Below are 57671 nucleotides of genomic sequence, written 5' to 3' on the forward strand. Positions count from 1 at the left end.
AAACCGTAGGGTTGCAGGGCCGCCTGCTGGCGCCGCAGGTGCAGGGCCGCGAAACCGATTGGGACAGCGCCCTGGACCTGATTGCCGCCAAGTTCCGGCAAGCGGCAGAACAGTATGGCCCGGACAGCGTCGGCTTCTACTTGTCGGGCCAGATGCTGACCGAGGATTACTATGTCGCCAACAAGCTGATGAAGGGCTTTCTCGGCTCGGCCAACATCGACACCAACTCGCGCCTGTGCATGGCCTCCACCGTGGCCGGCCACAAACGCGCTTTCGGCACCGACACCGTGCCCGGCACCTATGACGACCTGGAACAGGCTGATCTGATCGTTTTGGTCGGCTCCAACCTCGCCTGGTGTCATCCGGTGCTGTATCAGCGGATCCTTGCTGCCCGCGAAAAGCGCGGCACCAAGCTGGTGGTGATCGACCCGCGCCGCACCGCCAGCTGCGATCAGGCGGACATGCATCTGAAACTGCGCGCGGGCAGTGACGTGGCGCTGTTCAACCGGCTGCTGGCGGGGCTCTACGAGGGCGGCGCACTGGACGCTGATTACCTGAGCAACGTGAACGGGCTGGGCGAAGCGTTAGAAGCGGCCTTTGCAGCGGATGCTGCGCCGACCGGCCTGTCCGGGAACGAAATCACTGCCTTTTGCGATCTCTGGCTGCGCACGGAAAAGGTTGTTACCATCTTCAGCCAGGGCGTGAACCAGTCCACCTCCGGCGCGGACAAGGTGAATGCCATCCTTAACTGCCACCTGGCCGCCGGCCGCATCGGAAAACCTGGCTGCGGGCCGTTTTCGGTGACCGGCCAGCCTAATGCCATGGGCGGGCGCGAGGTCGGCGGGCTGGCTAATATGCTGGCCTGCCATATGGATCTGGAAAACAGCAGCCACCGCGACGCCGTCCAGGAATTCTGGGGGGCGCCCGCGATGCCGGACCGGGCCGGCCTGAAGGCGGTCGACCTGTTCCGCGCCGCAGGCGACGGGCGGCTCAAGGCACTGTGGATAATCCACACGAACCCGGCTGTCACCATGCCGGAGGCGGATGTCGTAGCCGCCGCCATCAAGGCCTGCGAATTCACCGTGGTCAGCGACATCACCGCAGCCACCGATACGGCCCGCTTGGCGGATGTGCTGCTGCCTGCCGCCGCTTGGGCTGAAAAGGACGGCACAGTTACTAATTCGGACCGTACCATCAGCCGTCAGCGTGCCGTTCTGCCGCCACCCGGGCAGGCCCGCGCCGACTGGGACATTCTGGCGGACGCGGGCCGGCGCATGGGCTGGGCCAAGGCGTTTGATTATCAAACCCCGGCCCAGATCTTCCGCGAACACGCGGCGCTTTCGGGTCTTGCGGGCAGCTTCGGGCTGGATTTCGATATTTCCGGTCTCGGCGGGCTTTCCATCCAAGAGTACGACGGGATGGCCCCAGTGCGCTGGCCGGTCAGCCGCGCCCGCCAGGGCGGGCGCTTCTTTGCGGATGGAAGGTTCTTTCACCCGGACTGCAAGGCACGCATGATGCCGGTCCGGCACCGCGCCCCGGCTGCCACGCCGGACCGCCGGTTTCCGCTCCGCTTGAACACCGGCCGTATCAGGGACCAGTGGCACACAATGACCCGCACCGGGCAGGCCGCCCGCCTGTCGGGGCATCTTGCGGAACCCTTTGCTGATATCCATCCTCAGGATGCCCGGAAGCTGGGGGTGGAATCAGCAGACCTGGTGCGCCTGCACAATACGCATGGCCAAGCCGTCCTACGCGCGCGGATCACCACCGATGTGCAACCCGGCGACCTGTTTGCGCCGATCCACTGGACCGGCGAAACCGCACCCTCGGCGCGTATCGACACGTTGGTGGCAGCCGCCATTGATCCTGTCTCGGGGCAACCCGAAAGCAAAGCCGCCGTTGTTGCCGCTGAACGCTGGCAAGCCGCCTGGTACGGGTTTGCAGTATCGTGCCGGCCAATGGCGCCTCAGGCGGACTATTGGGCTGTTGCACGAACCGAAGCTGGATACCGTGCGGAACTGGCCGGGCAGGCGCCTCTCACCGATCCGGAGGCCACTGGGCGGGACCTGTTCGCCATGCCAGAGGCCGAGGTGCAGATGATGACAGACAGTTGCAAGGGCATTGCCCGGCTGGCCCTGTTTCAGGACGGCGAGATCATGGCAGCGCTGTTCACCGCACCGGGGCCGGTGGCGGTCAGCCGGGACTATCTGGCCGGTCTGCCGGGCGCCAGCGCGGCGGGTGTTCTGACCGGCGTTCCCGCAGGGGACCAGCCCGACCCTGGTCCGGTGGTCTGCGCCTGCTTCAGCGTCGGAGCCAACACCATTCTCCATGCCATCGAAAGCGGAGGGCTGATGAGCGTTGGGGACGTGGGCGCTGCCTTGCACGCGGGAACAAACTGCGGCTCCTGCCGCCCTGACATCGCTGAATTGCTAGCGCGGCACCCGTTCCAGCAGGCCGCAGAACAGGACGGCTTCGGATGACGGTTTCCCCCGTAACTCAAAAGGCACCGGGCTGGCTTGCCCTGGTGGGCGCAGGCCCCGGCGCACGCGACCTGTTGACGGTCCGCGCACTGCAAAGGCTTCGGCAGGCTGATACGGTTTTCTATGACCGTCTGGTTGACGAGGAAGTCTTGGAGCTGGCCCCGCCAGCAACCAAACGGGTCTTTGTCGGCAAACACGTCGGTGCCCACGCCTGGCCGCAGGACAGGATCAACACGGTCATCGTTGCAGAGGCACTGAAGGGCCGCCGGGTTGTGCGCCTCAAGTCGGGTGACCCCAGTATCTTTGGACGAGCTGCCGAAGAGCTGGCCGCCGCCCGCGCCGCCGGCATCAACGCCGAGATCATTCCCGGGGTCACCGCCGCTTGCGCCGCCGCTGCACAGACAAGCCTCCCGCTGACCGAACGGGGGGTGTCAGACACGCTTGTGCTGACCACTGCCAGATGCAAGGCCGGAGACCCTCTGCCCGACTGCGCCCGGCATGCAAAGCCTGGAACCACAATTGTCTTTTACATGTCCGTGGGACAGGCATCCCGGGTACGCGACGGGCTGCTCCGCCTGGGCATGCCTCCCTCCACTCCTGTCACGATAGCTGTGGATGTTTCCAAGCCAGGCGCACGAACAGTGTTTTGCAACATCAGCGCGCTCCCGGAAACCCTGGGTCAACATGAAATCTCCGGCTGCGCAACAATTGTCATAACATATCCCAAGAACAGGTCCGGTCAGATATCCCCCAAGACAACGAGGTCATGTTGACAAATGGCGCAGCCAGAGGCGGATTGACGTGATATCGACGACGCCTATAAAGCTCTCGGCTGTTTTGTTGTAACGGGTTGCGGCCCTTAGGACGTTCTTGAGCTTGTTGAAGCACGGTTCGACCAGGTTTCGAGGCGGATACAGCGAATGCTCCACGAGGATGCTTTTTTGCGTAAGTCGCGCATGGGGATCACAGGACGTATACGCGCATTGAACGACCGTTTAGCGCCGATTTCGTCCTGCTGCATCGGCTAGGCCGTCACGATGACTAATGACCGGTGTGGGCTCGAAACGTCTTTATGAGGTCGCCGCAGCGGGCGGCAAGGAGGATGGGATTCTCTGAAACGTTCGGCCTGGCTATTCCGGCTATCTTCAGGAACGGGGACATACGCCTGTCGCTATTTGCTACCCTTGCTCAATTCGGCACGGCCGAGGACTTGCCCCTAGACGACCTAAGAATTGAGCTCTATTTCCCGCGGTCAAAAAAACCACGCCGCTGCTCAAGGCGATGACTGGATAGATCCCCCTCCGCTGGTGACACGGCCCGCCGATAGAGATGCCAAGTGGTGTGGCCAAGGATCGGCAAGGTGAAGATCAGACCCAGAAACGCCGGAACCAGCGACAACAGCAAGGCGACCGAGATGATCGCTGCCCAGGTGAGCATGACCAACGGGTTTTCCGTGACAACACGAATGGACGTTAACATGGCGGAAACGAAATTGGTTTCCCGGTCGAGCAGCATGGGCATGGCTACGACGGTCAACGAGAACAGTACAGCCGACAGAACTGCGCCTACACAGGTGCCAATAGCAAGGAAGGTCCAGCCCTGCGGTGTGAAGAATACGGTGTTCAAGAACCCGTCGAAATCCGAGAAGGATGCATTCTGCAGGATGATCGCCAGCCAAAGCCGAACCTGGTAGACCCACACCCAGAAAATGAACAGGGTAACAAAAGCCATCCAGCCCATTTCGCGCTTGCGTTGATTGGCCATGACGGTGAGGATTTCAGACCAGCCGAAACTCTCTCCCTTCTGGAACCGTCGGGACATTTCATAAAGCCCGGCGGCAGCGAAAGGCGCGACCAGCGGAAAGCCTACAGCGGCAGGAATGATCATCCAGATCTTGCCGAGCCAGACCAAGCACCAAACAAACAGGATCCCGAAAACCGCATAGAACAGGCCGAAGAAGCCACTCATGATGGGGTGAGCCAGAAAGTCGGAAAGCCCGGCCTTCAGCGACGCGGTGATATCACCCGCAGTCACACTATTGATCTTGGGCATGGCCCGCTGCTGCGGCGTCAGATTGTCTGGTGGTGTGGAACCTGCGGTCTTGGATGCCATGACACACTCCTCCCAATGCATAGAACCGCGCTGGTCCGTTTGCCAATAGACCAAGCGGTGAAACAGACAACCCTACTCCGCATACAAGTCTGCATCAGGTAAGGCGTGAGGACAAGGAAGAGTATGGCAGCCAAGTCCCGCTTGGCGATCCTGCCATAGCCCAAAGCTGAACGTCTGCTTGAAGCGGTTTGCGTCGTACTGCAATCGCGAAAAGCAGGTAGGCAATCTAGGTCTGCAAAGGGCTCAAACTACCTATCTCAGCGGCAATCCTAGTTGGGGGTCCCTGGACGATGTCGAACGGCCCAATCCTGACCTTCATCACTCTGTCAAACGCTGCGGCGCAGCTTTAACCATACCGGACATCCATTGATCGTGCAGCAAACAAGGTGAAGGTGAAATTTGTTCGTCGTCCTAATCCGAACCAATTCAATCATTTTTGAGGTTGTAGAACTCAAGTCACCCGCTCAGAGCGCTACGAAACTGCTCGGGCATGCAAAAAAGTCAAACCGGATCAGGCAGATCAGGCTCTCCAGGATAGGCAGCGTTGTGAAGAGTGCGGAGGCGGGCGGCTTGTCCCGCTTCGATATGGGCGCGCATACAAACCTCAGCTCTGTCACCATCACGGGCTTGAAGGGCTTCGATAATGGTCTGATGCTCTGCAATAGCTCTATCAAAACGGTCGCTTTCAACCGATGCGGCTGGACCAAGGATCATCAGAGAATTTTGGAGTATTCTCATTGAACTGTGCAAGAAGCGGTTCTTAGCAGCGTCCAATAAGGCGGAGTGAAACAGACGATTAAGCTCTAAAGCGCCCTCATCACTGGTTGCCTTGCTGAGTTCGAAATTGATGACGGATAATTCGTTGATCTCGACATCTGAAGCGGCGCGCGCAGCAAGCCGGGCGACAGTTCCTTCAAGCACAGTGCGCATCTCATAAAGCTCAATGATTTCTGCATAGTCCAAATACCTGATCGCGGCACCTTGGCGCGGCAAGTGGACTACAAGGCCATCAGCTTCGAGCTGGCGGATGGCTTCGCGTACGGGTGTACGGCTGACGCCCAAGCGATCCGCCAGCTCGATTTCCCTTAGGCGGTCACCCGGCCCCAATCGCCCTGCACGAATTTCATGAAAGAGAGTCACATAGGCCACGTTACTATGCCGGTTGTCAGCTTGGTGATGTCCGTTTTCCATCAATGCAGCCCTATGTTACTCTTGCAACACTCGGGAGTATGCAATTGGATACTGTCTGTCAACTTTTGCATTCTCAGCAATTCAGGGGGAGAAACTTTTCTCTTTCAAACAAATGGTTATGGTCGATACCTCCCCCTTCATCACCGCATAAGGTGAGGGCTGAGGAAACGCGACTTGGCACATATTGGATGTCAAAATGGTGCTGACATCAGATATCTTGCAACCCAAGATCATTTGGTATACCTCCGCATACAATATGCTTGAGCGTGAGCCAGACAGAGGTGTCTGAACACCAGCGCTTGAACTTTCGCTAGCACCTAACCGTTGGATTCATCATGAGCTTGTACACCGACTACCTAAGTGAGATCGCCACTCGTAAAGAGCAGGGGTTGAACCCCAAGCCCATTGATGGGGCTGAGCTTGTGAAAGAGCTGATCGCTCAGATCAAAGAGAACGGTAACGAACACCGCGAAGACTCGCTGAAGTTCTTCATCTACAATACTCTGCCAGGCACCACGAGTGCTGCAGGTGCCAAAGCAGCCTTCTTGAAAGAGATCATTCTCGGCAAGGAAGCCGTCGCAGAAATCTGTGCCGGCTTTGCCTTCGAGCTCTTGTCTCACATGAAGGGTGGCCCCTCGGTCGAGGTGCTGCTGGATCTGGCCCTCGGCGACGATCTGGGTATTGCATGCCAGGCCGCAGAAGTGCTGAAGTCGCAGGTCTTCCTCTATGAGGCCGACACCGACCGTCTGGATGACGCCTTCAAGGCGGGCAATGACGTGGCTAAGGATATCCTCAAAAGCTACGCCAAGGCGGAATTCTTCACCAAGCTGCCCGAGCTCGACGAAGAAATTAAAGTGGTGACCTATATCGCCGGTGAAGGCGATATCTCCACTGACCTCTTGTCCCCTGGCAACCAGGCGCACTCGCGTTCGGACCGGGAACTGCATGGCAAGTGCATGATGTCTGAAAAGGCGCAACAAGAAATTGAGGCGCTGAAGCTGCAGCACCCCGACAAGCGGGTAATGCTGATCGCGGAAAAAGGCACCATGGGTGTGGGCTCTTCCCGTATGTCCGGCGTCAACAACGTCGCGCTTTGGACCGGCAAGCAGGCCTCTCCTTTTGTCCCTTTCGTGAACTACGCACCGGTTGTTGCCGGAACCAACGGTATCTCGCCAATCTTCCTGACCACCGTGGGTGTGACCGGCGGCATCGGCCTGGACCTAAAGAACTGGGTCAAAAAGGTGGATGAGGATGGCAACACCATCCTCAACAACGATGGCAACCCCGTCCTGGAACAGAAATACTCGGTTGAGACCGGAACTGTTCTGACCATCAACAGCAAGACCAAGAAGCTCTATAGCGAAGATGGGTCCGAAGAACTGGTCGATGTGGCCGGCGCCTTTACCCCGCAAAAGATGGAGTTCATGAAGGCCGGCGGCTCTTATGCCATCGTCTTTGGTAAGAAACTGCAGACATTTGCCTGCGAGGCCCTGAGTGTTGAGCTGAAATCGGCCTTTGCGCCCTCCAAGGAAGTCAGCCACAAAGGCCAGGGCCTGACGGCGGTTGAGAAGATTTTCAACAAGAACGCGCGTGGCACCACGCCCGGCAAGACTCTGCACGCTGGCTCTGACGTGCGGGTCAAAGTCAACATCGTGGGCTCACAGGACACAACCGGTCTGATGACGAGCCAAGAGCTGGAAGCCATGGCGGCCACTGTGATCTCACCTTCGGTGGATGGTGCGTATCAGTCCGGCTGCCACACTGCCTCGGTTTGGGATCTCAAGGCGCAGGCCAATATCCCCAAGCTGATGTCCTTTATGAATGGCTTTGGCCTGATCACCGCCCGTGATCCCAAGGAAAAATACCACGCCATGACCGACGTGATCCACAAGGTGCTGAATGACATCACCGTGGATGACTGGGACATCATCATCGGCGGCGACAGCCACACCCGCATGTCCAAAGGCGTCGCTTTTGGCGCCGACTCTGGCACCGTGGCGCTGGCACTGGCTACCGGTGAGGCCTCGATGCCGATCCCGGAATCGGTCAAGGTGACCTTCAAGGGCCAAATGGCCGACTACATGGATTTCCGCGACGTTGTGCATGCAACCCAGGCGCAGATGCTGAAACAGCACGGCGACAATGTCTTCCAGGGCCGCATCATCGAAGTGCACATCGGCACTTTGCTTGCGGATCAGGCCTTTACCTTCACCGATTGGACCGCAGAAATGAAGGCAAAGGCCTCAATCTGCATCTCCAACGATGAAACCCTGATCGGCTCGCTGGAGCTGGCCAAGGGCCGTATTCAGATCATGATCGACAAGGGAATGGAGAATAAGGCCGGAACCCTGCAGGGCCTGATCGACAAGGCAGACAAGCGCATTGCCGACATCCGCTCGGGCGAGAAACCGGCGCTGACCCCGGATGCCAACGCCAAGTACTATGCTGAGGTGATTGTTGATCTGGACGAGATCGTTGAGCCGATGATCGCCGACCCGGACGTCAACAACGCCGATGTCTCCAAGCGCTACACCCACGACACCATCCGCCCGATCTCGTTCTACAAAGCGGACAAGAAGGTGGATCTGGGCTTTGTAGGTTCCTGCATGGTGCACAAGGGCGACATGAAGATCGTCGCCCAGATGCTGAAGAACCTGGAAGAAGCCAACGGCAAAGTCGAGTTCAATGCACCGCTGGTGGTTGCTGCTCCGACCTACAACATTATCAACGAGATGAAGGCCGAGGGCGACTGGGAGATCCTTCAGCGCTATTCGGGCTTTGAATTCGACGACTTCATGCCCAAGAGCCAGGCGCGTACAGAATACGAGAACATCCTCTATCTGGAGCGTCCAGGCTGCAATCTCTGCATGGGCAACCAGGAGAAGGCCGAAAAAGGCGATACAGTGCTTGCCACCTCAACTCGCCTGTTCCAGGGCCGCGTTGTGGAAGACACCGCCGAGAAGAAAGGTGAGTCTTTGCTTGCTTCAACTCCGGTTGTTGTTCTTTCAGCAATCCTTGGCAGAACTCCTGCAATTGAAGAATACAAGGCTGCGGTGAAAGGCATTGACCTGACAAAATTTGCCCCCCCCTTGGAGAAGCCTGCTGGTACACGGTCAGCCCACTTCTGAAACACCAGACAAAAAACTGCCCCATTTTAGTGGGGCAGTTTGAATAGCTGCGCATGATTGATCTTGGACCTCCCGGACGAGAACGTCTCAAACCCATGAGCTCGGCACCTGAGCTGCAGTCAGGCCGGCCGTCTGCATCAAAATCGTCACTCAGGCAGACCCGACTTCAGCAGGGCGTCAGCCCAAGACCGGCGCAACTCTTCATTTCCATATGCAACTTGCTCGGTATAGGCGCGAGCCGGGTGAGGTGCGGATCTCGTTTATCTGGCCTGGAACGCATTTCGTAGTGGAGCGGCCAAGGCTGGAAATTCGCCGGATGCCCCAAGGGCAGCTGACCGTTTGATTGGCCGGGGCCTCTTGATGAACCTTTCAAATCCTAAGGTGTCGATCTTCATGCTCGCCTTCTCGCCTCAGCTTGCGGACCCGTCCCAAGGGGGAATTGGAACACAAATGCTGATGCTCTGTGCAACCATGACCGTGATGACGCTGATGGTGTTCGAAGGCTTGGCGTGGGCATCAAGGCTGGCGGGGCAGAAAGTATCCACCTCGCACCGGATCCAATGCGCAAAGCAGCGTATCGCAGGCATAGTGTTCCTCGGATTGGCAGCCAAGCTCATTTTGCAGAGCTGACGGGAGCGGCCCTTTGCGGTCATCCATCGTACTTCCGCTTGCGGCAATGCAGCTTCCCCAAACCGGATGGAGTGGATGGCTCCTGCTCCCCCGGCGTCGCAATGCGCCATAATGCAGTTGTCATGGCCTGCCAGGAGAGGAGCCACCCTATGACAGTTAAAACAGTCGGCCTGGATTTGGCCAAGGATGTGTTTCAGGTTCACGGAATTTCCGAGAATGGACGCGTGATTTTCAAGAAGACAATTAGGCGGGCGAAGCTGCTGACATTTTTCGAAACCCTGCCGCGCTGCACCGTTGGCATGGAAGCGTGCGGATCGGCACATTACTGGGGCCGTGAGCTGCGCAAGCTCGGGCACGATGTCCGCCTGATGCCAGCGTTCTATGTCAAACCTTATGTGAAGCGCGGCAAGACCGATGCGGTTGATGCTGAGGCGATCTGCGAAGCAGTCCGGCGGCCATCAATGCGGTTTGTTGAGATAAAGTCGAAGGACCAACAGGCATTCCTTACCGTGCATCGCACCCGCGACCTCGTGGTCCGGCAGAGAACTCAGGTTGTAAACACGATCCGTAGCATCCTGCGAGAATTTGGGCATGTGCTGCCGACAGGCGTAGAAGCCGTGAACCGCTTTTCGCAAAGCCATATGGATGGGGATCAATTGGACATGCCCGAGTTAGCCAACGGTATTCTGGGAACGCTGTGCTATCAGCTGCTGGGGCTCAATGCGCGGATCGACGGATACACCCAGCTCATCAAACGACATGCGTTGCTTGACGCAAACTGCCGCCGCCTGACGCGCATACCGGGTGTCGGGCCAATTACAGCGTCAGCCATGGTCGCGACAATTGGCGACGGGCACCAGTTCAGAACTGGTCGGGATCTTGCTGCATGGCTGGGCTTGACCCCGCGCAACAAGTCCAGCGGTGGCAAACAGAAGCTCGGCAAGATCACGAAAATGGGCGACAGGTACCTCCGCAAGTTGCTGGTCGTTGGTATGACGTCGCGCGCCTTGCAAGCGAAAACCCATCCCGAGCGCGCCGACCGGTGGACCGCTAATATCCTCGTACAAAAACCATTCCGGCTAGCGACCATTGCGATGGCCAACAAGTCAGCGCGGGTTATCTGGGCAATTCTGACAAAAAAACAGAACTACCGGCAGCCCGTCGCATAACGCGGCAGCGCCGCCACGAGATGCAAGACGAAAGAAGTGATGACGCGGAACAAGTCAACCAAGAGCCAGGACACTCCGGCGAATGGCGTGAACCTTAGAGTTCGTTAACCCGATTGGAACCTCGCTTGCGGAACACATCAGGGCCAGCAGTATTTTGAAAATGCTGCGCAAACAGGCTGGACAGACGACTGTACTGACAGACCACCGTTGAAGTCACAATAAACTCTTGCAATGCAGGAGCCATCCGCAGAAGCCATTCGTGAACAGTGCAGCATTTCAGGAACAAAGGCGGGACAAACCCTCCTTTCGCTGCTGAAGCAGGCTGGATGACCGCCGCGTAGGACAGGGAGAAGAGCAGGCTAGCCATGGATCGGCTCGCTCAGGATGGTTGGCAACTTGTCTCACGCGCGATGTCATACCTACGACGATGAGCTGCCTTAGGTATCGGTCGCCCATCTTGGTGATCTTACCCAACCGCTCCTTTCCGCCGCTCGAACGGTTGCGCGGGGTAAGCCCCAACCAAGCCGCAAACTCGCGTCCACTTCTGAACTGCCTGCCTGATCCGATTGTCGCGGCCACGGCAGATGCTGTGACAGGCCCGACACCCGGAATGGTCTGCAATAGCTGGGCTTGTCGGCTCAAACGCGCCTGGATGCGCATGGTGATCTCATACCAGCTGAGGCGGTTGTTCGCCTTCGCATAGGCCAGGCATCGGTCTTCCAGCCACGCGTTCAACTCGGCATAGGATTTGAACTTCGGACGCGGCACGAAGAACCTCCGCCGGAGCACGCCGACCTGGTTCTCAACCTGGCCTTTCTCCCAGCCCGACGCGGGCGTACAGGCGACCGGATCGACCAGGTAATGTCCGCACATCTGCTGGAACCGACGATTGTAGGCGCGATCCTTGCCGACAAAGATCGCATCCACAGCCGTCTTCATATTATCGTAGATACCTCGGGCACAGGCCCCGCCGAAGAAGGCGAAAGCCTTATCGTGGGCGTCAAAAACCATCTCTTGCGTCTCGCGGGGGTAAGCCCGGACAAACGGCATCCGGCTATGGCTGAGGCGTATATGGGGTCGTTTCCGGTAGGGGGCAGGATAGTACGTTTAGCGAAGCGGACCTTTATACAACGAGCGGCGAAATCACTCACTGAGCCCATTAGTAACGATTGCTGCACGTCGCACGAATGTCTGTTGTTAAAAAAATCTGGGACGAATTCGTCGGGTTTTGCTTCTCGTCTGCGGTACTTTCGAATGAGACGGTCAGTTTCCAACGTTCATTTTTTTCTGTCGATATTGACTCAGCCAGTAAGCCACGCAAATCCAGTTCCGCAGTTTCAGACTTCAGCCAGGCGGTGCAGCTTTCGCCAATCTCGTCGGGTTGCATTCGTGATCGGCCCATCAAAGCGCACTCCCAGACGGTCGCAATCCGCCATCCACTCTCGATAAGGGCAGCCCTCTGTTTCGCATCGCGCTCGCGGTTGCGGGTGATCTTCTGTTGCCAGAAGTCCCGCCGGGACCTGGGCATGCTGAACAGGTGACAGTCGTGGCCATGCCAGAAACAGCCGTGAACGAAGAGAACCGCACGGTGTTTTGGGAAAACTAGGTCCGGCTTGCCGGGCAAGTCCCGGCGGTGAAGGCGAAAGCGCAGCCCTCGCCTGTGCAGGCTTGAGCGGATCGCAAGCTCGGGTTTGGTGTCCTTGCCCTTGATGCTCGCCATGATCTTGCTGCGGACGGCAGTCGATACGCGGTCGGCACACATTGGGTTGGCCTCCGTTTAATGAGGGAATGGCGCGGGGCGCTACGGCCTGGCTCTGCGCTTTCCGAGAAGCATCGCCAGCACTCGACCGTCGGTGATGATCAGGCCGATAGCGATCAGGCCGAACCCCCAGAGCGCCTCCGTGCCCAGCCTCTCGCCAAGGAACGAGTAGCTCAGGCCGACGGCGATCGGTGGGATCAGCAGGGTGACCAGCATCAGGTTGGCCGAACCCGCCCGAACGAGGATCTCGAAATAGAGAAGGTAGGCCACCGCCGTTGACAGCAGCGAGACAGCAAGGAGCGAGGCCCAGACCTCCATAGAGAGCGCAAATGATGGGAGACCCTCGCTGTAGAACGCGACCGGCACCATCAGGATTGTGCTGCCTACCAGCATACCGAAAGCGTTCATCACCGGCGGGTACCCGGAAAGGAATTTCTTTCCCCAGACACCGGCGAATGCATAGGACAGTGCTGCGCCCAGTATCGCGATCTGCGCCAGGTTGCGCAGGTCGAAGTTCGTCAATGCATCGAGGCCCATGATAGCGGCCACACCGAACACACCGAAAAGGGCACCGACAATCTTGCGCGGGATCAGCGGCTCATCCACCAGGAAGATGCCGGCAACGACTGCCCCGAACACGGCCGTCGTCCCGTTCAGGATGGAGGCAAGGCCGCTTTCGATGCTCACCTGCCCCCAGAAGATCAGGGAAAAGGGGATGGCGTTGTTCAGCGCGCCCATCACCAGGTAACAGAGCCAGGCCTTCACTGACCTCGGGATCCTCAAACCCTTCCACAGGACGACCATGTACAGCGCCGGAACCGCCCAGAAGATGCGATGCAGCGCGACCGTTAGAGGCGGAACTTCCCTCAGGGCAATCTCAGCGAAGAAAAACGATCCGCCCCACACAGCCGCCAGTGCAAGCAGCAGCGACCCGGAAACCATATTGAGGGTGGGTACGGATTTGCCAGTCATGGTTTTTCCTTTGATTTTCTTAGTTCTCATTCAACCATAGCTATGTTTCCGAACAACCCGAAACCTGCGCTTTCGCCTGCCGTTATGCCCGTTAGTTTAGTCGTCTACTCGGCGTCATGGAATATGATGCCAAGCGTGTGCCGTGTACCGCTGTGCAGCCGGCTCACACCGTGGCGCATGTTTACGCGATAGGTGCTCTTGGTCCCGCGCACCGGTCGGTTGCGCACGGCAAAGACCACGGCGTCACCCTGAGCCAGGGACAGGACCTCGGCCCGGCTTTGCATGCGAGGGCGCTGCTCCGTCAGCACGAACTCACCGCCGATGAAGTCCCGGCGCGGCTCAGAGAGAAGGACGGCAACCTGAAGCGGAAACAACAGTTCTCCATAGACATCCTGATGAAGGCAGTTGTAGTCGCCTTCCGAATACTGCAGCAGCAGCGGCGTCGGCCGTACCTGCCCCGAGTCGTGGCATCTGCTCAGGTAGTCCGCATGCCGGTTCGGAAATCGTGTGTCGATTTTCATCCGCTCGTTCCAGTCGTTCGCGATTGGCGCCAGCAGCGGATACAGCCCCTCCCGGAGCGCGAGGACAGTTTCGGGGAGCGGGTATGCGAAGTACTTGTATTCACCTTTCCCGAAGCCGTGCCGTGCCATTCGGATATGGCTGCGAAATGGCGCATCGGTTGCGTAAAGCTTGGCCACCGCGTCACATTCTTCTGGCGCTAGCAAACTGCTTACCGTCGCACAGCCCCAGGCATTCAATTGGTCTTCCAAATTGCCTGCATCGATCGCGTTAATTCGTTCGGTTAGGGGAATGAGGGTCAACTAACACACTCCACTTTGTCCATCTGAAGGGCCCACTGGGCGGCCTCGATAGCACGGGTGATATCGCTTTCATTTGTCCGCCAGTTCACGACGCTTACGCGCATAGCGCGGCGGCCCTGCCAGACCGTATCCGAAAAGAACGCCTCGCCTGTCGCATTAATCCGGGACATGATTTCCTTTGTGTAAAGGTCGCCTTCCTCGCCGGTGTCACCCGGTCTGGCGAACCTGACCAGTCCCTGATTCAACTGCGGATCAAACACAACATGGGCGTTATCCAATGCTCCAATCCCCCGGACAATCGCCTGGCAGTGGGCACAGCAGCGGTCAATCATATCCTCGATGCCGGATCGGCCCAATTGCTTGAGAGCTGCGTAGACAGGAACGCCGCGCGCCCTTCGGGACCATTCCGGGTTCCAGTCGATCTGGTCACGCGCCGCTCCAGCCGGGGCAATATAGTCGGCCGCGATGGTCATAGCTGCCTTATGCGCGGCCTGGTCTCGGATAATGGCGACACCGCAATCAAACGGCACGTTCAGCCACTTGTGACCATCGGTCGCCCAGCTGTCAGCCAGCTGAAGACCGTCAGCCAAATGGGAGTATTTGGCACTTGTCCGTGCGAAAAGGCCGAAAGCACCATCAATATGCACCCACGCACCAGTATTTTTCGCCATAGGGATCAGGGTCCTGTAGTCATCAAATGCACCAATGTTCAAATCGGCGGCGTTCAAGACTAAAATCTTCGGGCCTTTGTGTTCCGAAAGCGCCTGTTCAAGTTCACTTGTCAGCACTCTTCCCATTGAGTCAGTCTTCAGTTGAACCAAAGAACTTTGCCCCAAGCCCAAGAAGTTCACCGCTTGCCGGATAGAGCCATGCTTTTGGTCATTCACCAGAACCTTGAGGTCTGGCGCACCGATCAGCCCATTTTCCTCGACGTCCCATCCATCTGCCTTAAGGACGGCATGTCGCGCCGCTGCGAGCGATGTCATATGCGCCAACTGGCATCCTGTCGTGAACGCGAAAGAAGCGTCACGGGGCAGGTCGAACAACTCTTTCAGCCAAATACCGGCTTGCTCCTCAACCACCGCTGCAGCAGGTCCGCACGCATAAAGGGCTGCATTCTGATCCCAGGTTGAGACGAGCCAATCAGCGGCAAGCGCGGCCTCAAGTCCACCACCGATGACCCAGGCAAAAAACCTTCCGCCCGCAGACCCCAGCAAACCGTCCTGCATATCTCTTGCCAATGTCTGCACTACGGTTTCGGGTTCTTCTCCATTTGCAGGCAATGGGCCAGAAAACCTGGAACGGAGTGTTTCAAGACTGGCTGTGGAATTGACTTTTCTTTCATCCAATCCTTCCAGCCAGGTTTTTGCGAGTGTTGCGGCTTGGTCCAGCGCTTGTGTCATAGTGAAACCTCTTAAATAGTTCTTTGCCATTTTGCCTTCAGGGTCCGGCTTGAGACGACCCGAAACATGCTAATTCTGCATCGGTCGGGTGGCGGATATGTGCGCGAGCGCCTTTCCGATATCTGCACAAAGATCTTCCGAATGCTCCAAGCCAATGTGCAGGCGTAAAAGTCGCCCTTCATTGGGAAGTACATCCAAAGCGCGCAAGTGATGAGGGATGGCTGGCATTACGAGGCTTTCAAACCCACCCCAGCTGGTTCCCAGTCCAAAGAGCGACAGGCTGTCGATGAGTTTGGCGAATTCTTCCTCGCTGCACGCTACAAGCTCGATCGTGAACGGCCCCGCTCCGCCCGTAAACTGCCGCTTCCACAGCTCATGCCCTGGGTCATCATCGAGGGCCGGGTTGAGAATTTTCTTGATCTGGGGTTGACCCTGTAACCATTGCGCGACGTGGCGGGCGTTCTCCTCATGGCGCCGCATACGCACGTCGAGTGTCCTGAGCCCGCGAAGCCCGAGCCAACACACATCCGGAGCGGCGGTTGAGCCATAGTGGGCGCACCAGTCTCGCGTAGATGACAGGTCGTCATATGAGCCTGTAATCAGGCCCAGCATGATGTCGGAATGCCCGCCGATGTACTTGGTTGCGGCGTGAATGGATATGTTGATGCCAAGGCCGTGCGCGTCAAAGAAGAGCGGTGTGCCCCAGCTGCTGTCACACGCCACTGGCACGCTGTAGTGTTTGGCCAGCTTACAAACAGCCTCTACATCAATCATATCCATCGTCAACGAACCGGGAACTTCGATAAATACAAGCGCTGTTCGTTCGTCGAGGTGAGATTCGAGAGCATCTAAGGTGTCAAAGAACACAACCTCGCTGCCAAGCTTGTCCAGCTCCTTTTCTGCGAGAACCCGTGTGGGTCCGTAAACACAATCCTGGACCAGGATACGCTTGCCGGGGGCGGAATGCGCGCCGATTACTGCGGCAACAGCACTTAACCCACTCGACGTGGCAATGCAGCTCTCCGTCTCGCATAAGGCGGCCATGGCGGTTTGCAATTCAAAAACGGTGCTCGTGCCGGATCGCCCATAGCGTGGGGTCTCAAAGGTCACGCCCTTGTAGGAATTCTTGAATTCGGCCAGCGTCGAAAAAATTGTTGTCGAAGCGCGGACCAATGGCGGATTCACCGCGTTTGCGGCATCTGCCGACGCACGGCCAAGGTGAACAAGCTGTGTGGTCTTTTTGGACATGGCTTTATCTCTGGAAAATACTGCGATCGCTCGCTTCACGTGGTAGTGATTTCAGGAAGATCTGACTGCCTATGAGGATGGTCAGTGAGCAAAGCGCCAGGATATGGAACAGTCCATCAAAGCCCCAGTTCACATGGATGACGGAGATCATCGGCAGGGCGGTGGACAGCGCCAGAAAGCTGACCATTGCCCGCAACCCAAAGGCGCGGGCCCGTGCCTTGTTTGATACTGTTTTTGCCATCAGGAAATCGTTGATCGGAACCTGACCGAACACGCCAAGCATGAACCCAAAGGAGACCGCGAAGGCCGCAAGGTTCTGCAAGCCTGGCATCATCAGAAACGCTGAGATTTGGATGACCATGACCAGTAGGATCGTGGGCTTGGCCCCAACGCTATCCAGCATGAAGCCGGTAACGAGCTGTGCCAATGAGGCTGCCGCAAACACAAGGAATGCCAATACGCCAATGATCGTCGCTGACTGCGATGTCAAAAGGGAGAGGGTTTCGCTGATATCATCTGCAAGACCGGTAAGCCTCTCATCGAATATTTCCGGCAACGCGACGGTGGTTGATTGGAAGATAACGTTGCCCAGTAGAGTGATCATGTAGACGCACAACAGCACGCGCCATTTCGGGCCATAGGCAATGTTCTGATGCGATGTGACGCCTTGGTCTTCTGGCGGGCTGTCTTGGCTAATATTCCGCGAAACAATGTAATACGGATAGGCGAATGCGATCCCGATCAGGCCCGGTAAAATGAACGCAGCGCGCCAGCTTGCCAGGTCAATGAGCAGTCCCGTGATGAGCGCCGCGGACCCGACACCAAGGTTTCCCCAGACGCCGTTCACCGCCAGCCGCATGCCCGTTTTTCGCCAACGTCCGGTGACGATGGCAAGCCCGACCGGATGGTAGATTGAGGCGAACACGCCCATCAGCAAGAGCCCGGCTCCAAGCTGAAACGGGTTTTGGGCAAAGCCGGTCAGGACTGAAGACAACCCGATGCCGAAGAAGAATATGCACATCATGCCGTCGCGGCTCCACCTGTCCGCAAGCCAGCCACTTGGTAAAGCGCAGAGCGCAAACGCCGCGAACCCCGGCGCTCCATAGGGCAGAAGTTCGGAATAGCTCAGACCCCAGCCTTCGCTCAGCGCGAGCGCGGCCACCGTTGCAAAGATCAAGATGAAATAGTGATCCAGAAAGTGGCCAACATTCAGCAGCAGGAAATATTTGGTGTCGCGTGTGACCATTCGGGTTCCAGTGTCGTTGCGACGGAACTACCATTGTCATATAGTCGATGTATGGACATAGATCGTCGAGAAACAGACAAACATGTAGAAAAGACCGTAGCTCGAAGTGTTGAGTCTTTGGACTACCAGGAGCTTCCGGTGGCCTTGGCGGTCATGGCAAAGCGGTTTCCGGACGGCTATTTTGTCGAGCCCCACGATCATCCACGGGATCAGTTGATCTATGCCGTTGCGGGTCTTATGCGTGTCGCCACATCCGATGATACCTGGGTGGTGCCACCTGATCGCGCCCTGTTCATGCCTGCCGACATTGAACACAGTATCGAGATATGTGGCAATGTCGAAATGCGTTCTCTTTACATCACGCCGTTGAAAGCCAGCACGATCAAAGTATTGAAAGTTCACTCGCTCTTGAGGGAACTCATTACCCACCTTGGCCGCGAGCCTATAGACTACTCCGGCAATAAGCGCGCAGAACAAATTGCCGCTCTGATCCGGATAGAGTTGATAGAGGCGGAGGCACTGCCCTTGAACATCCCGCTGCCCCGAGACGAGCGCCTGCGCCGTGTCTGCCAAAGGCTTATGAACGACCCGTCTACCACTTTGCCACTTGAGCAGCTTGCTGATGACGCTGGCGCGTCCTCCAAAACACTGGCGCGTCTGTGTGCCCGTGAACTGGGGATGAGTTTTTCCGCCTGGCGTCGTCGTGTCCGGTTCTCGAAAGCCATGGAATTGCTTGATGGTGGCCAGCCTATGAAACAGGTCGCTCGAAGCTGCGGCTACGAAAGCCCAAGTGCGTTCACCTATGCTTTCCGAAAAGAGTTTGGCATGGCTCCCAGCGGGCTCCGGAAATAGTGGTAATGCGGGAGCGAAAATAAGCAGCTCTCCCAAAATCATCCGCACAAAGCCCTGGCCTTCGCATGCTAGCTCGCGGCCGCCCGCCGTTAACTGTCTTGGCAAAGTTCAATGGCCGAGAAGTGCGTGGCCATTTACTGCCGCTGAATAGTCCTGAATGTCAGGCTGATCCGTGGACTTTTCACCTTCTTTGTTTTGGGCAGAGAGTGTTTCCAGAAAGACTGTGTTGTATCTTTCATCACCAGTAGACTGCCATGTTCCAGGTTCACGTCAACTCGATGATCTGACATCTTATGCCTAAAGGAAAATCTTCTAGTAGCGCCAAGACTTAGTGAACCAATGGCGCCGTCGGGCTTTAGATCGACCTCAGCATCGCTATGCCAGGACATGCCCTCATCGCCCGAGTGGTACAAGTTCAGAAGGCATGAATTGTATTCTTCACCGGAACGGCTTTGGACGAGCCCACGAAGCTCCAATAGTTCCTTCGTCCAGGGGTCAGCTGATTTGGTTACTTTGGAATACGTGTAGCAGAATCCCTGGTCGCCGTACCAAGCCACCTTGCGCTTTGTTGCAATGCGCTTGCCATAGATAATGACTTCGTCATGCCTCCAATCCACTGTTTGCATCAGTTTCTGGAAAAACTGATCCGCCTGTTGCGTCCCCAGGATCGGCCCGTAGTAGTTCACAGTGCCGTCCATGGGGAGAAGATTTTCCGCAGGGTCTGCAAGATTACCGAACAGGTCCATTTTCAATCCAATCAGTTCAGGGCACTCATTGTGCCACTGCTTCATTGGCCAGCAACTGCCTTTTCCTCTCCAGACCCCAACGGTATCCGCCAATCCCACCGTCTGATCGCAAGACCCGATGGCATGGAACCATGACCGCAACCGGATTTGCGCCGCAAGCATTGGCAACTGCTCGAACGGCTTTCTCTTCTCCGATTTCCCGAGCGATGGTCGTATATGTAACGGTTCTTCCGGTCGGAATGGCACACAGCGCGTCCCAGACTTTCTTTTGAAATGCTGTACCCTTCAGGCTCAACGGTATATTGTGAGAAGCGTGAGGGTTATCTATCAAATCCACCACACTGTCAGCGATTGCGGTAACTGAAGGGGTTTCCAGATCCATCACGGCCTCTGGAAACATGTACAATATTTCCGCTTCAAGAGCTTTGTCATCGTCTCCGATCCTTGCAGCACTTATCTCACCATTGGCACCTGCAATTGCAAGACGGCCGAGCTTGCTCTCAACAATTCTGTACCACATGTCATGCTCCTTCTGCGTCCTGGTATGGCGCACAGTTATTTGGATCAGCGGCGTGAGACGACCCGTTTCTTGCGGATAGGGTTTCGATCAGACCGAATTGCTAGCTGACAAAAAAACGCTGGCGTTTAGTTTCATCGGAAAGCGGTCACTCAACGCGCGCGCATGAATGACCGCACCGTCCCGCATCTTGCCAGTTCGCGCATGACGCAGCGAAAGTCAGGTCCGGTGCCGGTTGAGGGTTCTGTAAACGGTTGGCCGTGACACGGAGAATACTTCAGCCAGATCGCTGATGGAGTAATCGCCGGTAGCGTGCATACGGCAAAGTTCGCGCTGTTGCTTCTCAGATAGCTTGGGTTGTTTGCCGCGCAGTTTACCCTTGGCGCGTGCGATAACCATGCCTTCACGGGTCCGCATGCGGATCAGATCAGCCTCGAATTCGGCAAAGGTAGCGAGGATGTTGAAAAACATCTTTCCCATTGGATCGGACGGATCATAGACAGATGCGCCGAGGGCCAGCTTCACCCCTTTCTCCTGGAGCTGGTCGGCTATGGCGCGGGCATCAGGAACAGAGCGGGCCAGCCTGTCGAGTTTAGGTACAACCAGCGTGTCGCCCTCCCGCACTGCTGCAATGGCTTGATCCAAACCGGGGCGGACGCGGTTTGTGCCCGTCAGTCCATGATCGGTATAGATGCGATCCGGTGCCACGCCGAGATTTCCCAGAGCCTGTTTCTGCGCGGTGAGATCCTGGCTGTCGGTGGAACAGCGGGCATATCCGATAAGCGTGGTGTTCATGGGCGTACTGTACGAATAAGGCCCCTTCATTGCAAATTATATCGTACCACTTATATGAGACACGCTTCGAGCCAGTTTTGTTGGAGGGATGTCGCGATGGTAAATTGTCCGCTGACCGATCCCCTTACGGACAAGCCAATCCCCCACTCATAGGAATCAGAATTGCCAAGACGTCAGATTTTGAGCGACCGACAGCGGGCAGCGCTGTTTGATCTTCCAACCGATGAAGCAACTTTGTTGCAGCACTACACGCTAGCTGATGATGACATCGAACACATTCGATCCCGCCGCCGGTCACGCAATCGCTTCGGGTTTGCTTTACAACTCTGCGTCTTCCGCTATCCGGGTCGGCTCTTGCAGCCGGGGGAAGTCATTCCATCTGAGATTGCCGAGTTTCTGGCGGCACAGCTCGGCATTGCGCCTGACGACTTGACTGATTACGCGCACCGGGCCGAAACCCGGCGCGAACACCTCGCCGATCTGCGTGAGATTTACGGTTACAAGATATTCTCGGGTCAGGGGGCACGCGATCTGAAAACATGGTTGTTACGGGAAGCGGAAACAGCACGGTCAAATCTGGATTTGGCGCGACGGCTCGTGGAGCAATGCCGCCGGATGCAAACAATTCTGCCCGGTGTCTCTGTTGTCGAACGGCTTTGCGCAGACGCCCTAGTTGCCGCAGAAAGGACAATCGACAGCCGTATTGCGGAACGTCTCAATGAAACCAAGCAAGCCCAACTGGATTCATTACTGACGGAACTGGTCGATGAGCGGGTTAGCCGATTTGTCTGGCCGCGTCAGTTTGAGGTCGGGAACAACTCGGCCGGGGCCAGTCGCCTTCTGGATCGGCTGGAATTCTTGCAGTCGCTTGGTGTTCCGACCGAAACTCTGGACGAGGTGCCTCCTCATCGGATTGCCCGGTTGCGCAGACAGGGTGAACGGTATTTTGCGGATGGGTTGCGCGACATTTCCAGTGACCGGCGGCTGGCTATTCTGGCGGTTTGCGCCTTGGAATGGCAGGCGGCCATCGCTGATACTGTTGTCGAAACACATGACCGGATCGTTGGAAAGACGTGGCGCGATGCTAAGAGGTTGTGCGATACCCGCGTTGACGACGCAAAAGGCGCTGTCCAACAAACTCTGCGCTCCTTCACTGTTTTGGGAACCGCCTTACTTGCCGCGCATAGCGATGGTGTATCCCTGGAAGCTGCCGTTTCGGATACAGCTGGATGGTCAGTCCTGGAGGATCTGGTCGCGACATCGGCGCAGTTAACCAACACCATGGCAGCAGAACCGCTTACTCATGTCGTACAAGGTCATCGCCGGTTCCGGCGCTATGCCCCACGCATGCTGAAAGCGCTGGACATCAAGGCCGCCTCGGTCGCCATTCCCTTGCTGAATGCAGCTGAGTCAATTGGTGGCAAAATCGACTGGGTAAAGCCGACAGATTTTCTGCGCAAAAATTCGAAATGGCACCGACACCTCAAAGCCCAGCCGGAGGATGACCATCGCCTCTGGGAAGTCGCAGTGCTGTTTCATCTGCGTGATGCCTTCCGATCCGGGGATATCTGGCTGGAGCATTCGAAGCGCTACGCCGATTTGAAGCAGGCTCTTGTGCCAATCTCAGCCGTTCCTGCCATCCCGAGATTGAGCATGCCTCTTGACCCGGTCACTTGGCTTTCAGATCGAAAGGTGCGGATCACCGACGGCCTGAACCGTTTGGCGCGTGCGGCCAGGCACGGTGCTATCCCCGGTGGGTCTATTGAGAATGGCACACTGAAGATCGAGCAGCTGGCAACCGCCGTCCCTGACGAGGCAGAGGAACTCGTCCTTGATCTCTATCGGCAGCTTCCAGATATCCGTATCACCGATCTGCTTCTGGAAGTGGATGAGGCCACTGGGTTCACAGACGCCTTTACACATCTACACACATCTACGGACAGGGGCGCCTTGCAAGGACAGGATCGGGCTGCTGAATGTTCTGCTGGCCGAGGGGCTGAATCTTGGCCTGAGCAAGATGGCCGACGCCAGCAACACCCATGATTACCTCCAACTGTCACGCCTTTCGCGCTGGCACATCGAAAGCGAAGCCATCAACCGGGCACTGGCAACAGTCATAAGCGCACAATCCAAATTGCCGATGGCAAAGTTCTGGGGTGCCGGTGTCACCGCATCCAGTGATGGTCAGTTCTTCCCGGCGGCACGTCAGGGTGAGGCGATGAACCTGATCAATGCGAAATACAGTAATGAGCCGGGGTTAAAAGCCTATACTCATGTCTCCGACCAGTTCGGGCCATTCGCCACCCAGAACATCCCTGCTACGGTGAGCGAAGCACCCTACATCCTCGATGGCCTGCTCATGAACGAAACGGGCAAGCGGATCAAAGAGCAATATGCCGACACCGGCGGATTCACGGATCATGTCTTCGCCGTTTCGGCCCTGCTGGGATATCGGTTCATCCCGCGTATCCGGGATCTTCCATCCAAACGCCTGTATATGTTCGATCCTGCAACAACCCCCAAAGAGCTGCGTGGCTTGATCGGCGGTAAGGTCCGTGAAAATCTGATCGTCCAGAATTGGCCGGATATTCTACGCGCCGTTGCGACGATAGCAGCAGGGATCATGCCACCCAGCCAACTGCTGAAGAAGTTCGCATCGTACCCGCGTCAGCATGAGCTTGCAGTAGCGCTGCGGGAGATCGGTCGTATTGAGCGCACCTTGTTTATTATCGAATGGCTGCTGGACACTGACATGCAGCGCCGCGCCCAGATCGGTTTGAACAAAGGTGAGGCTCATCACGCCTTGAAAAACGCTCTGCGCCTTGGCAGGCAAGGTGAAATCCGGGACCGAACGGCTGAAGGTCAGCATTACAAGATGGCAGGCCTGAACCTGCTGGCAGCGATCATCATATATTGGAACACGGATCATCTCGGACGCGCAGTCACAGCAAGAATGGATGATGGTCGAAATTGTTCGCCGGAGCTTCTGTCGCACATCTCACCGCTAGGATGGGCACATATTCTATTGACCGGCGAGTACAGGTGGTCAAAACGATAGCCAATCCAGCTTAGCGTACTATCCTGCCCCCTACCGGAACAGACCCCTATATGTGCCACCTTCACGGTAGTCGTCGCCCCGTCGATCAGAACTGTCTCGTGGCTCCAGTCGAACTGATATCCATCATGCCCTGTTGTCCGGCTGCGGTTCCCTGCCAGATGAGCGCAGATCCGGCACCCGAATCAAGTCGGTGATTCGGATGCTTATCATGTTCGGAAAAATCTTCTGCGGCGCGGCGAAACCGGCTTTGAAACAGGCCGTTACAAAGCCGCTCGCAAAACGTAACGCAATTTTACACATTTTCGGAACGGTCCGCAGAAACCGCAGAAAAACGCGGCTTCCGGCCCTTTCTGATTGCGTCAACGTGCCGCTCGGATACCCTGTGTGCCACCCGGAAAAACGGGGCCCGTGGGAGGGTGGCCAATGCAGAAAATCTCAAGCAGGCAGCGCAACAGATCACTGGGGGCTTCAGTTCGGCCGGCCGGAGCTCGGCGCTCCGGGCAGGGAGTCCCAGATCGCGGAAGGATCGCTGACCATGCGCAGATGGAACTGCCGGAGAAGGTCGCTCTTGAGAGGATCGTCCAGCTTTTCAACGGCCTTGTGCGCCGCCTGCATGTCCAGAGGATCGCCGGTTTCCAGCGCGCGGTCGATGGCGTCGCGGCAGCTCCGATCGACACCTTCGGCGGCGCTGCAAACATCTTTCAGCGCCCGGAAAAAACGGAGATCGGCGGGATCTGTCTTAGGATTTGCCTTTCGCTGCAAAAATCGGCGCCAGTTTACAGGGGGCGTCCATGACAGGTCAATCACGCAAAACCGGCGATATCCTTATGGACCGGATGAAGACTATCCAGGCGATTGCCCAGGCCAATACCGAACAATTGCGGCTGAAGCAAAGGGCCAGCGGCCTGATGGTACTCGACATGAAGGACGCGCGGGACGGGGTCGAAGACCACGCCCACGAGGGCGCGCAGGCGCAGAACGACGCGGCGCTCAAAGAAAACACTCAAACGATCAACCGGCTGGAGACCAGGCTTTCCGCCTTTGACGGGGAACTTGACGCCGCGATGAAGGAGCAAAGCTGAATGACACAGTACAAGCCGCCGCAAGCGATGACGCTATTCAACTTGATTGCCCGTACCTGGGAGGTGAAAACCGAGGTGCGCGCGCTTCAATTCAATGCAAAGGGGACGTCCCTGGCCGCCCAACTGGCCGATGGCCAAATGGCCTTTGTTTCGGTGCACGATGCCGAGAGCCCGGACAGCCGGGTACGGGTCGAGGCCGATACCGGGCGGCCGAGCATCCGGCCCCGGTCCAAGCCGCTGCCGCCAACGGTGTTCAGCGAAGAGCCAGTGGCGCGCGCCGATGTTCCGCTGTGCCGGCTGGGCGATCAGGGCTTTGCTTTTTCCCATGCCGGGACTGGTGTCCTGTGGCGCGCAACCGCGCGAGGCCAGACCCTGGCGATGAATGCGGCGCGTCAGGACGCGGTCACTGCGTTGGCAGCCCTTTCGCGCTCTGGGCAGGTGGCCGTAGCACATGAGACACGCCTGGCGCTGGTGGCCGAAAGCGGCGGTGCTGAGGTGGCTGGCATCACGTTGGGTCACAGTGTGGCACGGATTGCAGTTTCTGGCGATGAATCCCTGTTGGCCTGCTGGGGCGCCGGCCAGGTGAGCATCGTCCATGCCGAAGACATGACCAGCCAGGCGCAGATCGCCTGCGATGGCAAAGTGCAGTGTCTCGAATGGTCGCCCTGCCGGCGTTGGCTGGTGGCGGGCTGCGAAGACAAAGCGGTGCTGCTAGTCGATGTGGCGGCGCGAACGTCCGACCGGATCGTCGATTTCCCGGCTCCGGTTCTGTCGGCTCAATTCAGCGGCGAGGCCAAGGCGGTCATCGCCTCGGGGGCGTTTCGCGTTGTGGGATGGTCCTTGCCGGACCTGCCGTTCGGCGACCACGCCGGCGCACCGATCGAGACCGGCAAACCGGGGCTGACGATTGTCGACGGGGTGGCGGTGCATCCCAAGCGGGATCTTTGCGCGGTAAGCTACGGTACCGGCCTCGTCATGCTGTGCCGTATCGGGCACACGGATGAAATGCTGGTGCGCGAAGGCACAGGTGCGGCGGTTACTGCGCTGGCCTGGTCCGGCGACGGCGCGCATCTGGCCATCGGCGGGGAGGACGGCAGCCTGTCGATCGCCACCTTCCCCAAGAACATGTTCAAATAATTTCCCAGGGAGGGAGACCAATGACGCAAGCACTATCCACCGAAGAACAAAGCAAGGACCGTTTCTTTCAGCAGCTCGCCAAAGTAGCAGAAAAGATGGTCGAGGAACACGGCAAGGATTTTGCCGCAGGCGCGCTGGTTCTGGCCGCGCGCTGGGTGTCAGAAAACCGGCTCGGCAAACCCGAGGACCTGAAACACTAATGGTGTTTGGCCGCCTTCGGTGTGTTTGCGGGCGGCGTCGATAGGCTCTGAATCTGATTGACGATGATACCGCTCATCGGAGCGGCCAGCGCGGCAAGCGGGCTGGCCGAGGAGGTGGATTTTGCTGCCGTAGCGAGTGCGCCGGTCAAGCCGGGTTCAAGCAATTGCGCAAAGGCACAAAGCTCATGAATGCGAAAAGTTGCAAAATGCAGGCTGTCCCCATTCACCAGCACCGCGCCCTGCTGACGCCGCGGCGCTTCGGTCTTGAGCGCATTGCTGTGAACCGCCGCGCCCAGCGTGGTCAGCACCGATTTTCGCCACTTGGCGTAATCGGTGTCGGTGGAATGGTCGATGCCCACCGCATAGAGCTTTTCGGAAACCGCGCGGAAGGCGCGGCCCCCGGCAATATGGCGGCGCCAGAAATCGCTGGCCTCCTCGGCGCTGCGGCAGGCGGCGAAACGCTCCGCCAGTTTGCGGCGGATCAGGATCACCAGCGCCATGTCCACGTCTTCCGACAGCGACCGGGCAATCTGCATCGCGGGCATCGGCAGGTCCGTCAGCGCCAGAACGCGCAAGGCTGCAAGCTGTTCGGTCAACCGGGCAGAGAGCGCCGCCAGCCCGTGCCATTGCGCCGCGGTCAGCCCGCCGGTCTGGTGCTGACGTCCGATGGCCGCGGCCTCGTGCAGCGCCCGGGTCCAGAGCACCGCCTGATCGTAGAGAAACACCAGGTCGACATCGGTGCTGGCAGGGGCGGTCTCGACCCGGGGCAGGGCGCGGAACCCCGGCAGGCTGCGCAGGCCCAGGCGCCAGCCATGGTCGAAATCCAGCCCGGCGGCGGACCAGAGTTGCCGCACCCGTGCCAGAAGCTGGGGCGAAAGGCCCGGATAGGACAGTTCCGGTGCTGCGCCGTCGAGCGGGGTAATGCCACCGATGGGGGGATGCGGGCTCATCTTGCTGCTTTTCAATGGTTTCTTTATCTCAAAATAGCGCGGCGCTTGGCCTCGGGGCCAGCATTTTGTCGGCTGCCCGGGCAGAAAGCAGTGCCATGCCTTTGAAGACTCAGCTGCGCGCGAAACACAGCCAGGTGTTCCGGCTGGGTCAGGTTGTGACCCTTCTTCAGATGTCCGCGGCGGAACTTGATGAGCATCTGGCCGTTGAGGCGCAGGAGAATCCGCTGCTGGTTTTGCGCCGGCGCCGGGCCGCCGGGATGAGCGCCACGGATGTGCTGGAAATGACCGCGGTGGAACAGGCAAACAGCCTTTATGATCATGTGTTCCGCGAATTGGCCGGGATGATCGGCCAGGGCGGGCTGATGGAAAAACTCATCATCGCGCTGATTGCGGAGCTTGAGCCGTCGGGCTGGCTGGGGCGCGCGCCCGTGTCGATTGCCGAAAGCTTGGAACTGAGCGGGGAGTTGGTGGAAACCGCGTTGCGGGTGGTTCAGAAACGGGTCGATCCGGCGGGACTGTTCGCCCGCGATCTCACGGACTGCCTGCGGTTGCAGTTGGAAGACCAGAACGCGATGAGTAAGGACATGGAGCTGGTGCTGGATCATCTTCCTGCGCTAGAAAGCGGCGGCCCGGAGGCGCTGGTTCGGGCGACCGGACTGCCGTGGGACAGGGTGCAGGATTGCCTCGCGCTGCTCCGCCGGCTCGATCCGAAACCGGGCAGCGCCTTTGCCTTGGATCCGACGCTTACACGTGAACCCGATGTCCGGATCACGCCGTCAGGCGAGGGCTGGGAAATCGATTTTCTGTCGTCGTGGCAGGGGGGTATCGAAATCACCAAGCTTCCGCGGGGTAGTCGGGCAAGCGAGGCCAGCGAAGCGCTGGCCAAGGCGCGGACGCTGAAACATGCGCTCGACATGCGGGTGTCCGCGCTTAAAGCGGTGGTGGGCCAAATCGTGGAGCGCCAGGGAACCTATTTCCGCTTTGGCGACGGCGCTCTGGCTCCGATGACTCTGTCCGAGATTGCGCGGGAAACCGGATTTCACCTAAGCACCGTCAGCCGAGTGCTGAACGGTTTGCTGATTGAAGGGCCGAACGGCATTGTTCTTGCGCGCACCCTGTTCACCGGCACGGCGTCGGCCCAGGCTACCCAGTCCAAGCCGCAGGTCCAGGTGCGCATTCGGGCGCTGCTGGCCGACGAAGACCCGAAGAAGCCGCTGTCCGATCGGCGGCTGACGGCCATTCTGCAGTCCGAAGGGATCGCGGTGTCGCGCCGTGTCGTGTCGAAGTACCGGCAGGACATCGGCATCTACGCCGCCTCGAAGCGCCGGCTGCCGGCCTGACGCGCCAACCCCTCGGCGCGGTATGACGCTACAGAAGTGAACATCCGGATGCGGTTGTTGGCCCGCACGGTTCCGGCGATGCTGCGATGCGGAAAGCCCGATATTTTTTAGCGGTTTGCGCTGACAGGCGCGGTGCTTTCGGGGTGCGCGGTGCGGGATGTATAATGCGGGTGTTTCAGCAGGTGTAACGAAGCGTAAAGTCATTGGAACGGCGATTGTAACGTTTTGCGACAGTCCGCCCATATGCCTCGCCCGGCCTCGGCCTCAAGCGAAGTGCCCCGCGAAAAACTCATCGAAAAATATTATTCAAAATCAGTCAGATAATATATTTCTTCGCGCCGCTTCGGACGTCTGCCGAATTCTGGAACCGGCCTTGCCAGAAGAGAACCACAAGACGCTAGCGCCCGGACAGGACGCTCAAAGAACGAAGGACAGGGAGAGAGACCAGCAGCCGCCTCGATGCAGCGGGCGTGTCGAACTTCTCAACCTTTGCCGAGAACCGGTGCCTCAAGGGGGGCGCCAAACCGAAACGGCAAAAGCCGCCAACCGGGCGCCGGGCGACTGGCCCCAGAGCTTTAAGGAGGCTCATGGCATGACTTTGACGCTCAACAAGATCACGTCCCAACGTGGTATCTCGGTAGGGGAGGCCACTAAGAAGATCTCCGATCTCGGATGGAATCCGTCCTACGTCCAGGAGGCCGCCACCTTCCCAACCGACTACAAGATCACCAAGGCCCCGCGCGACCCGATGAAACAGGTCCTGCGCTCTTACTTCCCGATGGAAGAGGAAAAGGACAACCGTGTTTACGGCGCGCTCGACGCGGCGCTGCGCGGCGACATGTTCCGCAACGTGGAGCCGCGCTGGATCGAATGGATGAAGCTGTTTCTGGCAATCATTCCATTCCCCGAGATCTCGGCCGCGCGGTCGATGGCCATGGTGGCGCGCCTGTCACCGGGCGAGGACCTGCGCACCGGCTTCACCATGCAGATGGTCGATGAATTCCGTCACTCCACGATCCAGATGAATCTGAAGAAGTGGTACATGGAAAACTACATCGACCCGGCGGGCTTCGACATTACCGAAGAAGCCTTCGGCAAGTGCTATGCCACCACCATTGGCCGCCAGTTCGGCGAAGGGTTCATCACCGGCGACACCATGACCGCCGCCTGCATGTACCTGACCGTGGTGGCGGAAACCGCCTTCACCAACACGCTCTTCGTGGCCATGCCCTCGGAAGCGGCGCGGAATGGCGACTATGCGCTGCCCACGGTGTTCCTCTCGGTCCAGTCGGACGAAAGCCGCCACATCGGCAATGGCCATTCCCTTCTGATGGCCGCGCTGAAGGAGCCGGAGAACCACCTGCTGCTGGAGCGTGACCTGCGCTACGCCTTCTGGCAGAACCACGCCATCGTTGACGCCGCCATCGGGACGTTTATCGAATACGGCACCACCAACCGCGACAAGGAAAAGGAATCCTATGCGGAGATGTGGCACCGGTGGATCTTTGAGGACTACTATCGGACCTACATGCTGCCGCTCGAAAAGTATGGCGTGAAGGTCCATCACGACGACGTCCAGGAAGCCTGGAAGCGGATCACCGAAAAGAACTACGTCCACAAAGTCGCCCAGTTCTTCGCCGTCGGCTGGCCTGTCAACTTCTGGCGCATTGAAGCCCAGACCGAGAAGGACTTCGAGTGGTTTGAGCACAAGTACCCGGGCTGGTACGCCGAGTTCGGCGAGTTCTGGAAGTGGTACGCGAAACTGTCGAAGCCGGGCGAGAAGGTCGTCACCTTCAACGAGGAAACCGGTTACGTCTATCCGCACCGCTGCTGGTCGTGCCTCGTGCCCTGCCTGATCCGCGAGGACATGGTGGTCGACGAGATCGACGGCGAGCTGCACACCTTCGCCCATGAGCTGGACCGGTGGACCGCGGTCGAGGCCTTCTCGGACGAATACCAGGGTCGGCCTACCCCGGCGATGGGCAAGTTCTCGGGCAAGCGTGAATGGGAAACCGTCTATGACGGCTGGGACCTGGCGGATGCCATCAAGGATCTCAACTTTGTCCGCGAAGACGGCGAAACCCTGGTGCCGCAGCCGCACCTGCGGTTCGACAACAAGGACATGTGGAAGCTGGAGCATGTCCGCGGCCACACCCTGGCTTCGCCGCTGAAAGCGCTGCGAGCCATGTCGCCCAGCGATCGCGAGGCGCACATCGCCGACTATCGTGCAGGCTTCACCATCAATCCCTGCAACTGATCACGGCCATCGCCGGGGCTGCGACAGCGGCCCCGGCACCCCCCGCAATCACGGGAGAGGGAGGAGACAACAATGACGGACATCTACAACGTGCGCCTTGAGCCGGTCGGCGTGGAGTTCGAGGTCGAGGACGGTGAATACATCCTTGACGCCGCCTTTCGCCAGGGCATCGCGCTGCCGCATGGCTGCAAGGAGGGCCAATGCTCGGCCTGCAAGTGCGTCCAGCTCGACGGCGAGTCCGAGATGGAGAACTATTCGACCTTTGCGCTCAACGACATGGAAAAGGACGGCGGCCATATTCTGATGTGCCGCTCCCTGGCGCTCAGCGATCTCGAGATCGAACTGCTGAATTACGATGAAGAGGTGCTGTCCAAAAGCATCCCGGTCAAGCAGTTCACCGGCCGGATCACCGATTTCCAGAAGCTCACCCATGACATTCGCGGAGTCCAGATCGTACTGGATTCGCCTTTGAAATTCTGGGCGGGTCAATATGTCGACATCACGGTCAAAACCGAAGAAGGGGAGGAGATTACACGCTCGTTCTCCATGGCAAATCCGCCGAGCGAAACCCAAAAACTCGGCTTCATCATCAAGAAATACCCCGACGGACGGTTCAGCAACGAGCTCGACGACGGCGGCATCAAGGCCGGAGCAGAAGTCAGCATCGAAGGCCCCTACGGCATGTGCTTCCGACGCGAAGAGCGGCAAGGACCCGTGATCCTCGTCGGCGCCGGCTCGGGCATGTCGCCGGTCTGGTCAATCCTGAATGACCAGGTGGCCAGCGGCGAAGATCGTCCGGTTTACTTCTACTATGGCGCCCGCACGCAGGACGATCTTTTCAAGCTCGACGAGATTAGCGCCATCACCGGCGCCCATCCCAATGTCGAATTTATCCCCGTCCTCAGCCATGAGGAAGAGGGCAACGGATGGGCCGGGGCGCGCGGCTTCGTGCACGAATATGTGGACACGCACCTGCGCGAGCTGGGGATCGACGGCGAGGGCGATGTCTATGCCTGCGGCCCGCCGCCGATGATCGACGCGCTGACGCCGGTGCTCTTCATGCACGACTTCGATACCGACCGCATCTTCTACGACAAGTTCACGCCCACGTCCGGTTCTTCGGGCCACTGACGGTCCGAACGCTCGTGACGTGAACGAAACCCAAGGGAGGCAATCATGCCAGCAACATCCAGCTCAGTCGGATCCGGTGCCGCCGGTGCCGCGGAATTCACCGGCTCCAAGAGCCGTAAGTACAATTACTTCGAACCGCGCGGCAAACGGGCGACCCACTACGAGGATGTCACCGTCGACGTCCAGCCCGATCCCGATCGCTACCTGATTCAGAACTGGATCATCGAGTTCGAGGGCGGCAAGGGCGGCGGCGCTTACCAGAAGGACAACACAGCGGCGCTGTCGTCGAACTGGCACGCCTTCCGCGCGCCCGACCAGGAATGGGAGCGCACCCACTACCAGCGCCAGTCCAAGATCGAGACCATGGTGCAGAATGTGATCTCGAACGCCCGCAAGGCCGGCGCGCATAAGGTCTTCGACAAGAACTGGCAGACCATCCTCCAGAAACACCTGGGCGCGTGGAAACACGCGGAATTCGGCCTCGGCACCTCGCTCATGCAGGCGCAGCGCTACGGCTACACCCAGATGATCAACAACGCCACGCTGACCAATTCCTCCTACAAGATGCGCCTGACCCAGGACATCACGCTCTACCTGGCCGAGATCGGCATGGACATCGACGGCTGGGATGACACCCTGGGCAAGAAGGTGTGGCTGGAAGATCCGATCTGGCAGCCCTGCCGCGAGGCGATCGAAACGATTATGGGCTCGGAAGACTACCTCGAGCAGTATTTTGCCATCAATATCGTCTTTGAGCCGATGGTGGGCGAGCTGATCCGCTCGGGCTTCTTCATGCAGGCGGCCGCGGCCAACAACGACTTTATCACCCCGCCGGTGATTTCCGCCGCCGAAGCTGACTATGAGCGCAACCTCGCGAACACCGTCGACCTGATCTACCTGCTGGCGCACGACGAAGAGCATGGCGAACACAACCGCGCGCTCTTCAAGGCCTGGCTCGCCAAGCATGGCGACTTGGCTGAAAAGGCCGCTGCCGCGCTGCAGCCGATCTGGTCGCAGCCGCATTCTAAGCCGGTCTCCTTCGAGGACGTCAAAGCCGTCTCACAAGAGCGCCTTGGCAGGATCATCGCCGAATTGGGCCTGTCGTAACTCTCTGAAAAGGAACTGGAACCATGTCTAGCACAGCGCGCAACGCGTCCAACCAGAACATCTTCAAATCAATGAAGGACATCGACCTGACCTCACGCGAGGTCTCGCACCAGTGCGGCGTCACCATGAACGACAGCGTCGAGGCCCGCGCCATCGCCGAGTTCATGGAGGAAAATGACCCCAAGGTCACGATCACCTACAACCCGGCGACCATTCGGATCGATGGCGAGGGCAAGCTTATCTTCAAGATGAGCGAGATCACCGAGTACCTGGGCCGCGAGATGACCGCCGAGACCTTCGAGGTCAACACCTCGACCCACTACGGGCGGATGGTCCGGGTCGACGACGATACCGTGATCCTGTTCGGCGACATGAACGAGGTCATGGAATTCATCTGATCGACCGCTGACAGCTCCGGGGCTGCTGCATCTGCACGGCCCCGGAGCCCGCGACAACTCAGCCAATGCAAGGGAGGACACCATGTTCAAGACACCGGACGGAAAAGAGATCTTCGTTCTCGACGGGCACACCCATTTCTGGGACGGCAGCCCCGAGAACCAGGCGAATGTACACGGCAAGCAGTTCATCGACTGCTTCTATGCCTATCACACCAATCTGAGCCCCGAGGACCAGCTCTGGGAGAAGGCCAGGTTCGAGAAGTACTCCGAGGACGACATCTATCGCGACCTGTTCGTCGACGGACCCGACGACATGGCGATCATCCAGTCGACCTATCTGAACGACTTCTACAAGAACGGGTTTTCCTCGATCGAACGCTCGTCGTCGATGGCCCAACGCCACCCGGAGCGCTTTATCGTCAACGGCAGTTTCGATCCCCGCGATGGCGAAAAGGCGCTGGAATACATCCACTATATGAAGGAAAACTTCGATATCAAGGGCGTGAAGATGTACACGGCCGAGTGGAGCGGCGACAGCAAGGGCTGGGCGCTGAACGATCCGGCAGCATACAAGTGCTTTGAGCTGTGCGAGAAACTGGGTATCAAGAACATCCACGTCCACAAGGGGCCAACGATCATCCCTCTGTCGAAGGATGCTTTCGATGTCCATGACGTCGACCACGCCGCCACCGATTTCCAGGGCCTCAACTGGATCATCGAACATTGCGGCCTTCCGCGGCTCGACGATTTCTGCTGGATCGCGACCCAGGAAACCAACGTCTATGGCGGGCTGGCGGTGGCGATGCCCTTCATCCATTCGCGCCCGCGCTACTTCGGCGAAGTGATTGCGGAACTGCTGTGGTGGGTTGGCGAAGACAAGCTTTTGTTCGGCTCGGACTACGCGATCTGGACACCGCAGTGGCTGGTCGAGAAGTTTTGGGACTACCAGATCCCCGAGGACATCTCGGCAGAACGCGGCGGCGTGCAGCTGACCGACGATGTGAAAGAGAAGATCCTCGGGCTGAACGCGGCCAAGCTTTATAACATCGACGTGGCCGCCAAGAAAGCAGAACTGGCCGGCGCCCCTGTCCAGATCGCGGCGGAGTAGGGCGATGCTGGTGGCCAATCTCAAGGCAGAGCTGGAAACCGATGTCTGGGAATGTCTCGACGCAGTGACAGACCCGGAGCTTGATGAGCCCATCACCGACATGGGCTTTGTCGAGCGGATCGAGGTCACGGACGCGAAGAAGGTGCGGGTAGAGTTCCGGCTCCCAACCTATTGGTGCTCGCCAAACTTCGCCTTCCTTATGGCCTTCGGTATCCGGAAGGAGGTTACGTCGATCCCTTGGGTTGTCGAGGCCGAGGTGCAGCTGAACGATCATTGCTTCGGTGAAAAGGTCAACGAAGGCGTCAATAGCGGCCGTGCATACCACCAAATCTTCGCAGAATACTGCGACGGTGCGCGGCTCGACGAGGTGGTCGACACCTTCCTCGCCAAGGCCTTCGACCGGCGTCAGGAAACCGTGCTGCTTGGATTGCAGGCGCTGGGGCATGACGCAGAAGATATCGTCTCAATGTCCCTTGGCCAGCTTCGGCGTGTGGTTTTCAGCGGCGAAGAGGAGCTGCGGCAATTGCCGCGTTACCTTGATCTCCTCTTGTCCCAGGGGCTGGCGTCCGAGCCGCATGATTTGGCCTTCCCCTCATGGGACGGAGACGAGATCGCTCCGCATGAGCTCAGGGCGCATCTTGCCAAGCTGCGCAGCACGCGGATCAACATGGAGTTCAACGGGGCGCTGTGCCGGGGGCTCGCCAAAACGCGCTACAAAGAGGTCGAAATCGGGCCCGATGGCCCGACTCTGATCGACTTCATCGAAGGCCGCGTTCCGTCTCGGGAAAAACTCGCTGCGCGAGGGTAACTCGCCGGAAATTCACATGAAATCAGGACGGCACCCAGGCATTCGTCTGGGCCGATGGAGGAAGATATGGCTAAACTCATGGTACACGGCAAGACTGCCCGCAATTGTCTGGCCCGCGGGGTCGCACGGCTTGCGGCAGCGGTGGAACCGACGCTTGGGCCCAAGGGGCTGAATGCAATGGTGGACCGCCCGGTGGGCACCCCGGTAGTGACCCGCGACGGGGTCAGCATTGCCTCTGAGATCGAACTCAACGACCGTTTCGAGAACATGGGCGCCCAGGTGGTGCGCGAGGTTTCAATGCAGACCAATGACGTGGCGGGCGACGGCACTACAACCGCCATTGTGCTGGCCAACGCACTGATCCAGCGCGGCGTGGATCTGACTGATAATGGTGTCAAGCCGGTGGATCTCTGCAAGGGGATCGATCTAGCGGTAGCGCGAGTGGTCGACGCGATTGATGCCTCCTCTCTCGATTGCGACGACCACCCGGAGTACCTTGAGGCGGTGGCGCGCGTGTCGTCGACTGATCCCAAACTGGGCGAGCTGGTGGCAGAAGCCTATCGCCGGGTCGGCCGCGATGGCGTCATCTCGGCCGACTTCGGTGTCACCATTGAAACCACGATGGATGTGGTCGAAGGCATGTCTTTCGAGCGCGGCTACATCTCGCACCACATGGTCACCGACCGCGAGCACATGGAAGCGGTGCTGCGCAATCCGCTGATCCTGCTGACTGACCAGAAGATCCTGAAGCCCGGGACGCTGGACTCCGCCATCTCGATTGCTGATGCCGAGAACCGCCCGCTTCTGATTGTCGCGGAAGAGATCGCGCCCGAAGTGGTGGTCAAACTGCTGGAGGCCGGCGGCGCGGGGAAATACTTGATCGTGCATCCGCCGGAATACGGCCATTGGCGCACCGCGATGATGGACGACCTGGCCATTCTTACCGGCGGCGAGGTTCTGGCCCGCGATCTGGGCAAGAAGATCGAGAATGTCACGCTGGCGCAGCTGGGCGGGGCGGAAATGGTCCGCTCCCACGCCTCGGGCACCTCTGTGCTGCGCGGCGAGGGCGATCCGGAGGCGATCACTGCCCGCCGCAACCAGGTGCAGCGCCAGCATGACGTGGCGCCGCCGAACATCGAGAAGGACAAGCTGCGCGAGCGGCTGTCGAAACTGACGGGCGGCAGCGCGATTATCTATGCGGGCGGTTTCACCCCGGTCGAGCAGAAGCGCACGATCCAGCTGATCGAGGACGCGCTCTGTGCGGTCCAGGCGGCAGCCGCGGATGGCGTGGTCGCCGGCGGCGGGACGGCGCTGGCGCAGATCTCCGGCTGCCTCGACAAGATCGACGCGCTAGGCGACGTGGCCAAGGGCATCCAGCTGGTCCGGTCGATCCTGACCGAACCGGTCCGCCGCATTGCCCGCAATGCCGGGGCCGACGTGGCCGCCGTGGCGCAAGCCGTGTCCGAGGGCCCGCCGGCTCACGGCTACAACGCCGCCACCGGCACCTACGGTAACATGTTCGAGGCCGGCATTGTCGATCCCGCCCGTGTGCCTGCCAGCGCGCTGGTCAACGCGGCCTCGGTCGCGACACTGATCCTGACCACGGAAACCTTGGTCGGCGATCTCGAAGAAGGCGAGGCCGACCCGACCGAAGGCCCCGCCCGCGGTGGCGGTGCCGAGCTTCTGGGCCGCGCCTGAGCGCGGTTTCACACCCGAGGGGTCGGGCGTTCCGGCCTTTCCCGAGCAAAGGACATAGACCATGAAAGCAGCGAGACTCTACGAATACGATCCCGGCATGAACGTCGAGTTGAAGATTGAGGACGTCGCCGCGCCCACGATCACGGCCCCGGACGAGGTGATCGTCAAGGTCGGCGCAGCGGGCCTCTGCCGCACCGATCTGCACATCATCGAAGGCGTCTGGAAGGACATCATGGACACCAAGGGCAACCTGCTGCCTTATGTGATGGGCCATGAAAACGCTGGTTGGGTCGAGGACGTGGGCAGCAATGTCACTTCGGTCAAACCCGGCGACGCGGTGATCTGTCACCCGTTCAACGCCTGCGGTATCTGCCTGGAATGCCGCTATGGCCATGACATGTACTGCGACCACGGCAAGTTCCCCGGTCTCGGACTGGATGGTGGCTTTGCTGAGTATTTCAAGACCAACGAACGCTCGGTCATCAAGCTGAACACCGGCATCACGCCGCTGAGCGTCGCGCCGATGGCCGATGCCGGGATCACCGCCTACCGCGCTGCCAAAAAGGCCGCGAAACTTCTCAATCCAGGCGGTTATGTCCTGCTTCTGGGCATTGGCGGGCTGGGCCATATCGCGCTCCAGGTGCTTAAGCACACCTGCGGCGCACGGGTCATCGCGGTGGACCGGGAACCGGCGGCGCAGGTGCTGGCCAAGGAGCTGGGGGCCGACATCGTGCTCGACGGCGGGCCGAACTTGATCGACGAGGTCAAGGACCTGACTGGCGGCGGGGTGCATGTGGCGATTGATTTCGTCGGTGAGCACGGCACCGAGAACATCTGCTGGAAGCTGCTGCGCCAGGGCGGCGAGCTGATCATGGTGGGCTATGGCGGCATGGTCGAAGTGCCGACGCTGGAGCTGGTTGCCAACGAGATCAAGATCGGCGGCAGCCTCGTGGGCGACTTCGTCGAATTGGTCGAGCTGATGGAGATGAACGCCGACGGAAAGGTCACGATGCACCAGACCGAATACAAGCTGGCCAACATCAACGAGGCGATTTCTGACTTCAAGGATCGCAAGTTTACCGGACGCGGCGTGATCGTACCCTGACACGCAGTCCGGCTCCCCGAGGCGCGCCGCCCGTGCGCCTTCCCTCGCGGGCCTGCGCCCTTCCCGTGTGCCCGCGGGGCTCCTTACCACCTGCAATGCCGAGGACATCATGGCCAAAGCCATCCATTCCATGATCCGCGTGCTGGACGAAAAGCGCTCGGTCGATTTTTACCGCAGGGCCCTTGGGCTGACCGTGGCGGAGCGCCTCGATTTCGACAGCTTCACGCTGGTCTACCTTTCCAATGACGAGGCCGCCTTCGAGCTCGAACTAACGGTCAACAAGGGCCAGTCCGAGCCCTATGTCTTGGGCAACGGCTATGGCCACCTGGCGGTCTGTGTGCCCGATGTGGCGGCGGAACACGCAAGGTTCGAAGCCGAGGGGCTGAAGCCCCGCAAGCTCGTCGATTTCAAGCACGAGGGCGCAACGCTCGCCCATTTCTTCTTCGTTCAGGATCCCGACGGTTACGAGATCGAGGTCGTGCAGCGGGCCGGGCGCTACCGGTAATCCAAATCAGACAGGGAGGCCCCTAATGTCACTTAGCAAGCAAGGCATGACCCGCCGCCAGTTGCTGTCGCAAAGCGCGCTCTTCGGTGCCGGTTTCGTTATCGGCGCCGGTTTCGTCGCAGGCAAGGCCAGCGCCTCCAATTGGGCGCTCGAGGTCGAACATCTCAACCCCGGAACTATGGCGACGCTTATCCAGATGGCGCGCGATATCTATCCGCACGACCAGGTTGGGGATCAACACTATGCAACTGCGGTTAAGGGCTATGACACCGCAGAGGCCGCCGAAGGGGTCGAGGCCGGTGTCGCAGCGCTAAACGATGCGGCCAGGGGCGTGGGCTATGCCCGCTACATCGACATCGGCTGGGAACGTGACCGCGCCGATTTGTTGCGCGGTTTCGAAGACACCGCCTTTTTCCAGCAGGTTCGAGGCGGTCTTGTGACTGGTCTCTACAACCAGAAAGCGGTTTGGCCAATCTTCGGATACGAGGGCGAGAGCTTCTCCGAAGGCGGCTACATCGACCGCGGTTTCGACGACATCCACTGGCTTTGAGGGGGCTTGAGCCATGAGCGCACCATTTGACCTGACAGACGACAGCGTTGTTGTCGTGATCGGAACCGGCGCCGGCGGCGGTGTCCTGGCCAACGAATTGGCCCAGAAAGGCGTTTCCGTCGTCGCGCTGGAGGCCGGCGGGCGCTACCTGCCCGAGGATTACATCAACGACGAGTGGGAAAGCTTTGGCCAGCTTGCCTGGGCCGATCCGCGCACCACCAGCGGTGATTGGCGGGTGTCGAAGGATTTCTCGGGCCTGCCTGCCTGGATCGTCAAGGCGGTCGGCGGTACGACCACTCACTGGGCTGGGGCGTCTCTGCGCTTTCAGGACCACGAATGGAAGGCGCACAGCACCTATGGCGATGTTGAAGGGGCCAACCTGCTGGACTGGCCGATCGACCCGCGCGAGATGGACGACTACTACACCCGCGCTGAGAACAAGCTGGGCGTGACGCGCACGGGCGGCCGTGCCGGGCTGCCGGGCAACAACAACTTCAAGGTCTTTGAGAAAGGCGCACGGGAGCTGGGGTATAAAGCGGTCCACACCGGCCGGATGGCGATTAACTCGGCCGATTACGACGAGCGCCCGGCCTGCCAGCAGACCGGGTTCTGTTTCCAGGGCTGCAAATGGGGGGCCAAGTGGTCTACCGCCTATACCGACATTCCGCGCGGTGAAGCGACCGGCAACCTTGAGGTCCGTGAGCGCTGCCATGTTCTGAGGATCGAGCATAACGAGGCCGGCAAGGTCACCGGCGTGATCTATGCCGATGCGGATGGCAACCAGCAGGAACAGAAGATGCGGGTCGCCTGTGTTGCCGGAAACTCCATTGAAAGCCCGCGGCTTTTGCTTAATTCTGCCTCGCCGATGTTCCCCGACGGGCTGGCCAACAGTTCCGGCCAGGTTGGGCGCAACTACATGCGGCATGTGACCGGCTCGGTTTATGCGGTCTTTGATCAGCCGGTGCGCATGTGGCGTGGCACGACGATGGCCGGGATCATCCAGGACGAGGCGGTACACGATCCCTCCCGGGGCTTCGTCGGCGGCTACGAGCTGGAGACGCTGGCACTGGGCTTGCCGTTCATGGCAGCCTTTCTAGACCCCGGCGCCTGGGGGCGGGAGCTCACCACCGCGCTCGACCATTACGAGAACATGGCGGGCATGTGGATCGTGGGCGAGGACATGCCGCAGGAAACAAACCGCATCACGCTCAACACCGACGTGACCGACCAGCACGGTTTGCCGGTGGCCAACGTGCATTTCGACGATCACCCCAACGATGTCGCGATGCGCGACCATGCCTACAGCCAAGGCAAGGCTGTCTACGAGGCGGTCGGCGCGACCCGCGTCTTCCCGACGCCGCCCTATCCGTCAACCCATAATCTCGGAACCAACCGGATGTCGTCCAACCCCCGCGACGGGGTGGTCAACACCTATGGCCAGAGTCACGACTTGGGCAATTTGTTCATCTCAGACGGCAGCCAGTTCACGACCGGCGCGGCGGAAAATCCGACCCTGACCATTGTGGCTCTTGCGATCCGCCAAGCCGAGTACATCGCAGCGGAGTTAGGCCGTCAGAACCTCTGACACTGCACCGAAACACCCAAACCAAACCCGAATTTCCAAACCCAGGGAGACGAAGATGGACGGAAATGACTTGAGGAAGGCGGGCGGATGTCCTGTCATGCATGGCGCAACAAACAAGGCGGGGCGCGGCAACCGCGACTGGTGGCCGAACCAGCTGAACTTGTCGGTGCTGCACCAGCATCAGCCGGTGTCCAACCCGATGCCTAAAGGCTTCGATTATGCAACGGCCTTCAGAGCGCTCGACCTGGATGCTGTCAAAGCCGACCTGACCGCGCTGATGACCGATAGTAAGGACTGGTGGCCCGCCGATTACGGCCACTACGGGCCGTTCTTTATACGCATGGCTTGGCATAGCGCGGGCACTTATCGCACCGCCGATGGGCGCGGCGGGGCCTCGACCGGGACCCAGCGGTTCGCGCCGCTGAACTCTTGGCCTGACAACGGCAACCTTGACAAGGCCCGTCGGCTGCTCTGGCCGGTTAAGGAGAAATACGGCAACGCCTTGTCTTGGGCCGATTTGATGATCCTGGCGGGAAATGTTGCCATCGAGAGTATGGGCGGCAAGACATTCGGCTTTGCAGGCGGGCGCGAAGACGTCTGGGCGCCTGAGGAAGACATTTACTGGGGCGCCGAGGTTGAATGGCTGGCCTCCTCCGAAAACACCAACAGCCGCTATTCCGGCGAGCGCGAACTGGAAAACCCGCTTGCCGCTGTGCAGATGGGGCTGATCTACGTGAACCCAGAGGGACCGGACGGAAACCCCGATCCCATCGCCTCGGGCCGCGACATCCGCGAAACCTTTGGCCGGATGGCTATGAATGATGAGGAAACCGTAGCCCTGGTCGCAGGTGGACACACCTTCGGCAAGGCGCATGGGGCAGGGGATCCGGCCTTGGTTGGCGCCGAACCGGAGGCCTGCCCGCTGCACGACATGGGCTTTGGCTGGAAGAATGCGCACAAGTCCGGCAAGGGCGTTGATACGACGACTTCGGGCATCGAAGGCCCCTGGACGTCGAACCCGACAAAGTGGGACATGGGCTATTTCGAGGTGCTCTTTGGCTACGACTGGGAACTGACGAAAAGTCCGGCCGGCGCAAATATTTGGCACGCCAAGGGGCTTTCGGACGAGGATCACGCGCCCGAAGTCGATGCCTCGGTCGCCAAGGTGCCGCTGATGATGACCACCGCCGACATGGCGATGCGGATGGACCCGATCTATGGCCCGATCTCCAAGCGGTTCCACGAAAACCCCGGGGAATTCGCCGAGGCCTTCGCCCGCGCCTGGTTCAAGCTGACACACCGCGACATGGGGCCCAAAGCCTGCTACCTGGGTAAGGAGGTGCCCGACGAGGAACTGATCTGGCAGGATCCGGTCCCGGCCGTGGATCATCCGCTGATTGACGACAAGGATATCTCGTCGCTGAAGGCGGAAATCCTGGGCTCCGGCCTATCGGTTGCCGATCTGGTCTGGGTGGCCTGGGTCTCGGCCTCCAGTTTCCGCGGATCGGACAAGCGCGGCGGTGCCAATGGGGCGCGCATCCGTCTTGCCCCGCAGAAGGACTGGGAGGCCAACGAGCCGGATCGCCTGGCACACGTTCTCGATGTGCTGAACGGCATCACCAGCGCTTTCAACGGCGGCGCGTCCGGTGGCAAGAAAGTTTCTCTGGCAGACGTGATCGTTCTCGCGGGCAATGCGGCTGTCGAAAAAGCGGCAAAAGCCGCAGGCCACGACGTTACCCTGCCGTTCACCCCGGGCCGCACCGATGCGAGCGCCGCCCAGACCGATGCCGAGTCCTTTGATCCGATGGAACCCATCGCAGACGGTTTCCGCAACTACGAGAAAGCCGCCTATTCGGTTCTGGCTGAGGCCCTTCTGGTGGACAAGGCCCAGCTTCTCGGGCTCAGCGCTCCCGAGATGACGGCCCTGGTCGGCGGGTTGCGCAGCATCGGCGCGACCCATCAAGGTACGGATACGGGTGTTCTGACAAAGACCCCCGGGACGCTTAGCACGGACTTCTTCGTCAACATTCTGGACATGGAGACGAAATGGGTGCCGGTCAACGGTGCCGATCGTGTCTTTGACGGCTGCGACCGCGTCAGCGGTGCCAGAAAATGGACCGCGTCGCGCGTCGATCTCGTATTCGGCTCGAATTCGCAACTGCGGGCACTGGCGGAAGTCTATGCCAGCCGTGGCAATGAAGGCCTCTTCGTCTCCGATTTCGCCGCGGCTTGGAGCAAGGTCATGAACGCTGACCGGTTCGAACTGAACTGACGCCTGGCACGGCGGATCAGAGGAAAACCGGATCGGTTTTTTAGCGAGTGGGTCGGGGGCCGGACACAGGTCCCCGACAAGTTGTGCCGGCCAGGAATGGCCCGATCGCGGAACCGTGTTCCGGCCAAGAGACATGCCCGGAACACAACCGGAAACCGCAAGAAAATAGGCCTGTTGCGTCCATATACGGCCCGAAAGTTTGGCAATGGGCTGCGCAATCTGCTAACATTTGTACAGGGGGAGGAAAAACAGTGGTGGATATTTTTTCGAAGCGCGGCGGTCCGCGTCTCGAAGACGTGAAGGCAAAGCGTCTGTTGTCGGAAAATGCTGGCACGATACGCAAACTTGCGGATCAGATCAGCAATGGCGGGTTCAGCCGGATGCAGGCCGATCAGGCGCGCCGGAAGCAAGAGCCGAAGCCCGATGGGCTGATCATCCACGACATGAAGGCGCGGGTCACATCCGACGTGCCCGCGCCTTATGTCAAGGTCAGCCTCAACAACCGGGTGGTGCTGGTCGACAAGTCGACAGGCCTCCAGATGCAGATGCTGGGCGAGATCCGCGGTAACTTCATGTCGAGAAAATTTGTGCTGGCGACGAAAAAAAACGGCTTCCTCTCGCCGCTGGAGGAGGGCACCGCCGCCGCGCTGGCGCATCTGGAAGGGGTGGAGATGACCGCCACCTTTAACGATCGCGCCCTTGCCGAGGCGATTGAAGCCTTGCTTGTACCGCAGGACGACTGATCCTCGTCCGCGCTATTTTCTCGTCATCGACCGTGAGGAATGCCTGCAGAGCCGGTATCATTGGCCCGCAACGACACATGAGAAAAGCGAGAGGGCGCATCAATTGCCTGATAACTCCAGCTATTCGGACGACGATACCCGCAAGGCCTGGGAGAAATTCGTCTCCTCCGGCAAAGACGGCGACGGGATGCCGGCGAAGGTGCGGGACGAGATCCTCGCCTCCTGGCGGCGCAGCCGGGAGCTGGGGGTCGATGCCGGCAGCCAAGCTTCACGCAAGGTGATCGACGAAAGCCAGTTGTTTCTGCGCCGTGAACGCAACACCGCGCTCCGCCAAGCGGCCTCGGCGGCCTTCAAACGGCTGGAGCCGCATCTGAAAGAGGCCCGCACCATTCTGATCCTGGCTGACAGCCAGGGGGTGATTATCGACGCCATCGGTGACGAACACGTGCTGGACGAGGGCCAGGAAATCCACCTGGAGCTTGGCGGCGACTGGAGCGAGCGCACCATCGGCACCAATGGCATCGGCACCGCGCTCAAGACCGGCAAACCCTCTTACGTGCATGCCTCCGAGCATTTTGCCGAAGGCGTACAGGCCTGGACCTGCGTCGGTGCGCCGATCTTCGATCCTCTCACCCAGAACGTGATCGGCGTCGTCGATCTGTCCGGTCCGCCGCAGATTTTCCGCCAGCACAATGTGGCACTGGTCCTGGCGGCGGCGCGCGAGATCGAGATTGCGCTGGCGGAACAGAAACAGGTCGAACGCACGCAATTGCTGGAAGCTTTCCTGATGTCGGATTACAGCCGCGGTCATGACAGTGTGGTGCTGGTCGATCAATCGGGCCGCGTGCTGTTCCGCCGCGGGCTGGACGACGACCCGCTGCGCCGGAACAAGGAATTGTCGTTCGGCCACAAGCTGTTGCCGAAACTTGAAGGCCTGTCGGATCAGGATATTCCCAAGCTCTTGCCGCTCAACGTCGAGGCGGAAGGCATCGAACGGCTCAAGCTGGAAGGCGTTTTTCGCGGCGCCGCCCTGTTTCTCAAGGACAAGGGCAAGATGCGGCAGGCGGGAGTAACCTGCACCATCAAGCCGCGGGTCAATGTGGCGGAGGGCGAGATCCAGATCATTGGATCGTCGCCGAAGATGGTCGATGCCATCGGCCTGGCCGAACGCGCGGCGCTGGCCAATGTCCCGGTGCTGATCCACGGTGAAACCGGAGTCGGCAAGGAATTGTTCGCGCGCCTGATCCACAGCCGGATGCCGGATACCAAGGCTCCCTACGTGCCGGTCAACTGCGCGGCCATTTCCAGCGATCTGATCGGCGCGGAACTGTTCGGCTATTCGGAAGGCGCCTTTACCGGCGCCGTCCGGGGCGGGCGCGCCGGGAAGTTCGAACAGGCCAACAACGGTGTGCTCTGCCTCGATGAAATCGGCGACATGCCGATCGAATTGCAGCCCTACCTGCTCAGGGCGCTTGAACAGCGGGCGATCTACCGGGTAGGTGACAACAAGCGGCGCCCGGTCGATGTCCGGCTGGTGACGATGACCAACCGCGACCTGCGCCAGGAGATCGAAAAGGGCAATTTCCGCCGCGACCTGTTCTACCGCATCGGGGTGATGACCATCGAGGTGCCCCCCTTGCGAGAACGCGGCAACGACATCGTCGCCTTGCTCGACCATTTTTCGCAAAAATACGCCGAAGAAACCGGGCGCACACCGATGACCTTTGCCAGCCGGGCGATGGAATTGATGCTGAAGTACCAGTGGCCGGGCAACGTCCGGGAGCTGCGCAATGTCGTTCAGCGCTTTTTTCTCATCAAGCCAGACAGTTTCGTGACTGAACGGGATTTGCCGCCGGAGATTCAGGACGATTTCGACGATGGCGCAGAGAATTCACTGGAGCATATCCTCGGCGGCCATTCCGGCGACTTGGAAAGCATCGAGGCCAGCGCCATCCGCCGGGCGATCAGCGCGGAGAACGGCAACCTGACCAGAGTGGCCCAGGTTCTCGGGATCTCGCGGCCAACGCTTTACCGCAAGATCAAGCGGTATCACATCCGCAAGGTCTGAGTTCGCGGGTTACAGGGTCCATGGGGCCGCCGCGTCGGCGTTCAAGCCGAAACGGTGGAAAACCGTGATCAACGGCAAGTGCGGGCCGAAACTGTGTGGAAATTTGACGCTGGGGTCGGCGGGACGGCAGTTTTGTCTGGTTGGTCGGCGCTGACATTAGAATGTATTTTGATCAGCCGGATCGGCTTGGGATTACGGCTATCAGGCCGCGGATGCCGATCAGTGCTGCCAACTGCTTGATATCATTTGATGACGGACATCCCGCCCCGAGCAGCCCGGCGCCGTTTTCGACAATTGCAGGCCATCTCCCGAGACCCATCGACTGCCTCAGTGGAGCAACTTCAGCCGCCGTCTTGCTGGTGGCCAGAATAACACCCGCCCCGGCTCTTTTCAGCGCTGTCAGGGCCGGCCGGGCGGGCTCCCAGCTATAGTTCTCGTGGCTCAACAAAGTGCCATCGAGATCAGAGAATAGGAGAAGCGGGACAGTTTGCAACATTCTTTGAGTGTAATCTGCCCGCGCCGAGCTTCAGAGATTTCTGCAAGAAAGTTTAACCCGAATGCTGAGATCGTACTCGCTTTTCAGATGCCTGCTTAACGTTTGGGCGTTTCCTGCATTAGCAGAAAATTGATAACGTGACCGCGCCTCTTACGGTATCGATGTGCCACGGTGGGTCTATGACCCCCAAAAAAACGCGTCAATGCAATGGACCCGTCGCGGAGGGCTAGGCGCGACAGCAGGTAGCGTCAGTGACAACGCACAGCCAGCTAAGTTACTTGTTTATATAGGTGATGCCGCTGGAACGGGTGAAAACGAACTATTATTATCTCCATGTTCCGAAACATGCGGCTCTTCGTCCACCTAGCGAGTCAATGCAAGAAGCCGTCCCGAGGCTGACAAGCTGTCTGCCCCGGGATCATAAGTCATCGTTTGCCTGCAACAATTCGGTCGAGGATCAGGGCACAGAACAGGATTGCCAGACCCGCCAGGATCCCTTGCCCGGCTGCCGCATATTGCAGCGCTTCCAGAACGTCCTCGCCCAGTCCCTTGGCACCAATCAGCGAGGCCACCACCACCATCGCCAGCGACAGCAGGATGGTCTGGTTGACGCCGGCCATGATCGTCTTGCGCGCCAGCGGCAGGTCGACGCGCCACAGCAGGTAACGCGGCGTGGCGCCAAAGGCGAGCGCCGCCTCGCGCACGGTTTCCGGCACCTGCTGCAGGCCCAGCACGGTAAAGCGGATCACCGGCGGGCTGCCAAAGATCATGGTGGCCACCACGCCTGCAGGCTTGCCCGAGCCGATAAAGGCCACAACCGGGATCAGGTAGACAAAGGACGGCATCGACTGCATGAAGTCCAGCACCGGGCGCACCACGGCAAACACCTTGGGCCGGCGCGCACAGTAGATGCCCAGCGGGATGCCCAGGGTGATCGAGATCAGCGCCGCGGCCCCCAGCAGCGCGATGGTGGTCATCGCCTTCTCCCAAAAGTCCAGCAGCCCCAGATAGGCCAGCGCCGCGCCGGTAAAGATCGCCACCCGTGCGCCCGCCGACAGGTAGGCCAGCATCACAATGACCAGCGCCACCACCGGCCAGGGGGTATCGACCAGCACCACCTCGATCCAATCGAGTAGCGTCCGCATCCCCGCGGTCAGCCCGTCAAAGAAGCCCCGGCCCGAAGTCTTGGTCCAGTCGAACGCCGCCTGCACCCCGTCGCCCACGTTCAGCCGCCAGTCGCGGTTGGTGGGAAAGGCGTTCAGCAGCGAAAACGCATCTGGCATCGCAAACTTCAGCGCCGACAGCACCACGACCGCCGCCGCCAGCACAGCGGAAACCGCCAGCCGCGGCACGGACCAGCCGCTTGCAACACTCCGATCCGAGCGCCACCGGGCAAACTGCCCCTCAAGCGTCCAGTTCGCCAATGACGCCGCCAGAAACTTCACTGCCAGCAGCAATGCTGCGCCCACCACCAGGTAGGTGACACCGCTGGCATTCGCCGCCGCCGCAGCCTCCTGTGCCCCGGCCAGCGCGCTCTCAAGCGACTCTGCCGCGCGTTTCAGCGAGCCCAGCGAGGACGCGCCCGAGGCCTCCGCGGCCGCAATCTGCTGATGCCGCAGCTCCAGCGTCTGGGCGATCTGCTCGGCCCGGATGCGGAAGTCTCGGCCCAGATCGCCGAACAGCCCCAGCCCGATCTGGATATAGGCCAGGGTTTCCAGCAGCAGGAAGCCCAGGAACCAGGACCACAGGCCCCGCGCCCCGAACCAGACCGGCCCCAGCAAACCCGCTGCCCAGTTCAAGGTGAAGCGGTAGCCCGGCGCCTCCATCATGTAGCTGAAAACCTGCTGGTAGTAGCTTTTCGACTGGCCGGTGAACTCACTCACCAGCGAATTCAGCCGCCCAGCGGTTTCCGGTTTTATATGAGATTGGTCGATGTGTTTCATCGTCGCCTCCTTACGCCTGGCTGTCCTGAATGGCGCGGATCAGCCCCGCACGGTTGATCACCCCGACAGTGCTGCCGGCATCGGCCACCTTGACAATGCCGTGGCCGTCAACGGCCAGGTCCATCAGGTCGCTCAGATCCATATCGGGCCGCGCCACTTTGGCATCTGTCGGCAGCGCGCCGTGAGTGGCTTCGAACTCCGCCACCGGCTTCATCACCGAATGGGCAAAAATCATGTTCAGCTTGGAGATGCCGGCCACGAAGTCCGCCACATAGTCATCTGCCGGGTTCAGGATGATCTCCTCCGGCGTGCCGGTCTGCACAATGCGGCCGTCCTTCATGATGGCAATGCGGTGACCGATGCGGATCGCCTCATCGAGGTCATGGGTGATGAACATCGTGGTCTTGCCCAGCTTACGGCTCAGCTCCATGAACTGGTCCTGCAGCTGCTTGCGAATGAGCGGATCCAGCGCCGAGAACGGCTCATCCATCAGCAGGATTTCTGGGTCCGAGGCGATGGCGCGGGCCAGACCGACGCGCTGCTGCATGCCGCCCGACAGCTCATGGGCGTATTTGTCCTCCCAGCCGGTCAGCTCCACCAGCTCCAGCACCCGGTCGGCCTCTTCCCAGCGGCGCGCCTTGCCGGTGCCGCGGATCTCCAGCGGCATCGCCACATTGTCGCGCACCGTGCGGTGCGGCATCAGGCCGAAGTTCTGGAACACCATGGCGACGCGGCGGTTGCGCAGGTCGCGCAGGCCGTCGTCCTTGAGCCCCATCACGTCGTCACCGTTGATGTAGATATGCCCGTCCGTCGGCTCCAGCAGCCTGTTCACATGGCGCACCAGCGTCGATTTGCCGGACCCCGACAGGCCCATCACGCAAAACAGCTCACCGCGTTCGATCTGGAAGCTGGCATCCGCCACCCCGACCACGCAGTTGAACCGCTCCAGCACCTCGGCTTTGCTCAGGCCTTCCGCATGAATGGCCCGCAGCGCCTCGTCCGCGCGTGCGCCAAAAATCTTCCAGACGCCGCGTGCGTCAATTGCGATGTCGTCCGCCATGGCCCCCCCCTGTCTTTGAAGTATCGTACGGGCACCTGCAGCCGCCTGGGCTGCAGGGCCAATGGATGGGATCAGTTAAGGCCAAGCCAGCCGTCAACGGTCTCGCCGTTTTCAGCCAGCCAGTCCGACACCGCGGCATCGATCTCCTGGCCCTGGATCACCACCTGATAGGTGAGCTTGGACAGCTCGCCTGCATCCATGTCGATCTTGCTGAGGAAGGCTGCCGTCGCCGGGTTCCGCTGTTCCAGCGACTTGGAATAGGCCACGGTCACTGTCTTTACAGGGTCGCCGGTGGTGATCGAGGATTTGTTGTACCAGTCGGAATCCTGATCCGGCTGCAGCATGGTATAGGTGCCGGGGTCGTGCTCCGGCTCCTCGATCATGGTCACATCATAAAGCGCATGCACGTAGTGCGGCTCATAGCAGTAGAAGACCACGCCCTCTTCCTGATCGATGGCGTCCTTGAGGCGGGCGTAAAACACTGTCTCGTCCTCGGTCGAGGGCTCCAGGAAGGTCTCGATCCCGTAGTCGCGCACCTTCACCTTGTGCACATTGGTCGAGGCCCAGCCGGTGGCGCCGAGCCAGATCTCGCCCTTGCCGTCGCCATTGGTGTCATACAGCTCCTGGGCCATCGGCGTGGCTAGGTCGAAAACGGAGGAAATGCCATGTTTCTCGACCATATAGGTTGGCGTGCAGAACCCGGTGCGGCCCTGGTAGCTGCCCGAGGACAGGCCGACGGTGCCTTTCTGATCCACGTATTCATCGGTAAAGGACAGGTGGTTCGGCAGCCAGACATCGGGGTGCACGTCGATGTCGCCGCGGCCGCCGTCCATCGCGGCAAAGATCACCGCATTGGCGCCGGGGGCATAACCGGCTTCGCCACCGAGGCGGGTTTCAATCACCTGGCCGATCACCCGGCTCATCACCTTGGCGCCCGGCCAGCTCGGCTCCCCCACCATCACCTTTTCCTGCGCCATGGCGCCGGTGCCGATGCTGAGGGCCGCAATTGCGGTAAGGGTTTTCAGCGGTTTCATATTTTCTCTCTCCTGTTGGGGTTGGATTTGCGCGCTCAGGCGCGGGCCCGCTTGCGTTGCGGGTCTATGAAGGGAATGTCCGAGACGGTGGCGCCGAGGCGCTTCATCCGCCCGTCGAGCTGGCCGATTTCCAGCCGGGCGCCGTTCTCCGCGTGCTCGACGTTCAGCCGGGCGATGGCGATGGCGTGCTCCAGCGAGGGCGAGCGGGTGGCGGAGGTCACCGTGCCCACCTGCCGCTCGCCGTCATAGACGGGGCTGCCGTGCAGCGGCACGTCGTTGCAGCCCAGCAAAAGCCCCTTCAGCGCCCGGCGCGGCTCGCGCGTGTTGCGCTCCAGCGCCGCCTTGCCAGTAAAAGAGGGCTTAGTCAGGTCGACGGCAAAGCCCAGCCCCGCCTCGAACGCATCCACACCCGGTGCGAACTCCGCGTTGGCGGCGGCCAGCCCGGCCTCGATCCGAATGATCTCCAGCGCGGCAGAGCCCATCGGGGTGATTCCGAACTCCTCGCCCGCTTCGATCACTGCGTCCCAGATCGTGAGAGCATCGGCCTTGGAGCAGAATATCTCGTAACCCAGTTCCCCGGTGTATCCGGAGCGGGACAGCATGAAGGGCGCACCCTCCCGGTCGTTCAGCCGCGCCACTGTCACGCCGAACCATTTCAGCTGGTCCAGCTGCGGCACATGCGGCTGCGTAAAGGCGATTTTGCGCAGCAGGTCCCGCGACTTGGGTCCCTGGATCGCCAGATTGGGCATCGCACCGCGCATGTCGTGGATGCGCACCTGCAGCCCCATCTGCTGTGCCAATGCCTCCAGCACCCTCCCGCTTTCCTCCGAGCCGCAGCACCAGCGGAACAGGTCCGGGGCCAGCCGGAACAGGGTGCCATCGTCGATCACCGTGCCAGCCTCGTCGCACATCAAGGTGTAGGAGCCGCGCCAGACCGCCAGCTTGGCCACGTTGCGGGTGGTGGCCTGTTGCAGCAGCACCTCGGCATCGGGTCCGGCAATGTCGTATTTGCGCAGCCCGCTCATGTCCTGCACGGTCACCGCGTTGCGGCAGGCCCAGTATTCGCCGGTGGTGCCATGCGAGGGAAAGCTCACCGGCGCCCAGAGGTCGCGGGCCGGCGCGAAATGCTGGGTCAGCGGCTCAAGCCGGTCATGAAAGGCGGAGTTCTGGCTGATCGACATCGGGGCGTCTTCCTTTTCGCGGTAGGCAACGGCACGGCGCAGGGGTGTTTCGGGGCGGTAGATGCGCACATGCACATCCGTCGGGTTCCAACCATTGATTGGATCAATGTCGTCCGGGCAGGCGGTGGAGACGCAGACCAGATCCTCCAGCGCCCGCATCGCCACGTAATCGCCGGGGCGGGAATGGGACTCCTCGGTCAGGATGTGGTGCGAATGCGGATCGACCCAGGTGTTCCAGAAGAAATTGATCGCAGGCCAGGCCGCCCTTCGCGCCACACCATAGGGCGCCAGCGCATGGGAGATGTTGTCGGAGCAGTTCACATGGCCCGGAAAGCCGCGCTCCTCATAGCCGCGGGCGGTGCAGGCGAGGCCAAAGGTGTCGTGCCGCCCGCAAGTGTCCTGCACTACGTTCAGCAGGGGGCGCATATCGCGGTCAAAGAACTTGTCCAAGAGCCCCGGCCCCGGATAGGCGCGCCGCACCATCGACCGCGTGGCTGTGCCGTCGATCATCAGCTCCTCGCCCCGCTGCAGCGCCGCCGCATTGAAGGCGGTGAAATCCGAACACTGCTGACCTTCGATATCGATGATCTGGACGATCTCGCCCTGTTTCACCTCATAAGACATGGCTGTGGCGCTGCTGACGGTGAATTCCTCGCGGGTATCGCCCAGCAGCGGCGGCAGCAGCGGCCCCGTTCCCGCCGCTGGCTGCCAGGTCACCCTGGCGTTGCCCGCCACTCCGCCAAAAACCAGCTGCCGGCGCTCCGCCGGGCAGCCGATCCACACGGTGACAGCCGCCCCGGCCTTCAGCACCAGCGGCTCTTCGGGCATATCCAGCGTGCAGGCCGGGATGTCCGCCGCAGCTTCACCGCCGTTGCCGGCGATCCAGCCCAGCAGCTCCGCGGCGTCGCAATCCGCCAGGGGCATCGGCGCGTCCGCCTGCAGCCCTAGCGCCGCCAGAGCCGGCCGTCCGCCATCATCAAAGGCGGCAATCTGCAGCGCGGTACCGCCCAGCGGCACCTCCAGCGACAGAAGGTCCCCGGCCCGCATCTCCTGCTTCAGCAGTTCGCGCGGCGCCAGCACCCGGGGCGCCCCGCTCTGCCCCTTAGCGAAGCCCGGAAAGGCCCTTTCAGGAGTCTGGAACCCCATGTTGTCGAAGTCGTGAAGCACGGCGTAGCGGGTCATTGCGGTATCCGAATCTCAGATTTGAAACTAGTTACATGGTTGATGAAACCAGTTACATGTGTCAAGGTTTTCTTCAACGCCGGAATTCGGGGCTGTAGATGGCAGGCAGGGATGAGCAGTAAGATGACCAAAAAGCGGGCGAACCTCAGGGATGTTGCTGCGGCGGCAGGCGTTTCCGTTGCCACCGCGTCGCGGGTCATGAACACCCCCGAGGCGGTGTCCGAGGCGACACGCCAGAAGGTGCAGGCGGCGATGGACAGCCTGCGGTTCATGCCCAGTGCCGCCGCACGCGCCATCAACAGCGGACGGTCCCGTTTCGTCGGGGCGCTGGTGCCAACGCTGGACAATGCGATTTTTGCCCGCTACCTCTCCCGGCTCGAAAGCCAGCTGGACAAGCACCGTCTGTCGCTGGTCGTCTCCACCACCGACGGCATCCCGGAAATCGAAGCAGAAAAGGCCCGGACGCTGATCAACATTGGTGCCGAGGGCCTGATCATGTCCGGAATCACTCACCGACCCGCCCTCTACGAGCTGATCAACCGCGGGGGGATCCCGGCCATCGCAACCTCCTACTATGATCCAGACTTCGCACTGCCGACTATCGGCTACGACAACGCCGCCGCGGCCTTCACTGCGCTCAGCCATCTGACGGGACTTGGCCACAGCCGCATCTCGGTGATCCATGGGCCGACGGAAACCAACGACCGGACCGGGACCCGCGTCGAGGCGCTGCGCCGTCGCCCCGATGGCGCAAAGATTGAATTCTACCTCGAACCGCTGTCGATCGAAGGCGGCTGTAGCGGCGTGCAGCGTGTGCTAGAAGCCCGGCCCGACACAACCGCCATCCTTTGTATGTCGGATGTTCAGGCTACCGGTGCGCTGTATGAGCTGCAGCGATGCGACATCTCAGTGCCGGGCGGGCTATCACTGTTGGGCATCGACGACTTGCCCGGCTCCGCTCACCTGTGCCCTGGGCTTACAACTGTGCACCTGCCGGTGGCCCGCATGGGACTCGCGGCCGCGGACGCGATTGCTGGCTGGGTCGAAAACGGGACGGTGCCGGAGCCCGTGCTGCTGGAGTCCAGGCTTGTGAACCGGAGCTCGACAGGTCGATTAGGTGATGTCACGTTAACTGAGGTCACCCGGACAGGTGCAGCGGATTGACTATTTTAAGCGATGTTTTCTGCTGCTTTTCAGGCACTAAGTGCTTCGAGGCGGTGGTAGCGGATGATCATCAAGGCGCTGCTACCCGCCGGGTGACCGAAAGCTCTGTATTGCTCGTTCCCGCTTTCGAAATGGCAGGTGACTGTTCTCGGCTTGATTGTTGAGGCGCTTGTGCGACCAAGGACCCAGGGTGGGCGCCGCCCTTTTTGTTTGGCAGCGCCATAAGAGCGAAGCTTGCCGGTGATGATCCCCCTTGCGGGCGTGTCATTTGATCAAACGGAGCGGCATCTGTTTCGCTGTCCGTTTGTCGCGCCGGCATTGCCAACTTATTTGCTCCCGCCCGAATGCGGCCTGACCCACGCCCGTCAGGCGGTCATTTCGAGTGTGTAGGCGCTCCAAAGATCGAAGGCATCGGCTCTGGCATGGTGATAGGATTTGGCGGTAAGACGATAGCGGCGGGGACGGAAGATAGTGTTGATCTGGTCATGTGCGGCCAGAAATCTCTGCGCCTGTCCAGGTAACTTGAACCGCCCCATGAGTTTCTCTCGCTTTCGGGCCGGCCGATGGGATCCTTCGATCCGGTTGTTCAAGCCCTTGTGCGCCCGATGATCAGCATTCGGCGCAAGGTTGCGGATCGGCCTGATGTAACTGCGCAGCTTGTCGGTGATCACGGCCCGCGGAGCGTCAAACCGGTCGATCAGCCGCTTTAGGAACCGGCTGGCGGCCTTCGCATTACGTTGCTTTTGCACGAGAATATCGAGCACGTTCCCATTCGCGTCGACTGCCCGCCAGAGCCAGAACTTCTCGCCATTTATCGGAACAACAACTTCATCCAAGTGCCATTTGTCACTGGTGCCCGGCCTGTCGCGCTTGATACAATCGGCGCAATGGCGGCCAAACCGGTTCACCCAGTTCCGGACGGTTTCCCGGCTGACCATCACGCCGCGTTCGGCAAGCCGATCCTCGACATCCGCCGTGCTGAGCGCAAAACGATGATACGCCCAGACCGCATAGGCGACGATCTCGCGAGGAAAACGGTAGCCTTTCAGGCCAGGCATCGTGCAAGGTATTTTCATCCCGGTTGCCTATGCGAAAGCCGACGGGCAAACAACTGGGCAATGCCCCCGGCATCTCGATTTCTTAGAACGGCACTCAGACAAGATCGAGGCAGCGGGACCTTTGTCTGACACCGCGCGACTTGGACGTGACGGCATGTGGATTGTCGAAGCCGATGCCGAGGAAGATGTTGATCGGCTTGTCCAAGAAGATCCGTTCTGGCCGACCGGGCTTCGCAAATCCTACGCGATCATCAAATGGACCCAAGTCTATGCAGCCGGGTCAAGACTGATCGCGCCGTCCTGACAGCGTCTTGGCCTTCAAACGGAAAACGGACACTTGCCGCGCGGACGCGAAGGTCTGCTGCGTCTGCGCTCTGCGTGAATTCGTGGTTTTAAATTTGCTGCAGGCTGCCGGAATGGCCGCATTTCTTTCTGCCGATCGGCGGGAGAAATTCGGCTGTGCAGCCCATAGGCGCGCTGCGAGCGCTCGCAGCAAAAAATCATGATGTCCGGGTAGGGCTCTGACCGAGCGTTAGCCGCGCCAGGCGTGAATGGCTGATCCCCGAGACCAGGACCGTTCAACTGGTCGGGCTTGGACTGGAAGTGTGCGGACAAAGTTGCCATCGCCCGAAAGTGATTGAATGTCCGCAATACCACCGTTTTTGGCTTATGTTTTTGGAAGAGTAGCTGGCTTTGGGCGTTCGTCAGCCCATTCAAACAAGCCGGCTTGGCCGAGATAAATGACAAAACTGTTCTCAGCAGCGGCCAAAATCAATCCGGGTGCTTTGGGCTGTCAGCCAGTCGATGGCGGCCCGGGTTTGCCGACGCGCCTGGTTGCCTTTGCCCACGTCCAGGAAATACCCGTGGGTTGGCGTGATGTCTTCGCTGAACAGGCGCACCACTCTGCCTTCGGCCAAATCCTGGTCAATCAGCGGCAGCCATCCTACGATCACGCCCTGGCCTTCCGCAGCACCGCGCAGCAGAACATTGGCGTCCTCAAACACCGGGCCGCGCAATGTGTCCGGAACCCGTACGCCCCTTGCTGAAAACCAGTCCAGCCAGCCCCAATGGTTCCGCTGGTGCAGCAGCGGCAGGTGCAGTAGGTCCGCCGGTGTTTCCACAGGGCCGAACCGGCTAAGGAAGGCCTCTGACGCAATCGCCACCGGACTGAGTTCTAGCAGTTTGACGGCCCCTTCCGGCATCTCCGACATGCGTTCCCAACGGATCACGATATCCACGTTTTCGCGGTCCTGCGCGCCCGGCTGATACGTCGGCACTACCTCCAGTCCGGTTCCCGGGTGCTGTTCCCAGAAATTGCTGATCCGCGGCATCAGCCACCGGGCGGTGAAAATAGGGCCGGCGGCGATACGCACGGTTCTGCGCGAGGTACGCCTGAGAGCGCGTACGGCGTCTTCGAGCATGCCAAAGGCCTGAACTGCGGTTTCCGCCAGCCGCTGCCCGTCTTCTGTCAGGACCACATCGCGTCCGGAGCGTTTGAACAACCTGACGCTGAGCTGCTCCTCGAGGCCTCGGATATGGTGGCTGATCGCAGTGGGGGTCACAGAGAGGTCCTCAGCCGCAGCGCGGAAGCTGCCCGTTCTGGCGGCGGCTTCGAAGGCGCGCAGGGCGGAGAGCGATGGCAGCATGCGGAATCCATAGATGAGTACAGTTCATTAGTTGCTGAGCAATGACCATTTGTAAATGGGCAGTTCCGGCGCCACGGTTTGGGAGAATTTAGCTGGACTCATGAAATGGCGGCATACGGAAAACGAAGGCGTGGGCGCAAGGAGCGGCTTAGTGCGGCCAGCGAGGCTGGCGGCGTCAGGCCGGTGTGGCCCGGGGTTGAAGGCGGGCGGCTGAAACCTCTTGCGGCGGAGGAGGTAGCGCTGGTTGAGGAAACGGCGCTGTCGCTTCTGGAAACGCTGGGGCTGAGCCAGGCCATTCCGTCCATGATCGGCAAGGTTTGCAGCGCCGGCGGGCAGCTGACCGAAGACCGCAGGCTGCTGTTTCCGCGGGACTTGGTGCGATGGGCCGTGGAGGACGCGCAGAAGGCATTCACGCTGTGCGGCCAGGAGCCGGAAAAGGATCTGCAGCTCAGTGGCGCGCGGGTCCACATGTCGACAGGCGGCGCAGCGCCGGGGGTGTTTGACCTCGACACCGGGGCCTACCGCGACTCGACGCTGGCGGACCTGTATGACGCGGCGCGGATTGTCGACCGGATGGAGAACATCCACCACTTTAGCCGATCGGTGGTGGCCCGCGACATCGAGGACAACGCGGCGATGGATCTGAACACCGCCTATGCTTGCCTGATGGGCACCTCCAAGCATGTCTCGATCTCGATCAGCGCCCCGGAGAACGTGCGGCCAATCGCAGATCTCT

General features: G+C 60.0%; 47 protein-coding genes and 4 pseudogenes (2 of these 51 cut by a window edge). 28 read left to right on the forward strand and 23 right to left on the reverse strand.

From position 1 onward, the window contains the following. Together AQUI_RS0101490 and cobA are read left to right on the forward strand one after the other, a co-directional pair. Positions 1-2480, forward strand: the 3' portion of a protein-coding gene (locus AQUI_RS0101490) for a nitrate reductase (protein ID WP_027255950.1). Its footprint begins 166 nt before the window's first position; only the last 2480 of its 2646 coding nucleotides appear in the window; its start codon lies beyond the left edge, outside the window; it ends in the stop codon at positions 2478-2480. Next, entirely contained in the window at positions 2477-3253 is a 777-nt protein-coding gene (cobA, locus tag AQUI_RS26745; protein WP_035919524.1) for a uroporphyrinogen-III C-methyltransferase, read from the forward strand. Before AQUI_RS0101490 ends, cobA begins: the two co-directional genes overlap by 4 nt. On the opposite strand, the pseudogene AQUI_RS29635 reads toward cobA, so the two are convergent. From AQUI_RS29635 to AQUI_RS26755, 3 genes and pseudogenes are all read right to left on the reverse strand, one after another. After that, positions 3245-3450, reverse strand: a pseudogene (locus tag AQUI_RS29635) (IS5/IS1182 family transposase); the annotation flags it as partial. The gene cobA and the pseudogene AQUI_RS29635 sit on opposite strands and share 9 nt — an antisense overlap. 269 nt (positions 3451-3719) lie before the next feature. Further along, on the reverse strand, positions 3720-4592 hold the full coding sequence (locus tag AQUI_RS26750; RefSeq protein ID WP_051371742.1) for a DUF2189 domain-containing protein: 873 nt from the start codon (positions 4590-4592) through the stop codon (positions 3720-3722). Between the two features lie 501 nt (positions 4593-5093). After that, positions 5094-5783 (reverse strand): GntR family transcriptional regulator, encoded by a 690-nt coding sequence (locus AQUI_RS26755; protein ID WP_051371743.1) that lies wholly within the window; start codon positions 5781-5783, stop codon positions 5094-5096. A 335-nt stretch (positions 5784-6118) separates the two neighbouring features. Here AQUI_RS26755 and AQUI_RS0101510 point away from each other — a divergent pair, with 335 nt between their 5' ends. The 3 genes from AQUI_RS0101510 (at position 6119) to AQUI_RS0101520 (ending at position 10710) form a co-directional block, all read left to right on the forward strand. Then, positions 6119-8911 carry a bifunctional aconitate hydratase 2/2-methylisocitrate dehydratase gene (locus AQUI_RS0101510; RefSeq protein ID WP_027255951.1) on the forward strand — a complete coding sequence of 931 codons (2793 nt, stop codon included), beginning with the start codon at positions 6119-6121 and terminating at the stop codon, positions 8909-8911. 264 nt (positions 8912-9175) lie between these two features. Beyond that, positions 9176-9541: a LysE family translocator gene (locus tag AQUI_RS26760; protein ID WP_084294206.1), complete on the forward strand. Its 366-nt coding sequence runs from the start codon at positions 9176-9178 to the stop codon at positions 9539-9541. A gap of 149 nt (positions 9542-9690) precedes the next feature. Then, entirely contained in the window at positions 9691-10710 is a 1020-nt protein-coding gene (locus tag AQUI_RS0101520; RefSeq protein WP_027255952.1) for an IS110 family RNA-guided transposase, read from the forward strand. A 276-nt stretch (positions 10711-10986) separates the two neighbouring features. On the opposite strand, the pseudogene istA reads toward AQUI_RS0101520, so the two are convergent. The 7 genes and pseudogenes from istA to AQUI_RS26775 form a co-directional block, all read right to left on the reverse strand. After that, a pseudogene (gene istA / locus AQUI_RS32390) lies at positions 10987-11793 on the reverse strand (IS21 family transposase); the annotation flags it as partial. Positions 11794-11869: 76 nt separating this feature from the next. Beyond that, complete coding sequence (locus AQUI_RS26765) at positions 11870-12472, reverse strand: very short patch repair endonuclease (protein ID WP_084294208.1); 603 nt, start codon at positions 12470-12472, stop codon at positions 11870-11872. Between the two features lie 39 nt (positions 12473-12511). Continuing rightward, positions 12512-13441 carry a DMT family transporter gene (locus AQUI_RS0101535; RefSeq protein WP_027255954.1) on the reverse strand — a complete coding sequence of 310 codons (930 nt, stop codon included), beginning with the start codon at positions 13439-13441 and terminating at the stop codon, positions 12512-12514. 104 nt (positions 13442-13545) lie between these two features. Next, complete coding sequence (locus tag AQUI_RS0101540) at positions 13546-14262, reverse strand: 2OG-Fe(II) oxygenase (protein ID WP_027255955.1); 717 nt, start codon at positions 14260-14262, stop codon at positions 13546-13548. Next, positions 14259-15665: a pyridoxal phosphate-dependent decarboxylase family protein gene (locus tag AQUI_RS26770; protein ID WP_035919527.1), complete on the reverse strand. Its 1407-nt coding sequence runs from the start codon at positions 15663-15665 to the stop codon at positions 14259-14261. The genes AQUI_RS0101540 and AQUI_RS26770 overlap by 4 nt, the downstream gene beginning before the upstream one ends. 69 nt (positions 15666-15734) lie before the next feature. Then, positions 15735-16913: a trans-sulfuration enzyme family protein gene (locus AQUI_RS0101550; protein WP_035919529.1), complete on the reverse strand. Its 1179-nt coding sequence runs from the start codon at positions 16911-16913 to the stop codon at positions 15735-15737. 4 nt (positions 16914-16917) lie between these two features. Continuing rightward, on the reverse strand, positions 16918-18159 hold the full coding sequence (locus AQUI_RS26775; RefSeq protein ID WP_051371745.1) for an MFS transporter: 1242 nt from the start codon (positions 18157-18159) through the stop codon (positions 16918-16920). A 138-nt stretch (positions 18160-18297) separates the two neighbouring features. Here AQUI_RS26775 and AQUI_RS0101560 point away from each other — a divergent pair, with 138 nt between their 5' ends. Then, positions 18298-19011 (forward strand): AraC family transcriptional regulator, encoded by a 714-nt coding sequence (locus tag AQUI_RS0101560; RefSeq protein WP_211235986.1) that lies wholly within the window; start codon positions 18298-18300, stop codon positions 19009-19011. 134 nt (positions 19012-19145) lie between these two features. Here AQUI_RS0101560 and AQUI_RS0101565 read toward each other — a convergent pair whose 3' ends face one another. From AQUI_RS0101565 to AQUI_RS0101575, 3 genes are all read right to left on the reverse strand, one after another. Then, positions 19146-19802, reverse strand: coding sequence for an alpha-ketoglutarate-dependent dioxygenase AlkB family protein (locus tag AQUI_RS0101565; protein ID WP_211235987.1), 657 nt, complete (start codon positions 19800-19802; stop codon positions 19146-19148). Then, positions 19783-20277: a methylated-DNA--[protein]-cysteine S-methyltransferase gene (locus AQUI_RS26780; protein ID WP_035919531.1), complete on the reverse strand. Its 495-nt coding sequence runs from the start codon at positions 20275-20277 to the stop codon at positions 19783-19785. The genes AQUI_RS0101565 and AQUI_RS26780 overlap by 20 nt, the downstream gene beginning before the upstream one ends. A 216-nt stretch (positions 20278-20493) precedes the next feature. Beyond that, positions 20494-21099: a recombinase family protein gene (locus tag AQUI_RS0101575; RefSeq protein WP_245596831.1), complete on the reverse strand. Its 606-nt coding sequence runs from the start codon at positions 21097-21099 to the stop codon at positions 20494-20496. Between the two features lie 132 nt (positions 21100-21231). Between AQUI_RS0101575 and AQUI_RS26785 the strand changes: the two are divergent. After that, positions 21232-24127 (forward strand): annotated as a pseudogene (locus tag AQUI_RS26785) (Tn3 family transposase). Between the two features lie 468 nt (positions 24128-24595). On the opposite strand, the gene AQUI_RS0101585 reads toward AQUI_RS26785, so the two are convergent. Further along, positions 24596-24934 carry a hypothetical protein gene (locus AQUI_RS0101585; protein WP_156916743.1) on the reverse strand — a complete coding sequence of 113 codons (339 nt, stop codon included), beginning with the start codon at positions 24932-24934 and terminating at the stop codon, positions 24596-24598. Between AQUI_RS0101585 and AQUI_RS0101590 the strand changes: the two genes are divergently transcribed. From AQUI_RS0101590 to AQUI_RS0101600, 3 genes are read left to right on the forward strand one after another with little or no spacing between them, the layout of a single operon-like run. Beyond that, the gene (locus AQUI_RS0101590; protein WP_035919533.1) at positions 24919-25209 is read left to right on the forward strand and encodes a hypothetical protein; all 291 of its coding nucleotides are present in this window, start codon (positions 24919-24921) and stop codon (positions 25207-25209) included. The two genes, AQUI_RS0101585 and AQUI_RS0101590, sit on opposite strands and share 16 nt — an antisense overlap. Beyond that, positions 25210-26346, forward strand: a complete 1137-nt coding sequence (locus tag AQUI_RS0101595; RefSeq protein ID WP_027255962.1) for a WD40 repeat domain-containing protein — start codon at positions 25210-25212, stop codon at positions 26344-26346. Between the two features lie 20 nt (positions 26347-26366). Continuing rightward, positions 26367-26546: a hypothetical protein gene (locus AQUI_RS0101600; RefSeq protein WP_027255963.1), complete on the forward strand. Its 180-nt coding sequence runs from the start codon at positions 26367-26369 to the stop codon at positions 26544-26546. Here the strand turns inward: AQUI_RS0101600 and AQUI_RS0101605 are convergent. Further along, a complete protein-coding gene (locus AQUI_RS0101605; protein ID WP_027255964.1) occupies positions 26543-27496 on the reverse strand; it encodes a hypothetical protein in 954 nt (317 codons plus the stop codon). The two genes, AQUI_RS0101600 and AQUI_RS0101605, sit on opposite strands and share 4 nt — an antisense overlap. 95 nt (positions 27497-27591) lie before the next feature. Between AQUI_RS0101605 and AQUI_RS0101610 the strand changes: the two genes are divergently transcribed. The 15 genes from AQUI_RS0101610 (at position 27592) to AQUI_RS0101680 (ending at position 46171) form a co-directional block, all read left to right on the forward strand. Then, positions 27592-28836, forward strand: coding sequence for an RNA polymerase factor sigma-54 (locus AQUI_RS0101610; protein WP_035919536.1), 1245 nt, complete (start codon positions 27592-27594; stop codon positions 28834-28836). Between the two features lie 592 nt (positions 28837-29428). Beyond that, on the forward strand, positions 29429-31093 hold the full coding sequence (locus tag AQUI_RS0101615) for an aromatic/alkene/methane monooxygenase hydroxylase/oxygenase subunit alpha (RefSeq protein ID WP_027255966.1): 1665 nt from the start codon (positions 29429-29431) through the stop codon (positions 31091-31093). 72 nt (positions 31094-31165) lie between these two features. Beyond that, the gene (locus AQUI_RS0101620; RefSeq protein WP_027255967.1) at positions 31166-32224 is read left to right on the forward strand and encodes a 2Fe-2S iron-sulfur cluster-binding protein; all 1059 of its coding nucleotides are present in this window, start codon (positions 31166-31168) and stop codon (positions 32222-32224) included. Positions 32225-32269: 45 nt separating this feature from the next. After that, positions 32270-33331 carry an aromatic/alkene monooxygenase hydroxylase subunit beta gene (locus AQUI_RS0101625; RefSeq protein ID WP_027255968.1) on the forward strand — a complete coding sequence of 354 codons (1062 nt, stop codon included), beginning with the start codon at positions 32270-32272 and terminating at the stop codon, positions 33329-33331. Between the two features lie 23 nt (positions 33332-33354). Beyond that, positions 33355-33729 carry an MmoB/DmpM family protein gene (locus AQUI_RS0101630; protein ID WP_027255969.1) on the forward strand — a complete coding sequence of 125 codons (375 nt, stop codon included), beginning with the start codon at positions 33355-33357 and terminating at the stop codon, positions 33727-33729. 82 nt (positions 33730-33811) lie between these two features. After that, positions 33812-34837, forward strand: a complete 1026-nt coding sequence (locus AQUI_RS0101635) for an amidohydrolase family protein (protein ID WP_027255970.1) — start codon at positions 33812-33814, stop codon at positions 34835-34837. A gap of 4 nt (positions 34838-34841) precedes the next feature. Beyond that, positions 34842-35645, forward strand: a complete 804-nt coding sequence (locus AQUI_RS0101640; protein ID WP_051371747.1) for a metal-sulfur cluster assembly factor — start codon at positions 34842-34844, stop codon at positions 35643-35645. A 66-nt stretch (positions 35646-35711) separates the two neighbouring features. Beyond that, a complete protein-coding gene (groEL, locus tag AQUI_RS0101645) occupies positions 35712-37343 on the forward strand; it encodes a chaperonin GroEL (protein ID WP_027255972.1) in 1632 nt (543 codons plus the stop codon). A 61-nt stretch (positions 37344-37404) separates the two neighbouring features. Then, the gene (locus tag AQUI_RS0101650; RefSeq protein WP_027255973.1) at positions 37405-38448 is read left to right on the forward strand and encodes an NAD(P)-dependent alcohol dehydrogenase; all 1044 of its coding nucleotides are present in this window, start codon (positions 37405-37407) and stop codon (positions 38446-38448) included. 109 nt (positions 38449-38557) lie between these two features. After that, entirely contained in the window at positions 38558-38953 is a 396-nt protein-coding gene (locus AQUI_RS0101655) for a VOC family protein (RefSeq protein WP_027255974.1), read from the forward strand. Positions 38954-38978: 25 nt separating this feature from the next. After that, positions 38979-39503 carry a twin-arginine translocation pathway signal gene (locus AQUI_RS0101660; RefSeq protein ID WP_027255975.1) on the forward strand — a complete coding sequence of 175 codons (525 nt, stop codon included), beginning with the start codon at positions 38979-38981 and terminating at the stop codon, positions 39501-39503. Positions 39504-39516: 13 nt separating this feature from the next. Beyond that, positions 39517-41088 carry a GMC family oxidoreductase gene (locus AQUI_RS0101665; RefSeq protein WP_027255976.1) on the forward strand — a complete coding sequence of 524 codons (1572 nt, stop codon included), beginning with the start codon at positions 39517-39519 and terminating at the stop codon, positions 41086-41088. A gap of 55 nt (positions 41089-41143) precedes the next feature. Beyond that, positions 41144-43360, forward strand: coding sequence for a catalase/peroxidase HPI (gene katG, locus AQUI_RS0101670; RefSeq protein WP_027255977.1), 2217 nt, complete (start codon positions 41144-41146; stop codon positions 43358-43360). 254 nt (positions 43361-43614) lie between these two features. Then, positions 43615-44103: a hypothetical protein gene (locus AQUI_RS0101675; RefSeq protein ID WP_035919541.1), complete on the forward strand. Its 489-nt coding sequence runs from the start codon at positions 43615-43617 to the stop codon at positions 44101-44103. Between the two features lie 103 nt (positions 44104-44206). Next, positions 44207-46171, forward strand: coding sequence for a sigma-54-dependent Fis family transcriptional regulator (locus AQUI_RS0101680; RefSeq protein ID WP_027255979.1), 1965 nt, complete (start codon positions 44207-44209; stop codon positions 46169-46171). 172 nt (positions 46172-46343) lie between these two features. Here the strand turns inward: AQUI_RS0101680 and AQUI_RS26790 are convergent, their stop codons facing one another. From AQUI_RS26790 to AQUI_RS0101705, 5 genes are all read right to left on the reverse strand, one after another. After that, positions 46344-46667 (reverse strand): HAD hydrolase family protein, encoded by a 324-nt coding sequence (locus AQUI_RS26790; RefSeq protein WP_051371748.1) that lies wholly within the window; start codon positions 46665-46667, stop codon positions 46344-46346. Positions 46668-47092: 425 nt separating this feature from the next. Further along, positions 47093-48610, reverse strand: coding sequence for an ABC transporter permease (locus AQUI_RS0101690; RefSeq protein WP_027255980.1), 1518 nt, complete (start codon positions 48608-48610; stop codon positions 47093-47095). Between the two features lie 10 nt (positions 48611-48620). After that, positions 48621-49670, reverse strand: a complete 1050-nt coding sequence (locus AQUI_RS0101695) for a quaternary amine ABC transporter ATP-binding protein (protein ID WP_027255981.1) — start codon at positions 49668-49670, stop codon at positions 48621-48623. A 71-nt stretch (positions 49671-49741) separates the two neighbouring features. Beyond that, positions 49742-50704 carry an ABC transporter substrate-binding protein gene (locus AQUI_RS0101700; RefSeq protein WP_027255982.1) on the reverse strand — a complete coding sequence of 321 codons (963 nt, stop codon included), beginning with the start codon at positions 50702-50704 and terminating at the stop codon, positions 49742-49744. 35 nt (positions 50705-50739) lie between these two features. Next, a complete protein-coding gene (locus tag AQUI_RS0101705; protein WP_027255983.1) occupies positions 50740-53067 on the reverse strand; it encodes a DUF1989 domain-containing protein in 2328 nt (775 codons plus the stop codon). Between the two features lie 123 nt (positions 53068-53190). Here AQUI_RS0101705 and AQUI_RS26795 point away from each other — a divergent pair, with 123 nt between their 5' ends. Further along, complete coding sequence (locus AQUI_RS26795) at positions 53191-54231, forward strand: substrate-binding domain-containing protein (RefSeq protein WP_245596833.1); 1041 nt, start codon at positions 53191-53193, stop codon at positions 54229-54231. A gap of 84 nt (positions 54232-54315) precedes the next feature. Here the strand turns inward: AQUI_RS26795 and AQUI_RS32395 are convergent. Together AQUI_RS32395 and AQUI_RS0101715 are read right to left on the reverse strand one after the other, a co-directional pair. Beyond that, positions 54316-54552 (reverse strand): annotated as a pseudogene (locus AQUI_RS32395) (DDE-type integrase/transposase/recombinase); the annotation flags it as partial. 44 nt (positions 54553-54596) lie between these two features. Next, positions 54597-55307 carry an IS6 family transposase gene (locus tag AQUI_RS0101715; protein WP_027255984.1) on the reverse strand — a complete coding sequence of 237 codons (711 nt, stop codon included), beginning with the start codon at positions 55305-55307 and terminating at the stop codon, positions 54597-54599. Between AQUI_RS0101715 and AQUI_RS29645 the strand changes: the two genes are divergently transcribed. Beyond that, positions 55291-55593: a YciI family protein gene (locus tag AQUI_RS29645; protein ID WP_169730740.1), complete on the forward strand. Its 303-nt coding sequence runs from the start codon at positions 55291-55293 to the stop codon at positions 55591-55593. The two genes, AQUI_RS0101715 and AQUI_RS29645, sit on opposite strands and share 17 nt — an antisense overlap. 451 nt (positions 55594-56044) lie before the next feature. On the opposite strand, the gene AQUI_RS0101725 is transcribed toward AQUI_RS29645, so the two are convergent. After that, the gene (locus tag AQUI_RS0101725) at positions 56045-56935 is read right to left on the reverse strand and encodes a LysR substrate-binding domain-containing protein (RefSeq protein WP_027255985.1); all 891 of its coding nucleotides are present in this window, start codon (positions 56933-56935) and stop codon (positions 56045-56047) included. A gap of 105 nt (positions 56936-57040) precedes the next feature. Between AQUI_RS0101725 and AQUI_RS0101730 the strand changes: the two genes are divergently transcribed. Further along, positions 57041-57671: the 5' end (the start) of a trimethylamine methyltransferase family protein gene (locus AQUI_RS0101730; protein WP_027255986.1), read on the forward strand. Its footprint extends 917 nt past the window's final position; the window shows 631 of its 1548 coding nt (coding positions 1-631); it begins with the start codon at positions 57041-57043; the stop codon falls past the right edge of the window.

It is taken from the genome of Leisingera aquimarina DSM 24565, from assembly GCF_000473165.1.
GTDB lineage: Bacteria > Pseudomonadota > Alphaproteobacteria > Rhodobacterales > Rhodobacteraceae > Leisingera > Leisingera aquimarina.

Bases quoted from the DNA above. Each gene is read 5' to 3' on its own strand.
- AQUI_RS0101535 (WP_027255954.1), bottom strand. From the start codon at position 13,441: ATGACTGGCAAATCCGTACCCACCCTCAATATGGTTTCCGGGTCGCTG.
- AQUI_RS0101640 (WP_051371747.1), top strand. From the start codon at position 34,842: ATGCTGGTGGCCAATCTCAAGGCAGAGCTGGAAACCGATGTCTGGGAA.
- AQUI_RS0101715 (WP_027255984.1), bottom strand. From the start codon at position 55,307: ATGAAAATACCTTGCACGATGCCTGGCCTGAAAGGCTACCGTTTTCCT.
- AQUI_RS0101630 (WP_027255969.1), top strand. From the start codon at position 33,355: ATGTCTAGCACAGCGCGCAACGCGTCCAACCAGAACATCTTCAAATCA.
- AQUI_RS0101595 (WP_027255962.1), top strand. From the start codon at position 25,210: ATGACACAGTACAAGCCGCCGCAAGCGATGACGCTATTCAACTTGATT.
- AQUI_RS0101600 (WP_027255963.1), top strand. From the start codon at position 26,367: ATGACGCAAGCACTATCCACCGAAGAACAAAGCAAGGACCGTTTCTTT.
- AQUI_RS0101650 (WP_027255973.1), top strand. From the start codon at position 37,405: ATGAAAGCAGCGAGACTCTACGAATACGATCCCGGCATGAACGTCGAG.
- AQUI_RS0101700 (WP_027255982.1), bottom strand. From the start codon at position 50,704: ATGAAACCGCTGAAAACCCTTACCGCAATTGCGGCCCTCAGCATCGGC.
- AQUI_RS0101605 (WP_027255964.1), bottom strand. From the start codon at position 27,496: ATGAGCCCGCATCCCCCCATCGGTGGCATTACCCCGCTCGACGGCGCA.
- AQUI_RS0101725 (WP_027255985.1), bottom strand. From the start codon at position 56,935: ATGCTGCCATCGCTCTCCGCCCTGCGCGCCTTCGAAGCCGCCGCCAGA.
- AQUI_RS0101665 (WP_027255976.1), top strand. From the start codon at position 39,517: ATGAGCGCACCATTTGACCTGACAGACGACAGCGTTGTTGTCGTGATC.
- AQUI_RS26780 (WP_035919531.1), bottom strand. From the start codon at position 20,277: ATGTGGTACAGAATTGTTGAGAGCAAGCTCGGCCGTCTTGCAATTGCA.
- AQUI_RS26750 (WP_051371742.1), bottom strand. From the start codon at position 4,592: ATGGCATCCAAGACCGCAGGTTCCACACCACCAGACAATCTGACGCCG.
- AQUI_RS0101550 (WP_035919529.1), bottom strand. From the start codon at position 16,913: ATGTCCAAAAAGACCACACAGCTTGTTCACCTTGGCCGTGCGTCGGCA.
- AQUI_RS26795 (WP_245596833.1), top strand. From the start codon at position 53,191: ATGACCAAAAAGCGGGCGAACCTCAGGGATGTTGCTGCGGCGGCAGGC.
- AQUI_RS0101520 (WP_027255952.1), top strand. From the start codon at position 9,691: ATGACAGTTAAAACAGTCGGCCTGGATTTGGCCAAGGATGTGTTTCAG.
- AQUI_RS0101575 (WP_245596831.1), bottom strand. From the start codon at position 21,099: ATGAAGGGGCCTTATTCGTACAGTACGCCCATGAACACCACGCTTATC.
- AQUI_RS26775 (WP_051371745.1), bottom strand. From the start codon at position 18,159: ATGGTCACACGCGACACCAAATATTTCCTGCTGCTGAATGTTGGCCAC.
- AQUI_RS0101655 (WP_027255974.1), top strand. From the start codon at position 38,558: ATGGCCAAAGCCATCCATTCCATGATCCGCGTGCTGGACGAAAAGCGC.
- AQUI_RS0101635 (WP_027255970.1), top strand. From the start codon at position 33,812: ATGTTCAAGACACCGGACGGAAAAGAGATCTTCGTTCTCGACGGGCAC.
- AQUI_RS0101695 (WP_027255981.1), bottom strand. From the start codon at position 49,670: ATGGCGGACGACATCGCAATTGACGCACGCGGCGTCTGGAAGATTTTT.
- AQUI_RS0101565 (WP_211235987.1), bottom strand. From the start codon at position 19,802: ATGAAGCAGTGGCACAATGAGTGCCCTGAACTGATTGGATTGAAAATG.
- AQUI_RS0101620 (WP_027255967.1), top strand. From the start codon at position 31,166: ATGACGGACATCTACAACGTGCGCCTTGAGCCGGTCGGCGTGGAGTTC.
- groEL (WP_027255972.1), top strand. From the start codon at position 35,712: ATGGCTAAACTCATGGTACACGGCAAGACTGCCCGCAATTGTCTGGCC.
- AQUI_RS26755 (WP_051371743.1), bottom strand. From the start codon at position 5,783: ATGGAAAACGGACATCACCAAGCTGACAACCGGCATAGTAACGTGGCC.
- AQUI_RS26765 (WP_084294208.1), bottom strand. From the start codon at position 12,472: ATGTGTGCCGACCGCGTATCGACTGCCGTCCGCAGCAAGATCATGGCG.
- AQUI_RS0101510 (WP_027255951.1), top strand. From the start codon at position 6,119: ATGAGCTTGTACACCGACTACCTAAGTGAGATCGCCACTCGTAAAGAG.
- AQUI_RS26770 (WP_035919527.1), bottom strand. From the start codon at position 15,665: ATGACACAAGCGCTGGACCAAGCCGCAACACTCGCAAAAACCTGGCTG.
- AQUI_RS0101615 (WP_027255966.1), top strand. From the start codon at position 29,429: ATGACTTTGACGCTCAACAAGATCACGTCCCAACGTGGTATCTCGGTA.
- AQUI_RS0101660 (WP_027255975.1), top strand. From the start codon at position 38,979: ATGTCACTTAGCAAGCAAGGCATGACCCGCCGCCAGTTGCTGTCGCAA.
- AQUI_RS0101610 (WP_035919536.1), top strand. From the start codon at position 27,592: ATGCCTTTGAAGACTCAGCTGCGCGCGAAACACAGCCAGGTGTTCCGG.
- katG (WP_027255977.1), top strand. From the start codon at position 41,144: ATGGACGGAAATGACTTGAGGAAGGCGGGCGGATGTCCTGTCATGCAT.
- AQUI_RS0101590 (WP_035919533.1), top strand. From the start codon at position 24,919: ATGACAGGTCAATCACGCAAAACCGGCGATATCCTTATGGACCGGATG.
- cobA (WP_035919524.1), top strand. From the start codon at position 2,477: ATGACGGTTTCCCCCGTAACTCAAAAGGCACCGGGCTGGCTTGCCCTG.
- AQUI_RS0101690 (WP_027255980.1), bottom strand. From the start codon at position 48,610: ATGAAACACATCGACCAATCTCATATAAAACCGGAAACCGCTGGGCGG.
- AQUI_RS26790 (WP_051371748.1), bottom strand. From the start codon at position 46,667: ATGTTGCAAACTGTCCCGCTTCTCCTATTCTCTGATCTCGATGGCACT.
- AQUI_RS0101625 (WP_027255968.1), top strand. From the start codon at position 32,270: ATGCCAGCAACATCCAGCTCAGTCGGATCCGGTGCCGCCGGTGCCGCG.
- AQUI_RS0101705 (WP_027255983.1), bottom strand. From the start codon at position 53,067: ATGACCCGCTACGCCGTGCTTCACGACTTCGACAACATGGGGTTCCAG.